The organism is Bacillus sp. FSL K6-2865, from assembly GCF_040311405.1.
In the GTDB taxonomy this organism is placed as follows: Bacteria; Bacillota; Bacilli; order Bacillales; family Bacillaceae; genus Bacillus; species Bacillus velezensis.
Map to the genome: position 1 here is coordinate 12,501 of NZ_CP152036.1, position 57,671 is coordinate 70,171.

The window sequence follows — 57,671 nt, forward strand, 5'->3', positions numbered from 1 at the left end:
GAAGCAAGACCGGAAGGACTTGTGGAGCGCTTAGAAGTGAGAATGCCGGTATGAGTAGCGAAAGAGGGGTGAGAATCCCCTCCACCGAATGCCTAAGGTTTCCTGAGGAAGGCTCGTCCGCTCAGGGTTAGTCGGGACCTAAGCCGAGGCCGAAAGGCGTAGGCGATGGATAACAGGTTGATATTCCTGTACCACCTCCTCACCATTTGAGCAATGGGGGGACGCAGGAGGATAGGGTAAGCGCGGTATTGGATATCCGCGTCCAAGCAGTTAGGCTGGGAAATAGGCAAATCCGTTTCCCGTGAAGGCTGAGCTGTGATGGCGAGCGAATTATAGTAGCGAAGTTCCTGATTCCACACTGCCAAGAAAAGCCTCTAGCGAGGTGAGAGGTGCCCGTACCGCAAACCGACACAGGTAGGCGAGGAGAGAATCCTAAGGTGATCGAGAGAACTCTCGTTAAGGAACTCGGCAAAATGACCCCGTAACTTCGGGAGAAGGGGTGCTCTGTTAGGGTGCAAGCCCGAGAGAGCCGCAGTGAATAGGCCCAGGCGACTGTTTAGCAAAAACACAGGTCTCTGCGAAGCCGTAAGGCGAAGTATAGGGGCTGACGCCTGCCCGGTGCTGGAAGGTTAAGAGGAGCGCTTAGCGTAAGCGAAGGTGCGAATTGAAGCCCCAGTAAACGGCGGCCGTAACTATAACGGTCCTAAGGTAGCGAAATTCCTTGTCGGGTAAGTTCCGACCCGCACGAAAGGCGCAACGATCTGGGCACTGTCTCAACGAGAGACTCGGTGAAATTATAGTACCTGTGAAGATGCAGGTTACCCGCGACAGGACGGAAAGACCCCGTGGAGCTTTACTGCAGCCTGATATTGAATGTTGGTACAGCTTGTACAGGATAGGTAGGAGCCTTGGAAACCGGAGCGCCAGCTTCGGTGGAGGCATCGGTGGGATACTACCCTGGCTGTATTGACCTTCTAACCCGCCGCCCTTATCGGGCGGGGAGACAGTGTCAGGTGGGCAGTTTGACTGGGGCGGTCGCCTCCTAAAAGGTAACGGAGGCGCCCAAAGGTTCCCTCAGAATGGTTGGAAATCATTCGCAGAGTGTAAAGGCACAAGGGAGCTTGACTGCGAGACCTACAAGTCGAGCAGGGACGAAAGTCGGGCTTAGTGATCCGGTGGTTCCGCATGGAAGGGCCATCGCTCAACGGATAAAAGCTACCCCGGGGATAACAGGCTTATCTCCCCCAAGAGTCCACATCGACGGGGAGGTTTGGCACCTCGATGTCGGCTCATCGCATCCTGGGGCTGTAGTCGGTCCCAAGGGTTGGGCTGTTCGCCCATTAAAGCGGTACGCGAGCTGGGTTCAGAACGTCGTGAGACAGTTCGGTCCCTATCCGTCGCGGGCGCAGGAAATTTGAGAGGAGCTGTCCTTAGTACGAGAGGACCGGGATGGACGCACCGCTGGTGTACCAGTTGTTCTGCCAAGGGCATCGCTGGGTAGCTATGTGCGGACGGGATAAGTGCTGAAAGCATCTAAGCATGAAGCCCCCCTCAAGATGAGATTTCCCATTCCGCAAGGAAGTAAGATCCCTGAAAGATGATCAGGTTGATAGGTCTGAGGTGGAAGTGTGGCGACACATGGAGCTGACAGATACTAATCGATCGAGGACTTAACCAATTTGAATGTATGCTTACTGTTATCTAGTTTTGAGAGAACACTCTCAATGGTTTGGTGGCGATAGCGAAGAGGTCACACCCGTTCCCATGCCGAACACGGAAGTTAAGCTCTTCAGCGCCGATGGTAGTCGGGGGTTTCCCCCTGTGAGAGTAGGACGCCGCCAAGCTATATTATGGTAAAGGCAGCTCATCATGAGCTGCCTTTTTTGTTTATAAGTATTGCTTCAGGAAATTAGAAACGTAATACGGAAATTTGCGTTCCGTGACATCTAAGAACCGGCGGATCATCACATAATCATCACTGACATGCTGTGTCAGCAGTTCATACCACCACTCCGTTTCATATCTCGCAATCATCCCGATATTGTAGAGGACCAAATAATGAATAATCATTTCCGGAAGATGCAGGAAGTGATCACGCTGAGAGGGAATGTAATATTGATTTTTCTCCAAGTGAAACAATAAATTTGGCGAAGACCAAGATTCTCTGTCTATCGGGTCAGCCTCAAAAACCAAGTGGTTATGGTCTTTCCTCAGAAAAGACCACTTTAAATGATGGCTGATATATTCAGCAAATCGGGAATCAGACATATTGTAATGAATCACCGCATGCTCAGGCACTGAAATAAGGTCATCTTTGAGCTCTACTCGGGTCAGCCAATTCTTTTTCTCTTGGAAGTAAAAGACAGTATGCAATTCAGGTATGGCTGTCAGCAATTTCTTCATTGTGTACCGTTCTTCCTCAAGACCAGCTATCCCGAATAAGTGCTTCATTACATGAATACATAAGCCATTGCGCTGCACCTTCACTTCATCTACCCTAAAGGAGTAATTTTGCTTTTTGCGTTTCCGGGCAGTCACGCCATGCGCGAGTACTGAGGCGTGGCTTGGATAGCTTGGATCTGTGGTCAGAAGGCAGGCTTTCAGCAATTGTGACATCCCGTAAAACAACAGAATAGGCTTAATTTCTAAAGGGGAAAAAGATGCCTGCTTGTAGAAGGACTCGGCGTGTTTGATAAAGAATATGAAGCGCTCACTGTTCTTAAACGCATATCGTTTTGGTTCTTCCATGCCGCTTTCTGTATAGACTTTGTTTAGAAATTTCTGGGAAGATTCTACGGAATAAAATAATGATAACTCTTTCCACTCATGATCTCTCATATGTATTTTTAAACCCTTTCCTTTATCTAAATATTTCAACTCTTTTTCGCTTCCTTGACATGCTGTTTTCTAGTTGATAATCTACATATAATATTTTGCCGAAAAGAGGGGGATTTACTAATGTGGGAAAGTAAATTTTCAAAAGAAGGCTTAACGTTCGATGATGTACTGCTCGTACCGGCTCAATCAGACGTACTTCCGCGTGATGTGGATTTATCTGTTGAACTGACAAAGACGTTAAAGCTTAACATTCCTGTCATCAGTGCGGGAATGGATACAGTAACAGAATCAGCTATGGCGATTGCGATGGCCAGACAGGGCGGCTTGGGTATTATTCATAAAAACATGTCCATCGAGCAGCAGGCTGAACATGTTGACAAAGTCAAACGTTCTGAACGGGGCGTTATTACAAATCCCTTCTTTTTAACACCTGATCATCAAGTATTCGATGCGGAGCATTTGATGGGGAAATACAGAATTTCCGGTGTTCCGATCGTAGATAATAAAGACGATCAAAAGCTTGTCGGTATCATTACAAACCGTGACCTTCGCTTTATCTCTGATTATTCAATGAAAATCAGTGATGTCATGACAAAAGAAGAGCTGGTTACGGCTCCTGTGGGAACCACATTAGACGAAGCAGAAAAAATCTTACAGAAACATAAAATTGAAAAACTTCCGTTAGTGGATGACCAAAACAAATTAAAAGGTCTTATCACGATCAAAGATATTGAAAAGGTTATCGAATTCCCGAATTCATCTAAAGATGAACACGGACGCCTTATTGTCGGCGCTGCGGTAGGCGTGACAGGCGATACAATGACACGCGTCAGCAAGCTTGTTGAAGCGAATGTCGACGTTATCGTGGTTGATACGGCTCACGGACATTCCAGAGGCGTACTGAACACAGTCGCGAAAATCCGTGAAACATATCCTGAACTGAACATTATCGCAGGAAATGTTGCAACGGCTGAAGCGACAAAAGCTCTGATTGAAGCCGGAGCAAATATTGTCAAAGTGGGAATCGGACCTGGTTCTATCTGTACGACACGCGTCGTTGCAGGTGTAGGCGTACCGCAGATCACTGCCATTTATGATTGTGCCACTGAAGCGAGAAAACACGGCGCGACAATTATCGCAGACGGCGGTATTAAATTCTCCGGAGATATTACGAAAGCGTTGGCTTCAGGCGGACATGCCGTAATGCTCGGAAGCCTGCTTGCCGGTACTTCAGAAAGCCCGGGAGAGACTGAAATCTATCAAGGCAGAAGATTTAAAGTGTATCGCGGTATGGGTTCTGTCGCTGCCATGGAAAAAGGCAGTAAAGACCGATATTTCCAAGAAGAAAATAAGAAATTCGTCCCTGAAGGTATCGAAGGACGGACTCCGTACAAAGGTCCTGTAGAAGAAACAGTGTATCAGCTTGTCGGCGGTCTTCGTTCAGGGATGGGATATTGCGGTTCAAAAGACTTGCGCGCTTTAAGAGAAGAGGCTCAATTCATCCGTATGACAGGTGCCGGACTTCGCGAAAGTCATCCGCATGATGTCCAAATTACGAAAGAATCACCAAACTATACAATCTCATAATTGTTACAAATAAAAAACATTTGACAGGGTCGCTGACTCTGTCTATTTTTTTTATATCGAGTGTGATAAAATTTATACTGTTGTGTTTTGAATTTGAATATGTCCTTAACGGCTTAATTATAGATTTAAAATGAATGACGGAGGTCGTAAGATTGAACATCACGAAATGGAAACAGCTGTTGGTGTCATTAGTGGTACTGGCACTGGCCGCAACTTGCTTTGTTCCAATGTCTAAAGCGGAGGCAGCCGGCAATGACCCGATTGATGTCAACGCATCAGCTGCGATAATGATTGAGGCTTCATCGGGAAAAATTTTATACAGTAAAAATGCAGACAAAAGACTGCCGATTGCCAGCATGACAAAAATGATGACTGAATATCTGCTTCTGGAAGCCATTAAAGAAGGAAAAGTGAAATGGGATCAAACGTATACTCCTGATGATTATGTCTATGAAATTTCTCAAGACAACAGTTTATCAAACGTCCCCCTTCGAAAAGACGGCAAATACACGGTTAAAGAACTGTATCAGGCTATGGCGATTTACTCTGCCAACGGAGCCGCGATTGCAGTTGCCGAAATTCTTGCCGGAACTGAAACGAAATTTGTCGCTGAAATGAATGCGAAAGCCAAAGAATTAGGCATGACAAACTATGATTTTAAAAATGCCACAGGGCTTGTGAATGAAGACCTTCACGGCAAGCAGCCGCAAGGAGAAGGCGTTAAAGAAGAGAGTGAAGTTTCTGCTAAAGACATGGCGCTTCTTGCAGACCGCCTGATCACTGATTATCCGGAAGTTCTCAAAACAACAAGCATCGCTAAAACGAAATTCAGAGCCGGCACTGATGATGAAATGGACATGCCGAACTGGAACTTCATGTTAAAAGGTCTTGTTTCTGAATACCCTGGCGTTGACGGCTTAAAAACGGGTTCTACTGATTCTGCGGGATCTTGTTTTACAAGCACAGCACAGCGGAACGGAATGCGGGTCATCACCGTTGTATTAAACGCAAAAGGCAACCTGCATACCGGACGTTTTGATGAAACGAAAAAAATGCTCGATTACGCATTTAACGGCAATTTCTCAATGAAAGATCTTTACCCTGAAGGCTCTCAAGTAAAAGGGCACAAAACGATTGACGTTGAAAAAGGGAAAGACAAGCAAGTCGATATTGTTACTGACAAGGCGCTTTCTATTCCTGTGAAAAGCGGGGATGAAAAGAACTATAAAGCCGAAGTGACTTTAGATAAAAAAGAAATCACGGCTCCTGTGAAAAAGGGAACGAAAGTCGGAACGCTGACAGTTACATACAAAGGCAGTGACAAAGACTATGGCTTCCTCAAATCCAAAGAGTTCAGCGTGAATCTTGTTACGAAAAATGATGTAGATAAAGCAAACTGGTTTGTTCAGATGATGCGCGGCATCGGCGGATTCTTCTCCGGTATCTGGAACAGCGCCGTTGACACGGTAACAGGCTGGTTTTAAGAAATAAGAAAGAGCTCTGATGAAAGTTAGGGCTCTTTTGCTTAATATACTGAAAACCAAATTATTAGTAAAAAAATGATATCTATCTTATTCATCTCGCTGTAAAATAAGAATACCCATATGAAATATTGTATTTCTGGGATACAATAAGAGATAGAAATTATCTAACTATACATTGACTAGGGGGACCAAATAATGGCTCAAACAGGTACTGATCGTGTAAAACGCGGCATGGCGGAAATGCAAAAAGGCGGCGTCATCATGGACGTTGTAAATGCTGAACAAGCGAAGATTGCGGAAGAGGCGGGAGCTGTTGCCGTAATGGCGTTAGAACGCGTTCCGGCTGATATTCGCGCTGCCGGCGGTGTTGCCCGCATGGCTGATCCGACAATCGTTGAAGAAGTAATGAATGCTGTATCCATTCCCGTAATGGCAAAAGCGCGTATCGGACATATCGTTGAAGCGCGTGTCCTTGAAGCAATGGGAGTAGATTACATCGATGAAAGTGAAGTTCTGACTCCGGCTGACGAAGAATTTCATTTAAATAAAAACGAATATACAGTCCCGTTCGTATGCGGCTGCCGTGATCTCGGCGAAGCAACGCGCCGTATCGCCGAAGGAGCTTCCATGCTTCGTACAAAAGGCGAACCGGGAACAGGAAACATTGTGGAAGCTGTCCGCCATATGAGAAAAGTAAACGCGCAAGTGCGCAAAGTTGTTGCGATGAGCGATGATGAGCTGATGACTGAAGCTAAAAACCTCGGCGCTCCTTATGAACTGCTTCTTCAAATCAAGCGTGACGGCAAACTGCCTGTAGTGAACTTTGCTGCCGGCGGAGTAGCGACGCCTGCTGACGCGGCATTGATGATGCAGCTTGGCGCTGACGGCGTATTTGTCGGTTCAGGTATTTTCAAATCAGACAACCCTGCTAAATTCGCCAAAGCAATTGTTGAAGCAACGACTCATTACACAGACTACAAACTGATCGCTGAGCTTTCTAAAGAATTAGGCACAGCGATGAAAGGAATCGAAATCTCAAATCTATTGCCGGAACAGCGTATGCAAGAACGCGGCTGGTAAAACCATAGGAGAGCTGGAAGCATGTTAACAATTGGTGTACTTGGACTTCAAGGAGCAGTAAGAGAACATATTCGTTCAATTGAAGCATGTGGTTCAAAAGGTGTCGTCATTAAGCGTCCTGAACAGCTGAATGACATCGACGGCTTAATCCTGCCGGGCGGGGAAAGCACGACGATGCGGCGTTTAATGGATACGTATCATTTTATGGAGCCGCTTCGCGAGTTTGCCGCCCAAGGCAAGCCGATGTTCGGCACATGCGCCGGTCTGATCATTTTAGCCAAAGAGATAGCGGGAACGGATAACGCTCATTTAGGGCTGTTGAACGTTGTCGTCGAGCGTAATTCCTTTGGCCGTCAGGTTGACAGCTTTGAAGCTGATCTGACGATTAAAGGCCTTGATGAGCCGTTTACGGGTGTATTTATTCGCGCGCCGCATATTTTAGAAGCCGGAGAAGATGTTGAAGTGCTTTGTGAGCATAACGGACGCATCGTGGCTGCAAAGCAGGGGAATTTCCTCGGCTGCTCGTTCCATCCTGAACTGACGGATGATCACCGGGTGACAGAGCTGTTTGTGAAGATGGCGGAAAAGCATAAGCAGGAAACAGCTGTATAAAACAGTTGAAAACCGCTGATACTTATAGTACATTATAAACACAAATAAAGATCGAAAAGCGTTGACAGGAAGCAGTAGGAAGCCTCTCTTTCAAAGAGAGCCGATGGGTGGTGCGAATCGGTGAAAGATGCTGTCCGAATCCGTCCTTGAGCGAAATGCTGAAAACAAGTAGGCATTTACGGGAAAACCGTTATGTGTTAAAGCGGGAAGCAAGTGTGAGCTTGTTTTCAATCAGGGTGGCAACGCGAGAGCTCTCGTCCCTTTTAGGGGATGAGGGCTCTTTTTTATTTTCGATAAAAACAGATAGGAGTTGTTAGGCATGATTGATACGAAGGTGCTGAGAGCCAATTTTCAAGAGGTAAAAGCGAAGCTCATTCCAAAAGGCGAAGACTTATCTGACTTTGACAAGTTTGAAGAGCTGGACGAAAAGAGAAGAGAGCTTATCGGTAAAGTAGAAGAACTGAAGGGAAAACGCAATGAAGTATCTCAGCAGGTCGCCGTTTTGAAACGGGAGAAAAAAGACGCTGATCATATTATTAAAGAGATGCGCGAAGTGGGCGAAGAAATTAAGAAGCTTGATGAAGAGCTTCGTACGGTCGAAACGACGCTCGAAACCATCCTTCTGTCTATTCCGAACATCCCGCACGATTCAGTGCCCGTCGGGGAAACGGAAGATGATAACATTGAAATCCGCAAGTGGGGAGAGGCGCCGGCGTTTTCATATGAGCCGAAACCGCATTGGGATATCGCAGACCATTTAAACATTCTTGATTTCGAACGCGCTTCAAAAGTAACAGGCAGCCGGTTTGTGTTTTATAAAGGATTAGGCGCCCGCCTCGAACGCGCGCTCTACAACTTTATGCTGGATCTTCACGTTGATGAATATGATTACACGGAAGTCATTCCTCCTTATATGGTAAACCGTACGAGCATGACAGGCACGGGACAGCTTCCTAAATTTGAAGAGGATGCTTTTAAAATCAGAGAAGAGGATTATTTCTTAATTCCGACGGCGGAAGTGCCGATTACAAATATGCACCGCGATGAAATCTTATCCGGTGAGAACCTGCCGATCAATTATGCCGCATTCAGCGCTTGCTTCCGTTCAGAAGCGGGATCTGCCGGCCGTGATACACGCGGTTTGATCCGCCAGCATCAGTTCAACAAGGTTGAGCTTGTGAAATTCGTGAAGCCGGAAGATTCTTATGAGGAGCTTGAAAAACTGACGAATCAAGCTGAGCGGGTGCTTCAGCTGCTTGAACTGCCGTATCGTGTCATGAGCATGTGTACCGGTGATCTCGGCTTTACAGCCGCGAAAAAGTACGATATTGAGGTATGGATTCCAAGCCAAGACACATACCGTGAAATTTCTTCTTGCAGTAACTTTGAGGCCTTCCAGGCGAGACGCGCAAACATTCGATTCAGACGCGAAGCGAAAGGCAAGCCGGAGCATGTGCATACATTAAACGGTTCAGGTCTTGCAGTCGGCAGAACAGTAGCTGCCATCTTAGAAAACTATCAGCAGGAAGACGGAAGTGTCATCATTCCGAAAGTGCTTCGTCCTTATATGGGAAATAAAGAAGTCATCAAACCGTAAAAGGTGCGCCCTAGAGGCGCGCCTTTTTTGCTGCCCGGTATAGAGCGGCGGCATTCCGGGCTGTGCTTTCAAGGTTAAAACGGCCGGATGCTAAGGCGTCTTCAAGACTTACAGCGCCGGGCACGATAGAAAATACAGCTGTTATTCCTGCGCTGTAAACATGCTCGAAATTTTTGCCTAAGGAGCCCGCCAATGCGATAACGGGAATTTCTTGAGCGGCTGCGCGTGCGGCGATCCCGGCGGGGGTTTTGCCGAATATCGTTTGTCCGTCTATCTGCCCCTCTCCGGTAATGACAAGGTCAGCGCCCCTTATCTGATCTGAGAAGGACAGTGTATCTAATACAACGTCAATCCCGCTTTGAAGTTCTGCCTGTAAGAAAGCGATCAGTCCGGCGCCGAGTCCCCCTGCGGCGCCCGCGCCTATTACGGTATCCGCTTCGATATCGTGCTGACGTCTCAATACGTCAGCGAAATGGCGTAAGTTGCGATCCAATACAACTTTAGTCTTCTCGGATGCCCCTTTTTGCGTGCCGAAGACATATGAAGCGCCGTTTTCACCAGTCAGGGGATTTTCGACATCACATGCGGCACGGATACGAATATGTTTCAGATCAGGGGAGAGGCCGCTTATATCAATAGAAGCCAGGGTGTGCAGCGAGCCTCCGCCGTCAGGTATCTCCTGACCTTCCTCATTTAAGAAACGCACACCGAGCGCGCTCGCCATTCCGGTCCCGCCGTCATTGGTTGCGCTCCCGCCAAGCCCGATGATGATCTCACCCGCCCCGCGGGAAGCTGCATCTGCTATCAGTTCACCAGTTCCTCTTGTTGTTGTGTTCAACGGATCTCTGAGATGGCGGGGAACGAGATGGAGTCCCGATGCTTCCGCCATTTCAATGACTGCCGTGCGTCCGTCTCCCAGAAGTCCATATGCGGCGTTTACCGGCGTTCCCAGCGGACCGGTCACAGTTTTTTTGATGATGCTTCCGCCAGTGGCATCCGTCAAAGCCTGAACGGTTCCTTCTCCGCCGTCGGCCGCAGGTATCTTGAAATATTCCGCGTCAGGGAAGACCGCTTTGAATCCTTTTTCTATGCTGTCAGCGGCTTCTTTTGATGTCATGCTTTCTTTGAAAGAATCCGGTGCAATGATGATTTTCATTATGTTCTCCACCTTTATGAGCAGGTATCTGTTTGAATCTATTCTTGATTTTTCTGTGTGTTCCTGCCCGTATGGCATACTGAGGTTGAATTGGACGCAAGACTTTTGTATGATAGTAAAGCTGACGGACAAGCCGTTTAAGAAATGAAATAAAAAAAATGAAAAAGCGCTTGACTGAAATTTAGGTCATGTGGTATATTATTAAATGTCGATACGGAGGAATACCCAAGTCTGGCTGAAGGGATCGGTCTTGAAAACCGACAGGGGTGTCAAAGCCCGCGGGGGTTCGAATCCCTCTTCCTCCGCCATATTGATTTTAAACCTAATGAAACTCGAGCATATATTGGAGATTGTTTTGTCCGCTGCATGTGATGCAGCGGATTTTTTATATGCAAAAAAAGCGATTTTCTCTGTTCGGGGAAAATCGCTTTGTTATTTTTATTTATTTCTGTTTTCGTTGATCACGTGACTGATTTTTTCGATCAAAGGTTCCAGTGACTGTTCATCAGCTTCAAGGTCATAATCTTCAATGCGTACTTTCAGCACAGGGCAGGCGTTAAAACCGCTGATCCAGTCTTCGTACCGTGTATACATCTCTTCCCAATAGGATCGGTTTGTCTGCAGCTCCATCTCGCGGCCCCGCTTTTCAATCCGGTTTATAATGTTTTCAAGGTCGCCTTCTAAATAGATCAAAACATCAGGATGCGGGAAGTACGGCGTCATGACCATCGCCTCAAATAGACTTGTGTATGTTGTGTAATCTGTCAGCGACATGGTTCCTTTATCGGCATGCATTTTTGCGAATATGCCTGTATCTTCATAAATCGAACGGTCCTGCACGAATCCGCCGCCTGATTCAAACATGTTTTTCTGCTCTTTGAACCGCTCAGCCAGAAAATAAATTTGCAAATGGAAGCTCCAGCGTTCAAAATCGTGATAAAACTTCTCTAAATAAGGGTTTTCATCCACTTCCTCGAGTGAGGTATGAAACCCGAGCCGTTTTGCTAAAGCTTTGGTCAAAGTCGATTTTCCGACTCCTACCGTTCCAGCTACTGTGATAATGGCGTTGTTTGGAATATGAATGTCTTTCATTTAATAAGCTCCTTTACCTGACGGGCAATTCTTTCATAGTCTGTCTTATTCAAAACAAAGTCTTCGGTATCACCGTCAATGGTCAGTACAGATAGATCCGGATCTTCTTCCTGAAGCTGTCTGAAGGCTGTGTCATAATCTGCAATGAGACGTTCCAGATATTGATGCTCGATATTTTTCTCAAACGGGCGCCCGCGTTTTTCAATGCGTTGAAGCAATGTCGGCAGGCTTGCCTTTATGTATACAATGATATTCGGTTTCGGCAGGTCGTGAGTGAGCAGATGATAAATCTGCTTATACTTCTCAAGCTTTTGGCCGTGCAATGTACGCTCTGCGAAAATAACATTTTTATAAATATGATAATCGGACAAAACGGGCTGTCCTTGTTTTAAATAATCTCGATCGGTGTCTTCAAGCTGTTTATACCTGTGACATAGAAAAAACATTTCAAGCTGGAAACTCCACTCCTCGATATTGTCATAAAACTTATCGAGATAAGGGTTGTCTTCCACAATCTCATTAATCATAGGAAAACCGAGCTCTTCAGAAAGCATCGTAGCGAGTGTCGTTTTTCCTGCCCCGATAGGACCTTCTACCGCGATAAAAGGGGCTCTGTTCATTGAAAATCCTCCTTAATTCTGTAAACATCCGTCAGCTGCCGGCCTTTATATTGTATCACACTCTCAGAAAAGCCCATGAAAAAAGACGCTTCCAATTAACGAAACGTCTCTTTCACAATATGAAATTGATCGCCGAGCAAAAGCCAGTTTTGCGGGAAGGAGAGGCCGAGTTTCCAATAGCTGATTCCTCTTAAATGAAGTTCTTTAATTAAATTGAATTTCGCTTGAATGGATCGTGCGTCTTCAAACCATACTTCATGCCGTCTCTGATTTTCATCCGTGTAACGAAAGAATGGAGCCTGGGCGGTTTCGTCATATTGAATGTCGACTTTATGGCGTGCTGCCAGAGCGATTGCCTGCTGAGGACTGACGGCTTTGGCTGTCGTTCCCTGTTTAAAAGGCAGTGTCCAATCATAGCCGTACATATTCTGGCCCATGACGATTTTTGAAGAAGGCATTTCCGTCAGCGCGTACTCAATGACATTTCTTACAGGGCCGATAGGTGATACGGCCTGAGCCGGGCCTCCGCTGTACCCCCACTCATATGTCATAATTACGACAAAATCGACGATTTCTCCATGTGCCCTATAGTCATGTGCTTCGTACCATTTGCCGGCCTGGGTCGCGCTCGTTTTCGGAGCAAGCGCCGTTGAAATTTTCCAGCCTTCCCGATGAAAAATCGTCCTCGCTTCACGTAAAAAACGATTGTAGGCTTCTCTGTCCTGTGGACGTAAATATTCGAAATCAAAGTGAATATCGCGAAAGCCGTACTTTTTAGCCGTGGAGACGATTTCCTGAAAGAGTTTTGTTTTCACTGCATTGTCATTCAAGATGAGCCGCCCGAGTTCATCGCTGAATGCGTCATTTTCAAGGTTGGTGATGATCATCATCAGGGTGGTGTTGTGCCTGTCACTGATGCTTTTTAAATTGGTCAGAGGCGGTTCCTTTAAAGTCCCGTTCCGCTGCACTTGAAAACTGAATGCGCCAAGGTATGTTAAATAAGGAGAGGCCTCCCTTGCCGCCTGCTGCAGATTAGCGCTTACGCTCGTTCCCCGCGGTTCTATATATGCGTTTGATTCGATATCGGGCTTATTCGCCTGCTGCGGAATGTAAAGGCGGGTTCCGGCTCTCAATGTGGTGCCAGGCTGAATTCCGTTAACCCTCGCAAGCTCCGCGGCCGATATATGGAAACGGCCGGCGATTGCCGCAAGAGTATCACCTTGTTTCACTTCGTAATATTGACCCTCAATCGGGATGACAAGGGTTTGTCCGACAACCAATGTATTTGGATTAGGCAGTTTATTTGCTTCCGCAATGACATTTGCGGCAGTCCGGTAGCGCGCCGCAATAGCGGAAAGCGTGTCGCCCCGTTTCACTATATAGATCTGAATGAAAAACGCCTCCTTTCATATCCGCTATCAAATATATGAAAAAAGGAGGCTGATCATGTTTATTTTTCGGCGGTAATTTGTTTTTCCGTGGTTATTTCTGCGAAGAGAACATTCTCCATCATGGTCAAAGCGAAATCATTGTCTTCGTCGTTATTGGAAGCGGTGCAGTCTTTCGGAATGGCAATGCTGTATTCTCTCATATAGGCGTCGTTGGCCGTGAACAGCACACAAATGTTCCCGGCAATCCCCGTGATGACTAATCGGTTCACTTGTAATTCGGTCAGAAGGGTGTGAAGCGCAGTTTCGTAAAAAGCGGAATGCTTCGGTTTAATGAGAAAATAATCATCCGGCTGAGGCGAAATATCTTTTATAATGGGGGCGCTTCTGTCGTTGCTGCATTCCTCCCTGATGGCATCAATATCAGCCTTCCAGAGCCCGTAATGATCATTAATATAAATAATCGGCCAGTTGCTTTGTTTTGCATGCTTCTTTAATGATAAAATACGGGGGACAATTTGTTTGGTTTTTTCAGCAAGACGTTCGCCCATATCAAATTGAAAATTGTTAATCATATCGACAATCAGGAGGGCTGTGTTGTTAGGTTCAGACAATACCGGCAACTCCTTTCTGCTGGGGTATTCCTATTTTAACCTTTATGAGACATGAAAAAACTTAAGAAGAGAGCTCGAACCTATGAATGATGAATATTATATGAGAGAAGCCATAAAAGAAGCGAAGAAAGCCGAAGCGAAAGGTGAAGTGCCGATCGGAGCAGTTCTTGTTCTGCACGATGAGATCGTGGCGCGGGCGCATAATCTGCGGGAGACTGAACAGAGGTCGCTTGCCCACGCCGAAATGCTGGCGATAGACGAAGCGTGCCGTAAGCTGGGGACATGGAGACTTGAGGATGCCGTTCTTTATGTCACTTTGGAGCCGTGTCCGATGTGCGCTGGGGCTGTTGTGCTTTCGAGAGTCGATAAGGTCGTATTCGGCGCATTTGATCCCAAGGGGGGCTGTACAGGAACGCTGATGAACCTCTTGCAGGAAGAGCGGTTCAACCACCAAGCGGAAGTGGTGAGCGGCGTGCTCGGAGAAGAGTGCGGAGAAATGCTCAGCGCTTTTTTCAGAAAGCTGCGCCGGAAAAAGAAAGACATGAGGAAAAAGTTGTCTGAGTAGTACGGTTGCATTTTCTGCCTGAAGCAGATATACTTATGTGTGCATCATGAATGGTGCGCATATAAAAATTTGATATTTATTTTGCCGTGCTAAGCGGGGAGGTAGCGGTGCCCTGTACCCGCAATCCGCTCTAGCGGGGCCGAATCCCTTCTCGAGGTTCGTTTACTGTAAGGTCTGCCTTAAGTAAGTGGCGTTGACGTCTGGGTCCTGCGCAATGGGAATTCATGAACCATGTCAGGTCCGGAAGGAAGCAGCATTAAGTGAAACCTCTCATGTGCCGCAGGGTTGCCTGGGCTGAGCTAACTGCTTAAGTAACGCTTAGGGTAGCGAATCGACAGAAGGTGCACGGTAAATCAATCATCAAATTTCAGACTCACCTGTTTATGGCAGGTGAGTTTTTTCGTATATGAAAAACGGGTTTTGGCGTTAAAAGCACGTTCATGTATAATAAACATGATGAATAACAGAGGAGGGCGCATCCTGTGGGTTACCAAGCTTTATATCGAGTATTTAGGCCTCAGCAGTTTGAAGATGTGGTCGGACAGGAACACATTACGAAAACGCTGCAAAATGCCCTTTTGCAAAAGAAATTTTCTCATGCATATCTGTTTTCTGGACCTCGGGGAACGGGAAAAACCAGTGCAGCTAAAATATTTGCGAAAGCAGTCAACTGTGAGCACGCCCCCGTAGAAGAACCGTGCAATGAATGTGCGGCGTGCAAGGGGATCACAAACGGCTCTATATCAGATGTGATTGAAATAGATGCGGCGTCGAATAACGGCGTAGACGAAATCCGCGACATCCGTGACAAAGTAAAATTCGCCCCGTCGGCCGTCACCTACAAAGTATATATTATAGATGAGGTGCATATGCTCTCTATCGGCGCATTTAATGCGCTTCTGAAAACGCTGGAAGAACCGCCGGCACATTGCATTTTCATATTAGCTACGACTGAGCCTCATAAGATTCCTTTAACCATTATCTCCAGATGTCAGCGTTTTGACTTCAAACGGATTACATCCAAAGCAATTGTCGGACGAATGAAGACAATCGTCGATGCAGAGCAGCTGAAGGTGGAAGAAGGAGCCCTTGATATCATAGCGAGTGCTGCGGACGGAGGAATGAGGGACGCGCTGAGCCTGCTCGATCAAGCCGTATCATTCAGCGGCGAGGAGCTGTCGGTGGATGACGCATTGCTCATTACCGGAGCCGTTTCTCAGCACTATATTGGAAAACTGGCATCTGCTCTTCACCGCAAACAGGTTTCCGAGGCATTGGAAACACTGAATGAATTGCTCCAGCAGGGGAAAGATGCGGCCAAACTGATTGAAGATATGATTTTCTATTTCAGGGATATGCTCTTGTACCAGGCCGCTCCCGGTTTAGAAGGAGTCCTGGAAAAGGTGAAGGTCGATGAAACGTTTCGGAATCTGAGCGGTGAAATACCGGCCCCCGCTTTATATGAGATGATTGATATCCTGAATAAAAGCCATCAGGAAATGAAGTGGACGAACCACCCAAGAATCTTTTTTGAAGTGGCTGTCGTGAAAATATGCCAGACGGCACAGCAATCCGCCGGAGACATCCCTGAGGTCGGCATGCTGATGAATAAGATCCAGCAGCTTGAGCAGGAAGTAGAAAGGCTGAAAACCTCCGGTGTGAAGGTTCAGATGGAAAGCGCTCCGAAAGAAGCTCCGCGTCCTCAAAAAGGCGGAAAAAGCCATTACAAAGCTCCGGTCGGAAGAATTCATGAGATATTGAAGGAAGCCACAAGACCTGAACTTGAACAGCTTAAAAGCAGCTGGGGCAAGCTGCTGGCACACCTGAAACAGCAGAATAAGGTGTCTCATGCGGCTCTGTTGAATGACAGTGAACCGGTGGCTGCTGCTCAAAAGGCATTTGTACTTAAATTTAAATACGAAATCCATTGTAAAATGGTTGCAGAAGACAATAACGGAGTCCGTACGAATCTTGAACAGATTCTCGAATCAATGCTCGGGAAAAGAATGGATTTGATTGGCGTTCCGGAAGCACAATGGGGTAAAATAAGAGAAGAATTTTTAAATGATCACCAGCAGGAAAGTGAAGGATCAAACGAACCGGCTGAAGAAGATCCGCTGATTGCAGAGGCGAAAAAACTTGTCGGAGCGGATTTAATCGAAATAAAAGACTAATAAGATGAAAGAGAGTGATTGAATATGCGTGGCGGAATGGGAAACATGCAAAAAATGATGAAACAAATGCAAAAAATGCAAAAGGATATGGCGAAGGCTCAGGAGGAGCTTGCTGAAAAAGTGCTTGAAGGCACAGCAGGCGGCGGTATGGTGACTGTAAAAGTCAACGGCCAAAAAGAAGTTGTAGACATTGCCATTAAAGAAGAAGTCGTTGATCCGGAAGATATCGAAATGCTTCAGGACCTGGTTCTTGCTGCGACAAACGACGCCCTCAAAAAAGTGGATGACATGACGAATGAAACAATGGGACAATTTACAAAAGGAATGAACATACCGGGTTTGTTCTAGGGGGATAAATAAACATGCAGTATCCTGAACCAATATCAAAGCTGATTGACAGCTTTATGAAATTGCCAGGGATCGGACCGAAAACAGCGGTTCGTCTGGCTTTTTTTGTTCTAGGTATGAAAGAAGACACAGTATTGGATTTTGCTAAGGCGCTTGTCAATGCGAAGCGGAATCTGACATATTGCTCGATTTGCGGACATATAACAGATCAGGACCCTTGTTATATATGTGAGGACACAAGAAGGGATAAGTCTGTTATTTGTGTCGTGCAGGACCCTAAGGATGTGATCGCAATGGAGAAAATGAAGGAATATAACGGCCAGTATCATGTTCTTCACGGCGCGATTTCACCAATGGACGGCATCGGCCCGGAGGATATTAAGATTCCGGAGCTGCTGAAACGTCTTCAGGATGATCAAGTGACAGAAGTTATTCTCGCAACCAACCCTAATATTGAAGGGGAAGCAACAGCGATGTATATATCAAGGCTGTTAAAGCCCTCAGGCATCAAGCTCTCCCGTATTGCCCACGGTCTGCCCGTCGGCGGTGATTTGGAATATGCTGATGAGGTCACTCTTTCAAAAGCTCTTGAAGGAAGACGTGAATTGTAAGGGAGGAAAAGGCAAGGCATGGGTTTTCTTCGCAGAAATACATTAAGAAAAGAGTTTGATGAGAAGCTGATAGAACAGCTCTTTAAACAAAAAGAAGAATGGAACAGACAGAAGAGTCTGGTCGAGAAAAGTCTCGAGCCCTCCGCTGAGGTGTTGTTTGAGCTGAAAGTCGCTGAATCTAAATACTTTTTCTATTTGAAAGAAGCGAAGCAGCGGAATTTGAAAATGAGCAGATGGAAGTAAGAGGTCTATTCTCCGGGATCTTCTCATAAGCTTGTACTAAACAAGCGAGGGGGAAGATTCATGGAGCCTTTTTTCATTATCGGTTTGATTGTCGGTCTGGTTGCTTTGCTTTTTTTATGGGGAGTATCTTCAAAACCGCTAAGATGGATTGGTGTGACCGCCATTAAATTTATTGCCGGCGCGATTCTGCTGGTGGGTGTGAACCTGTTCGGGGGCAGTCTCGGTATTCATATCCCTGTTAACCTGATTACAACGGGCATCAGCGGGATTCTGGGGATTCCCGGCATCGCGGCTTTGATAGTCATTAAACGCTTCATCATTTAATTTGTCGATTATTGTTGACATGTTGGATCAACGGTGGTATTCTAATATACGTCGCTGATGACGAAACGAATTCTTAAAAAAGAAATTTTAAAAAGTTATTGACGACGTGGAAGTTGATATGTTACAATAATTAAGTCGCTTCAAGAGCGATGGACAAAGTTCTTTGAAAACTAAACAAGACAAAACGTACCTGTTAATTCAAAGTTTTAAATAAATCGCACAGCGATGTGCGTAGTCAGTCAAACTACTTTATCGGAGAGTTTGATCCTGGCTCAGGACGAACGCTGGCGGCGTGCCTAATACATGCAAGTCGAGCGGACAGATGGGAGCTTGCTCCCTGATGTTAGCGGCGGACGGGTGAGTAACACGTGGGTAACCTGCCTGTAAGACTGGGATAACTCCGGGAAACCGGGGCTAATACCGGATGGTTGTTTGAACCGCATGGTTCAGACATAAAAGGTGGCTTCGGCTACCACTTACAGATGGACCCGCGGCGCATTAGCTAGTTGGTGAGGTAACGGCTCACCAAGGCGACGATGCGTAGCCGACCTGAGAGGGTGATCGGCCACACTGGGACTGAGACACGGCCCAGACTCCTACGGGAGGCAGCAGTAGGGAATCTTCCGCAATGGACGAAAGTCTGACGGAGCAACGCCGCGTGAGTGATGAAGGTTTTCGGATCGTAAAGCTCTGTTGTTAGGGAAGAACAAGTGCCGTTCAAATAGGGCGGCACCTTGACGGTACCTAACCAGAAAGCCACGGCTAACTACGTGCCAGCAGCCGCGGTAATACGTAGGTGGCAAGCGTTGTCCGGAATTATTGGGCGTAAAGGGCTCGCAGGCGGTTTCTTAAGTCTGATGTGAAAGCCCCCGGCTCAACCGGGGAGGGTCATTGGAAACTGGGGAACTTGAGTGCAGAAGAGGAGAGTGGAATTCCACGTGTAGCGGTGAAATGCGTAGAGATGTGGAGGAACACCAGTGGCGAAGGCGACTCTCTGGTCTGTAACTGACGCTGAGGAGCGAAAGCGTGGGGAGCGAACAGGATTAGATACCCTGGTAGTCCACGCCGTAAACGATGAGTGCTAAGTGTTAGGGGGTTTCCGCCCCTTAGTGCTGCAGCTAACGCATTAAGCACTCCGCCTGGGGAGTACGGTCGCAAGACTGAAACTCAAAGGAATTGACGGGGGCCCGCACAAGCGGTGGAGCATGTGGTTTAATTCGAAGCAACGCGAAGAACCTTACCAGGTCTTGACATCCTCTGACAATCCTAGAGATAGGACGTCCCCTTCGGGGGCAGAGTGACAGGTGGTGCATGGTTGTCGTCAGCTCGTGTCGTGAGATGTTGGGTTAAGTCCCGCAACGAGCGCAACCCTTGATCTTAGTTGCCAGCATTCAGTTGGGCACTCTAAGGTGACTGCCGGTGACAAACCGGAGGAAGGTGGGGATGACGTCAAATCATCATGCCCCTTATGACCTGGGCTACACACGTGCTACAATGGGCAGAACAAAGGGCAGCGAAACCGCGAGGTTAAGCCAATCCCACAAATCTGTTCTCAGTTCGGATCGCAGTCTGCAACTCGACTGCGTGAAGCTGGAATCGCTAGTAATCGCGGATCAGCATGCCGCGGTGAATACGTTCCCGGGCCTTGTACACACCGCCCGTCACACCACGAGAGTTTGTAACACCCGAAGTCGGTGAGGTAACCTTTATGGAGCCAGCCGCCGAAGGTGGGACAGATGATTGGGGTGAAGTCGTAACAAGGTAGCCGTATCGGAAGGTGCGGCTGGATCACCTCCTTTCTAAGGATTTTAACGGAATATAAGACCTTGGGTCTTATAAACAGAACGTTCCCTGTCTTGTTTAGTTTTGAAGGAACTTTGATTCTTTCATATGGTAGATGGGCCTGTAGCTCAGCTGGTTAGAGCGCACGCCTGATAAGCGTGAGGTCGGTGGTTCGAGTCCACTCAGGCCCACCATCTTTACCCAATAAGGGGCCTTAGCTCAGCTGGGAGAGCGCCTGCTTTGCACGCAGGAGGTCAGCGGTTCGATCCCGCTAGGCTCCACCAACGTGTTCTTTGAAAACTAGATAACAGAAGTAATTCACATTCAATTAGTAATGCAAGATATCACGTAGTGATTCTTTTTAACGGTTAAGTTAGAAAGGGCGCACGGTGGATGCCTTGGCACTAGGAGCCGATGAAGGACGGGACGAACACCGATATGCTTCGGGGAGCTGTAAGCAAGCTTTGATCCGGAGATTTCCGAATGGGGAAACCCACCACTCGTAATGGAGTGGTATCCATATCTGAATACATAGGATATGAGAAGGCAGACCCGGGGAACTGAAACATCTAAGTACCCGGAGGAAGAGAAAGCAAATGCGATTCCCTGAGTAGCGGCGAGCGAAACGGGACCAGCCCAAACCAAGAGGCTTGCCTCTTGGGGTTGTAGGACACTCTGTACGGAGTTACAAAGGAACGAGGTAGATGAAGAGGTCTGGAAAGGCCCGCCATAGGAGGTAACAGCCCTGTAGTCAAAACTTCGTTCTCTCCTGAGTGGATCCTGAGTACGGCGGAACACGTGAAATTCCGTCGGAATCCGGGAGGACCATCTCCCAAGGCTAAATACTCCCTAGTGACCGATAGTGAACCAGTACCGTGAGGGAAAGGTGAAAAGCACCCCGGAAGGGGAGTGAAAGAGATCCTGAAACCGTGTGCCTACAAGTAGTCAGAGCCCGTTAACGGGTGATGGCGTGCCTTTTGTAGAATGAACCGGCGAGTTACGATCCCGTGCAAGGTTAAGCAGAAGATGCGGAGCCGCAGCGAAAGCGAGTCTGAATAGGGCGAATTGAGTACGTGGTCGTAGACCCGAAACCAGGTGATCTACCCATGTCCAGGGTGAAGTTCAGGTAACACTGAATGGAGGCCCGAACCCACGCACGTTGAAAAGTGCGGGGATGAGGTGTGGGTAGGGGTGAAATGCCAATCGAACCTGGAGATAGCTGGTTCTCTCCGAAATAGCTTTAGGGCTAGCCTCAAGGTAAGAGTCTCGGAGGTAGAGCACTGATTGGACTAGGGGCCCCTACCGGGTTACCGAATTCAGTCAAACTCCGAATGCCGATGACTTATCCTTGGGAGTCAGACTGCGAGTGATAAGATCCGTAGTCGAAAGGGAAACAGCCCAGACCGCCAGCTAAGGTCCCAAAGTATACGTTAAGTGGAAAAGGATGTGGAGTTGCTTAGACAACCAGGATGTTGGCTTAGAAGCAGCCACCATTTAAAGAGTGCGTAATAGCTCACTGGTCGAGTGACTCTGCGCCGAAAATGTACCGGGGCTAAACGTATCACCGAAGCTGCGGACTGTTCTTCGAACAGTGGTAGGAGAGCGTTCTAAGGGCTGTGAAGCAAGACCGGAAGGACTTGTGGAGCGCTTAGAAGTGAGAATGCCGGTATGAGTAGCGAAAGAGGGGTGAGAATCCCCTCCACCGAATGCCTAAGGTTTCCTGAGGAAGGCTCGTCCGCTCAGGGTTAGTCGGGACCTAAGCCGAGGCCGAAAGGCGTAGGCGATGGATAACAGGTTGATATTCCTGTACCACCTCCTCACCATTTGAGCAATGGGGGGACGCAGGAGGATAGGGTAAGCGCGGTATTGGATATCCGCGTCCAAGCAGTTAGGCTGGGAAATAGGCAAATCCGTTTCCCGTGAAGGCTGAGCTGTGATGGCGAGCGAATTATAGTAGCGAAGTTCCTGATTCCACACTGCCAAGAAAAGCCTCTAGCGAGGTGAGAGGTGCCCGTACCGCAAACCGACACAGGTAGGCGAGGAGAGAATCCTAAGGTGATCGAGAGAACTCTCGTTAAGGAACTCGGCAAAATGACCCCGTAACTTCGGGAGAAGGGGTGCTCTGTTAGGGTGCAAGCCCGAGAGAGCCGCAGTGAATAGGCCCAGGCGACTGTTTAGCAAAAACACAGGTCTCTGCGAAGCCGTAAGGCGAAGTATAGGGGCTGACGCCTGCCCGGTGCTGGAAGGTTAAGAGGAGCGCTTAGCGTAAGCGAAGGTGCGAATTGAAGCCCCAGTAAACGGCGGCCGTAACTATAACGGTCCTAAGGTAGCGAAATTCCTTGTCGGGTAAGTTCCGACCCGCACGAAAGGCGCAACGATCTGGGCACTGTCTCAACGAGAGACTCGGTGAAATTATAGTACCTGTGAAGATGCAGGTTACCCGCGACAGGACGGAAAGACCCCGTGGAGCTTTACTGCAGCCTGATATTGAATGTTGGTACAGCTTGTACAGGATAGGTAGGAGCCTTGGAAACCGGAGCGCCAGCTTCGGTGGAGGCATCGGTGGGATACTACCCTGGCTGTATTGACCTTCTAACCCGCCGCCCTTATCGGGCGGGGAGACAGTGTCAGGTGGGCAGTTTGACTGGGGCGGTCGCCTCCTAAAAGGTAACGGAGGCGCCCAAAGGTTCCCTCAGAATGGTTGGAAATCATTCGCAGAGTGTAAAGGCACAAGGGAGCTTGACTGCGAGACCTACAAGTCGAGCAGGGACGAAAGTCGGGCTTAGTGATCCGGTGGTTCCGCATGGAAGGGCCATCGCTCAACGGATAAAAGCTACCCCGGGGATAACAGGCTTATCTCCCCCAAGAGTCCACATCGACGGGGAGGTTTGGCACCTCGATGTCGGCTCATCGCATCCTGGGGCTGTAGTCGGTCCCAAGGGTTGGGCTGTTCGCCCATTAAAGCGGTACGCGAGCTGGGTTCAGAACGTCGTGAGACAGTTCGGTCCCTATCCGTCGCGGGCGCAGGAAATTTGAGAGGAGCTGTCCTTAGTACGAGAGGACCGGGATGGACGCACCGCTGGTGTACCAGTTGTTCTGCCAAGGGCATCGCTGGGTAGCTATGTGCGGACGGGATAAGTGCTGAAAGCATCTAAGCATGAAGCCCCCCTCAAGATGAGATTTCCCATTCCGCAAGGAAGTAAGATCCCTGAAAGATGATCAGGTTGATAGGTCTGAGGTGGAAGTGTGGCGACACATGGAGCTGACAGATACTAATCGATCGAGGACTTAACCAATTTGAATGTATGCTTACTGTTATCTAGTTTTGAGAGAACACTCTCAATGGTTTGGTGGCGATAGCGAAGAGGTCACACCCGTTCCCATGCCGAACACGGAAGTTAAGCTCTTCAGCGCCGATGGTAGTCGGGGGTTTCCCCCTGTGAGAGTAGGACGCCGCCAAGCTATTATTACGGTAAAGGCAGCTCATCATGAGTTGCCTTTTTTGTTTTAGAATAAAAACAAAACAAACACCGAAATACGGGAACGCCCATATACTAATTGCAAACTTCAAAAAGGTTCAAATTGTGTATACAATCAACAGCTTAAGGGAAGGCTATTCATACGGAGGTGGGCAAAATGAATGAAACGTCCAGCCATGAAGAAACATGTATTGTTTGTGAAACCAAAAAAAGCAGGGGAATCCATATTTATACGAAATTTATATGTTTAGAGTGTGAGAAGAAAGTAGTTTCCACTCCGACCTCTGATCCGAATTATGAATTTTTCGTTCGTAAACTGAAAAGCCTTCATACACCGACGTTATATTCTTAACCCTGAAAAGGGTCTTTTTTTTGCCTTGATTCAGAGGAGTTTTTACACTTTTTATAAAAGAACTGATACGATAAGAAGAGGAACTTGTTTAGACATGGAATGTAATAGATAATACTGATAAAAGTGAATAAATAGGAGTCGATCAAGTATGAAACCGTTTATTCAATATATGAAATGGACGTTTTGCGGCAGCACAGTTTTTGTATTAGCGGGGATAACCTTCTTTACGATAGGGCATCAGCCTTTTCTGTATTCGCTTTTATACGGGGCAGCCGGCGGAGCCGCAGTCAGTGCGGCCGGCTTGTGGAATGCGAAGCGTCTCTTTTTAAAAAAACACCGGCTGACAAGAAAAGAATATGCTTATATTAAGGAAAATCTTGAGGAAGCAAAGGGTAAAATCATCCGATTACGCAGGGCGCTTTTTCGCTCTAAAAGTATACAAATGCTGAAGCAGAATGCAGAGATACTGCGGATAACCCGGCGAATATATCTGCTCACAAAGCAAGAGCCGAAGCGTTTTTATCAGGCAGAGCGTTTCTATTATCAAACGCTTGATTCTGTTGTAGAACTGACGGAAAAGTATGCTCTGCTCTCATCACAGCCGCGAAAAAATAAAGATTTATCAATGTCTTTGAGTGAGACGAGGATGACTCTGGCAGGGCTTTCCAGAAGGCTGGAAGAGGATCTTCATGAACTGATGAAGGAGGACATCGACGACCTGCACTTTGAATTAGATATGGCAAAGCATTCACTGAGAAAATAAGAAAGGAAGAAGGAAATGGCCAAAGACCGTTCCGACGACAGCATGGGCGCCCAAAATGACCAGACTCCTCTAAAGCTTGCAGATACGCTGCCGGAAGAAAAAAGAGAAGCGGCACTTCGGCTCGCTGAAAAACTGGACCCTGAGAACATGCAAAGCATTGTACTGTTTGGTTCACAGGCGCAGGCGAATCTTCTGGAATTTTCCCACACGATGATAGAGCACGTTCAAAGAAAAGATGCAGGAGAGATGGGACAGATACTGGCTGATTTGATGCTGAAGCTTGACCAGGTCAACCCTGATGATCTGCAGATGAAGAACAAAGGGTTTTTCGCCAGGCTGTTTAAAAGGGTGTCCGGTTCTGTACAGGAAGTGCTTTCGAAATATCAAAAGACAAGTGTGCAGATTGACCGTATCAGCAGAAGGCTGGAACATTCTAAAAATGTGCTGTTGAGTGACAATAAATTGTTAGATCAGCTGTACGCCCAAAATAAACAGTACTTTACTGATTTAACTATGTATATAGCAGCGGGGGAATTAAAATTAGATGAGCTGAAAACAAAGCTGATACCCGAAGCGGCAAGAAAAGCCGAATTACAAGAACCCAATCAAATGGCCGCGCAGGAAGTGAATGATCTTCGCCAGTTTGCCGACCGTCTGGATAAGAGGGTGCATGATCTGCTGCTGAGCAGGCAGATTACGCTTCAGAGTGCGCCGCAAATCCGCCTGATTCAAAACACAAATCAGGCACTGGCAGAGAAAATTCAGTCCTCCATTGTTACGGCTATTCCTTTATGGAAGAATCAAGTCGCCATCGCGCTGACGCTTATGAGGCAGCGGAGTGCGGCAGATGTGCAGCAGAAGGCGGCGGATACGACAAATCAATTGCTGCTGAAAAACGCTGAACTTCTGAAAACAAGTACAGTCGAGACCGCGAAAGCCAATGAGCGCGGACTTGTTGAGGCAGAAACCCTCAAAAAAGTGCAGGAAAGCTTAGTCAGCACACTTGAAGAAATCATGTCTATTCAAGAAGAAGGCAGGATGAAACGCAGGCGTGCCGAGGAGGAGCTTGTTATCATGGAAGGCGATTTAAAAAAGAAGCTGCTTGATATGAGATCCGGCCGGGATAACGGCTAGATGCCAAAAAGTCTTAGCTTTAAGTTGGCTCGCAGGCACGATATAATAAGAAAGACAGGCAAAGGATTTGTTTAAAAATGGACACACCTTTATATACAGCGCTGATGAAGCATGCGCACCGAAATACGTATTCTTTTCATGTTCCGGGACATCACAATGGAGATGTCTTTTTTGATGAAGCCAAATCTGTATATCAATCTCTTTTATCTATTGATATGACTGAGATCACGGGTCTTGATGACTTGCATCACCCGACGGGGGTCATTAAGGAAGCGCAGGATTTGGTGAGCAGATTTTACGGCTCTCAGGAAAGTTTCTTTCTCGTCAATGGAACGACCGCCGGCAATCTGGCGATGATTTTAGCTGTGTGTGAACCGGGTGAACCCATTCTGATCCAGCGTAATTGTCACAAGTCTGTTTTCCATGCGGCGGCATTGGCCGGAGCCAAGCCGGTTTATTTGGCGCCGGAAATCGATGAAAACATGCATGTGCCGGCACATGTATCCCTTTCAGTCATCGAAAAAGCGCTGGCGTCATATCCGAACGCGAAAGGACTTGTTCTGACCAATCCGACTTACTACGGGCATGCTGCCGATTTGACTGCGGCAGTTAACAAAGCCCATTCATACGGCGTTCCTGTACTGGTGGATGAGGCACATGGGGCTCACTTTGTGTTAGGCCGGCCTTTCCCGCCTTCATCATTGGCTATGGGGGCAGACGCCGTTGTTCAATCGGCTCACAAAACGCTTCCGGCTATGACGATGGGGTCTTACTTTCATTTGAACAGCACCAGAATTGACAGAGATCGATTAACTTATTATGTAAGCAGTTTGCAAAGCAGCAGCCCGTCATACCCGATTATGGCATCTTTAGATACGGCGCGCGCTTATGTGCAGGATATTGCTGAAAAAGGGACACTTCCCGTTCATATGGAGCGCATTGAGAAAATCAAACGAAGGTTCGCATCAATTTCTTCTATTGAAATAATCGAGCCTTCCGGATATGGGCTGCGGGCGGACCCGTTAAAATTAATTCTTCGGTCAAAGCTCGGACATTCCGGCTATTCATTACAACGGATTTTGGAGAGTGAAGGCATTGTTGCCGAGCTGGCTGACGAGTACCAAGTATTGCTCGTACTGCCGATAGGCGGCCGGCGGATGATAGAACAGGCAACCGTAAGAAACATACAGCAGAAACTGGAGAATACACCGCCCGATAAATTGCCGGATGCCGTGAATTGGACATTTCCGTCCATTTCGACACTTGAATACCCGCAAAATGAGATGCGGAAGTTTACAAAAGAGCCTGCAGATATAAATAAGGCGGCCGGGCGCTTGCATGCGGGCAACATTATTCCTTATCCGCCGGGAATTCCGCTGATCATGGACGGAGAACGGATAACAGAAGAGATCGTACAAAAGCTTTCCCGTTTAATCGGCATGGACGCGCATATTCAAGGCTTGTTAAACGGGGAACAATTACTTGTCTATATAGAAGAGGAGAAATCATGAGCGGTTTATTTATAACATTTGAAGGTCCTGAAGGTGCAGGGAAAACGACTGTGCTTCAGGAAATGAAAGAGATTTTGTCGGCAGAGGGGCTCCCGGTGACAGCGACAAGAGAACCGGGGGGCATCGACATTGCGGAACAAATCAGAGAAGTGATCTTAAATAAAAACAATACACTGATGGATGCAAAAACGGAGGCGCTGCTTTACGCTGCGGCGAGAAGACAGCATTTAGTCGAAAAGGTGCAGCCTGCATTGAAAGAAGGCCGCATTGTGCTGTGCGATCGTTTCATCGACAGCTCGCTGGCTTATCAAGGCTATGCGAGAGGGCTCGGCATTGATGAAGTTCTTTCTATCAACCAGTTTGCAATCGGCGATACGATGCCTGATGTCACCATCTATTTTTCTATTGAGCCGGAAGAAGGGTTGAAACGGATTACGTCGAATGATTCAAGAGAGAAGAATCGTCTCGATCTTGAGGCCCTGCACTTTCATACGAAAGTACGGGAAGGATACCAAAAGGTAATGCAGCGTTTTCCGGAAAGATTCCATACAATCGACGCATCGAAAAAGAAGGAACTCGTCATTCAGGACGCACTTCAAGTGATAAATGAAGCATTGAAAAAAATTCAGTTGTGACCTGTTTCTCATAAGTTGCTATAATGAATGTAACGATAATGTTCTTTCCAACCTAAAGGGGGCCTAGAGAATGAAACTAATAGTGGCAGTGGTGCAGGATCAGGACAGCAACAGGCTTTTGAAAGTATTAACCGACCACAACTTCAGGGTGACGAAGCTTGCGACAACAGGCGGATTCCTTAAATCAGGCAATACGACGTTTATGATCGGGGTGGAAGATATCCGTGTTGATAAAGCGCTCAGCCTCATTAAAGAGAATGGCTGTAAACGTGATCAGATGATTGCCCCGGTATCCCCGATGGGCGGGAATGCGGATTCCTACGTTCCATATCCCGTCGAAGTGGAAGTCGGCGGAGCGACGGTCTTTGTCCTCCCGGTCGATGAATTTCATCAATTTTAAGGATTTGACGACGTGAAAATAAATTCTGACTTACGTACATTTATTGAGAAAAAGCAGCAGCCTGCTTATAAAGCGGCAGAGCTTTCCGGAACATTTAAAAGTTCAATGGACAGCCAAAGCAGCAAGCTGAAATTTGATCAGCTGAGCAGGTTCTTAACGGATATAGAAACGTTCGGGAAAAGGCTGACGAAGTCGAGAAACTTCAAAGACTTAGCGAAATTCAAAGGATTGGTAAAACGTTTTGTAAAAGAGGCCGTAGACAGCGGATTATCGCATGAGACGGAGAAAAGCTTTGACCTGTACGGAAGCAGCCGGACTCTGGGGCTTGTGAAAGAAATAGATGAAAAACTGCTTCAGCTGACAGAAGAAATGTTAGATCAGGAAAAACCGGCAATTGATTTGCTGGATCGAATCGGAGAAATAAAAGGTTTATTGATTAACCTTTACACATAGAGAGTGATACAATGGCAATATCATGGAAGGAAATGACCGGGCAGCAGCCCAGAGTGATGCGGCTTTTGCATAACAGCATTGAAAAGAAAAGGCTTTCTCACGCATATCTGTTTGAAGGCAAAAAAGGAACGGGCAAATTGGATGCCGCACTGCTTCTCGCAAAAAGCTTTTTTTGCCTTGAAGGCGGGACTGAGCCTTGCGGGGAGTGCCGGAACTGTAAGCGTATTGAATCCGGAAACCATCCCGACCTCCATGTGGTTCAGCCCGACGGATTATCCATTAAAAAGGCTCAGATCCAATCTCTTCAGGAAGAGTTTTCTAAAACAGGACTGGAATCGCATAAAAAGCTGTACATTATATCCCATGCGGATCAAATGACGACAAATGCGGCAAACAGTCTGCTGAAATTTTTAGAGGAGCCGAGTCAAGATACCATCGCAATTCTTATTACTGAGCAGCTTCACCGAATACTGGATACCATCGTTTCGAGATGTCAGGTTCTTCCGTTCCAGCCGCTTCAGCCGAAAGCCATAGAGGAAAGACTGATTGAACAGGAAGTGAGCCTTCACATGGCCCGGCTCTTAGCAAATATGACAAATAATATTGCGGAAGCAGTCGAATTAAGTCGAAATGATGAGTTTGCAGAGTCCAGAGCGAAAGTGATAAAATTGTATGAAGTCTTACATCAGCGGAAAGGACATGCCTTTTTCTTCATTCAGGATCAGTGGGTGCCCTTTTTCAAAGAAAAAACCCATCAAGAAATGGGTCTTGATATGCTCTTATTGATATACCGTGATGTATTATCCATCCAAATTGGAAATGAAGATAAACTGATTTATCAAGACTTATTCCAATCAATAAAACAGCATGCGCTGCAATTTACACAACAAAGCGTTACGAACCAAATTCTCGCTGTTTTAGAAGCAAAAAAACGGCTTCATTCCAATGTGAATGTGCAGGGATTAATGGAGCACTTGGTGTTAACGTTGCAGGAGGGATAAGCTTGTACAACGTAATAGGCGTCCGCTTTAAAAAAGCGGGGAAAATTTATTATTTTGATCCGAACGGATTTGATATAGAACAAGACAGCTGCGTCATTGTTGAAACCGTAAGAGGTGTCGAATACGGGCAGGTTGTCATCGCAAATAAACAAGTGGACGAGCATGATGTTGTGCTTCCGCTTCGAAAGGTCATACGCGTTGCTGATGAACGCGATCTTCTCATTGTAGAAGAAAACAAACAGGAGGCCCTGTCCGCTTTTGAAGTGTGTCAGAAAAAAGTGGCTGACCACGGCTTAGATATGAAGCTGGTTGATGTTGAGTTTACATTTGACCGCAATAAAGTCATTTTTTACTTTACAGCAGACGGACGGGTTGATTTCAGGGAATTGGTCAAAGACTTGGCTTCTATCTTTAAAACGAGAATCGAATTGCGCCAAATCGGGGTGAGGGACGAGGCGAAAATGCTCGGCGGTATCGGACCATGCGGGAGAATGCTTTGCTGCTCCACGTTCCTCGGTGATTTTGAACCGGTGTCCATCAAAATGGCGAAGGATCAAAATTTATCGTTGAACCCAACGAAGATTTCCGGTCTGTGCGGCCGTTTGATGTGCTGTTTGAAGTACGAAAATGATGAGTATGAGACGGCAAAAGAACAGCTGCCGGATTTAGGCGAAATGATTACGACGGCAAACGGCCCCGCAAAGGTTGTCGGTCTTAATATTCTGGAACGGGTGCTTCAGGTGGAACTGAAGAATCGTGAAAAAGTGATAGAATATACTTGGGAAGAGCTCTTGGAAGAGGGCGTCGTATCCGCACAAACCACAGATTAACGAGGTGTGGAACCTTGGATAAAAAAGAGTTATTTGATACTGTCATAAACCTGGAGGAACAAATCGGTTCGCTGTACCGTCAGCTGGGTGACTTAAAGCAGCATATCGGCGAAATGATTGAAGAGAATCACCATCTTCAGCTTGAAAATAAGCATTTGCGTAAGCGGCTTGATGATACGACAGAGCAAATTGAGAAATTCAAAGCCGATCAGAAAGAAACAAAAACACAGAAGGCAGAGCAGAGTGATATAGGAGAAGGGTACGACAATCTGGCCCGGCTGTATCAAGAAGGCTTTCATATTTGCAACGTCCATTATGGGAGCGTCCGCAAGGGAGATTGCCTTTTTTGTCTGTCCTTCTTAAATAAAAAATAAGGAAAAGGCTTCCGCTGATGTCGGAAGCCTTTTTCAAAGAGTGCCGAAAGGAATAAGATTATGGTTTCATTACGTGATGATGAAAGATTGGATTACTTATTAGCAGAGGATATGAAAATAGTACAGAGTCCGACGGTTTTCGCTTTTTCATTAGATGCCGTGCTGCTGTCTAAGTTTGCATACGTTCCGATTCAAAAGGGGAACATCGTTGATTTATGCACGGGGAACGGCATTGTGCCGCTTTTGCTCAGCACAAGGTCAAAAGCTGATATCACCGGGGTTGAAATTCAGGAACGCTTGTATGATATGGCGCTCCGAAGCGTGGAATACAACGGGCTGGGCGGTCAGATCAGTCTCATTCATGATGATCTGAAAAATATGCCGGAAAGACTCGGACATAATAAATATGATATTGTCACCTGCAATCCGCCTTATTTTAAAACACCGAAAGAGGCGGAGCAGAACCTGAACGAGCATCTCAGAATCGCAAGGCACGAAATTCTTTGCACGCTTGAAGATGTGATTTCCGTCAGCAGCAAACTGCTGAAGCAAGGCGGAAAAGCGGCTCTCGTTCATCGGCCGGGGAGGCTTTTGGAAATCTTTGAATTAATGAAAGCGTACCGAATAGAACCGAAACGGGTTCAGTTTATTTATCCGAAACAAGGTAAAGAAGCGAATACCATTTTGGTTGAAGGAATTAAAGGCGGCCGCCCTGATCTCAAAATTCTTCCCCCGCTGTTCGTATACAATGAACAAAATGAATATACGAAAGAGATCCGCACGATTTTATATGGAGACAAATAGTCATTTCTTTTATGTGCTGCTGTGCAATGACAACAGTCTGTATGCCGGTTATACAAATGATCTGCAAAAACGGCTGAAAACCCACAATGAGGGAAAGGGCGCGAAGTACACAAGGGCGCGTAGGCCGGTTTCGTTATGCCATGCGGAATCATTTGAAACAAAACGGGAAGCGATGCAGGCGGAATACCGTTTTAAGCAGCTGACCCGAAAGAAAAAAGAGCAATATATAGAAGAAAAACGACGCAGCAAGGAGGCTGTATATGTTAAGACGCCAGATGAGTTTTAACGGAAAATCTGAAATGGGAACTCTGTACCTTGTTCCTACACCGATCGGCAATTTGGAGGACATGACCTTTCGTGCAGTAGAGACGCTGAAATCGGCCGATGTCATAGCTGCCGAAGATACGAGACAGACGAAAAAGCTGTGCCATGTTTATGACATAGAAACATCTCTCATCAGCTATCATGAACATAATAAAGAAAGCAGCGGCCATAAAATCATTGAATGGCTGAAAAGCGGAAAGAATGTGGCATTGGTCAGTGATGCCGGCATGCCGACAATTTCCGACCCGGGGGCTGAGATTGTGAGAGATTTCACCCAAATCGGCGGATATGTCGTTCCGCTCCCGGGTGCTAATGCGGCATTAACCGCGCTGACCGCATCAGGCATCACCCCGCAGCCGTTTTTCTTCTACGGATTTTTAAACAGACAGAAAAAAGAAAAGAAGAAAGAACTCGAAATCCTGAAAAAACGGCAGGAAACGATGATATTTTACGAAGCGCCGCACAGATTAAAAGAAACATTAATAGCAATGCATGACGTTTTGGGTAATCGAACCATCGCCGTCACGAGAGAATTAACGAAAAAGTACGAGGAATTCATCAGAGGAACCATCGCCGAGGTGATGGAATGGGCAAATGAAGATCAAATCCGCGGTGAGTTCTGTCTCGTTGTCGAAGGAAATCAAACCGCTGAACCGGATGAAGAGGAAAAGCCTTGGTGGACGGAGCTTTCTGAGAAAGAGCATGTGGAGCATTACATAAACGAAGGAGCATCTTCCAAACAGGCCATAAAACAAACAGCGGTAGATCGGGGCGTACCGAAACGAGAGATTTATGACGCTTATCACATTCAATCATAAAAAAAACCGTTCTTGTATCGTAACAAGAACGGTTTTTGTATGAAATAGCTTATTTTTGGTTTTGAAGCTGGTTTTGAATTTCAGAGATGATTTGCTCAGCGCCTTCTTTGCTGAGTACCAATTTGCCGCCGGCAAGTTTAAGGTTATCATCAGAAACTTCACCAGTTACTTGGCAAGTCATGTTTGGTTTATATTTTTTAAGGATGATTTTTTCATCATCAACATAAATTTCAAGAGCGTCTTTTTCTGCGATGCCCAGTGTACGGCGAAGTTCGATAGGGATAACGACGCGTCCAAGTTCATCAACTTTACGTACGATACCAGTAGATTTCATTAACAGTCTCCTCCCGAGAGATAATTATTTTGTAGTTTATATTTTTCTTCGTCATTATTCGACAAAATTCCTTACATTCCTAGCATAACAAGGTTTCCAATAATCGTCAATCTTTTTGTTTACTATTGATTGTAAGAATTAGTTCTTATAGTAAGTAAAGCCTTGGAAATCCTGAAATAACAGGCTTTTTGACTGCTTTTTCGAACCTATTATCCTACTGAAAATCCTTTTAAATCAAGACTTTCGAACCAAGATGTTTTATATTAGTAGATTATAAACGACAAAATTCGACATGTTAAGACTTTTTTTAATTTCAATAAAAATTTTTAATTTTATTTACTCTTTTACGCGCAGTACGTATATATCCTTGATCTTAAAGGCTAAGATGGTATCATAGATAGAGGACAAATATCAATATTGTATATCAAATAAAACCGCTCTCGTCCTTTGGGCGTGAGCTTTTCGACATTCTGAATGGGAGGTTGCAACATGCCGCAAGACAATAATACTTTTTATATTACAACCCCGATATATTATCCGAGCGGAAAATTACATATCGGCCATGCTTATACTACCGTGGCCGGCGATGCGATGGCGCGTTACAAAAGATTAAAAGGATTTGACGTACGCTACTTAACCGGAACGGATGAGCACGGACAGAAAATCCAGCAGAAAGCGGAGGAAGAGAATATCACGCCTCAAGCTTATGTGGATCGTGCAGTTGCTGAAATCCAAAAACTATGGAAGCAGCTCGACATTTCTCACGATGATTTCATCCGGACGACGGAAAGCCGGCACAAAGAAATTATCGAGAAAGTGTTTCAAAAACTTCTTGATAATGGTGACATTTACCTGGATGAGTATGAGGGCTGGTACAGCATCCCTGATGAAACATTCTATACGGAAACACAGCTGGTGGATGTGGAAAGAAATGAGAAGGGTGAGGTTGTCGGCGGAAAAAGCCCGGACAGCGGCCATCCGGTCGAATTAATCAAAGAGGAGTCATACTTCTTCCGCATGAGCAAATACGCAGACCGCCTGCTGAAGTTTTATGAGGAAAATCCTTCTTTCATCCAGCCTGAATCACGCAAAAATGAAATGATTAACAACTTCATTAAACCGGGGCTTGAAGACTTGGCCGTTTCCAGAACGACGTTCGACTGGGGCGTAAAAGTGCCGGGAAATCCGAAGCATGTCGTGTATGTATGGATTGACGCACTGTTCAACTATATTACAGCGCTCGGTTATGATACGGAAAATGATGAGCTTTACAAAAAGTACTGGCCGGCTGACGTCCACCTTGTCGGTAAAGAAATTGTCCGTTTTCATACCATTTACTGGCCGATTATGCTGATGGCGCTTGATCTCCCGCTGCCTAAGCAAGTATTCGCGCATGGCTGGTTATTGATGAAAGACGGAAAAATGTCGAAATCAAAAGGAAATGTCGTTGATCCGGTAACGTTAATTGAACGCTACGGATTGGATGAACTTCGCTATTACCTGCTTCGCGAAGTACCGTTCGGTTCAGACGGTGTCTTTACGCCGGAAGGTTTCGTAGAACGGATTAATTATGACTTGGCGAACGACTTAGGAAACCTTCTGAATCGTACAGTTGCAATGATCCAAAAATATTTTGACGGTGAGATTGGTTCATATGAAGGAAATGTGACCGATTTTGATTCAGAGCTTTCTTCTGTAGCCGGTGAAACGGTTAAAGCTTATGAAAAGGCAATGGAAAACATGGAGTTTTCAGTCGCTTTATCAACGCTATGGCAATTAATCAGCCGTACGAACAAATATATTGATGAAACTGCTCCGTGGGTGCTTGCTAAAGATCAGGAAAAAGAAAAAGAATTACGTTCCGTCATGTATCATTTAGCTGAATCTTTACGTATCTCAGCCGTATTGCTCCAGCCTTTCTTGACACAAACGCCTGAAAAAATGTTTGCCCAGCTAGGAGTTGAGGATCAGTCCCTTAAAGCATGGGACAGCATTCAGACATTCGGTCAATTGAAGAACGCGAAAGTGAAAAAAGGGGAACCGCTTTTCCCTCGTCTTGAAGCTGAAGAGGAAGTAGCTTACATCAAGCAAAAAATGCAAGGAACTGCTCCTGCTAAAGAAGAAAAGGCGGAAGAGCCGCAAGAAGCAGAGCGTCTTCCTGAAATTACGTTTGATCAATTTATGGATACAGAACTTCGCGTCGCAGAAGTCTTGTCCGCAGAGCCGGTGAAAAAAGCAGATCGGCTGCTGAAATTGCAAATTGATCTGGGCTTTGAACAGCGCCAAGTTGTATCAGGTATCGCGAAGCATTACACACCTGATCAGCTTGTGGGAATGAAGATCATTTGTGTAACGAATTTAAAACCGGTAAAACTGAGAGGCGAGCTTTCTCAAGGAATGATACTGGCAGGAGAATCAGACGGCGTTCTCAAAGTTGTAGCTGTCGACCAGTCATTACCGAAAGGCACTCGAATTAAATAAATAGATGCAAAAGGTGTTTCACGTGTAACATTCCGTCGAACACCTTTTGTTTTTCAACAAGAAAGGAGTTTTTATGATGCTTTTTGATACACATGCGCACTTAAATGCCGAGCAATTTGACACAGACTTAGAGGAAGTCATTGCGCGTGCAAAGGCTGAAGAAGTTGAACGAATCGTCGTTGTCGGCTTCGACAAACCCACTATCACGCGTGCGATGGAGCTGATTGAGGAATATGACTTTATATACGCTGCGATCGGCTGGCATCCGGTAGACGCAATTGACATGACAGAGGAAGATTTATCATGGATTAAGGAACTGTCCTCTCACGAAAAAGTCGTGGCAATCGGAGAGATGGGCCTTGATTATCACTGGGATAAATCCCCAAAAGACGTTCAGAAAGAAGTATTCCGGAAACAAATCGCTCTCGCCAAAGAAGTGAACCTTCCAATTATCATTCATAATCGTGATGCAACGGAAGATGTTGTCACGATTTTGAAAGAAGAGGGGGCGGAAGAAGTCGGCGGTATTATGCACTGCTTTACGGGGAGCGCGGAGGTTGCGCGGCAGTGTATGGATATGAATTTTTATATTTCATTCGGCGGACCGGTTACCTTCAAAAATGCAAAGAAACCAAAAGAAGTAGCAAAGGAAATTCCGAATGACCGTTTGCTGATTGAAACGGACTGTCCTTTCCTGACACCGCATCCTTTCCGCGGTAAACGAAATGAGCCAAGCTACGTAAAATATGTTGCTGAACAGCTCGCTGAATTAAAAGGGCTGACATATGAAGAAATTGCCTCAATTACAACCGAAAACGCAAAAAGACTTTTCCGCATGAACTGACAGAATGCGCTGTCGTAACGTGTAAAGGCTTGTCCGATTCAGTGGATATGTAAAACGGTTCTACAAGCTTCCTTCTCCTCATAAGATAGGTTGTCGATATGTCTCTCTTCCTTTTTTTGCTTTGTTTTTGCATAATGAGGGATACGCTGAAGGTTTTTCATCTTCGAGATGGGAGGGTTGACAGCATTTTAGATACTCTATATAATCTCTCCGAGGAGAAGGAGGCGTTTTTCATCACACAAAAAATGAAAAAACTGTTTTCCGTAAAGCTTGGTAAAAGCAAGGTTATTCTTATTGCAGCTATTATTCTGCTGGGCGGAACCGGGACTGCATACGGGGCACATGAGCTCTCAAAACAATCAGTTTCTGTTTCCATCAACGGCAAGAAAAAGCAAATACGCACTCATGCAAAAACGGTTGGGGAACTTCTGGAAGATTTACATATAGAGACGAGAAATGAAGACCGGATTACCCCGTCTAAGCAGACAGCATTGGCAGACAACATGAATGTCGTGTATGAAGCTGCAAAGCAGATCCGTGTGACAAGAGGCGGAGAAGAAAAGACTTTATGGTCAACGGCAAAAACAGTCGGCGCATTTCTGAATGAACAGCATACACCTGTGAATCAGCACGATAAAATAGATCCAGCAGCAGATACGAAAGTGACAAACGGCATGAAAGTCACGGTCGACCCGGCTTTTCGGGTCACTGTAAATGATGCGGGAAAGAAAAAGAAAATATGGACGACTTCGACTACGGTCGCTGACTTTTTAACGCAGCATAAGATGGACATGAAAGACGAAGATAAAGTAAAACCGGCATTACACGAAAAGCTCACAAAAAATCAGGCCGGCATACAAATCACTCGTATCGAAAAAGTCACCGATGTAGTTGAGGAAAAAATAGCGTATCAAGTGAAAGAAAAAGAAGATGCGTCTCTCGACAGCGGGAAAGAAAAGATCGTTCAAAAAGGAAAAGAAGGCAAACTTAAAAAGCATTTTCATGTTGTCAAAGAAAATGGAAAAGAAGTTTCAAGAAAGCTTGTTAAAGAAGAAACATCTGAAAAAAGCAAAGATCAAATCATTGCGGTCGGCACAAAGCGGCACAGTCCCAAGATTGAGCAGCTCAGTGCACCTGTGAAGGCATCTTCTGGCGAAACCGGATCTTCCGGTAAAGTGATTACCGTGTCTTCCACGGCTTATACCGCAAGCTGCAGCGGCTGTTCCGGCCATACGGCTACAGGCGTTAACCTGACAAGCAATCCGAATGCTAAAGTCATTGCGGTAGACCCAAGCGTCATTCCGCTCGGCACAAGAGTCCACGTAGACGGATACGGGGATGCCGTGGCCGCTGATACAGGCTCAGCCATTAAAGGAAGACGGATTGATGTCTTTTTCCCTGAAAAATCTTCAGCTTACCGCTGGGGAAAGAAACAGGTCAAAATAAAAATCTTAAATTAATTCCGATTCACTCAGAGGGTTTTGCGCCCTCTGTTTTTTTCGTTATAATAGGTAAAGTGTATTTTCAGTATATTAGACGTGACATGTAAGCAAAGGTTTCGTTTTGGATATAAAAAGTTTTTTTGGAGGAAGTAATGAAAATTAAAGAAATTATTGTAGTCGAGGGACGCGATGACACTGCGCGCATAAAACTTGCCGTTGATGCGGATACGATCGAGACAAACGGTTCCGCAATCGGAGACGAAGTCATCAGACAGATTCGGCTGGCGCAGGAAACGAGAGGGGTCATCGTACTGACGGACCCGGATTTTCCGGGGGAAAAGATCCGGAAAACCATTTCTGAAGCAGTACCCGGCTGTAAACACGCATTTCTGCCCAAACATCTTGCCAAACCGAAAAACAAGCGCGGCATTGGCGTTGAGCACGCATCCATTGAAAGCATCAGAGCATGTCTGGAAAATGTGCATGAAGAGATGGAGGCAAAGCCGAGTGAGATTTCAGCTGAAGATGTCATACAGGCCGGTCTGATCGGCGGACCGGCTGCCAAAAGACGCCGCGAACGATTGGGCGACCTGCTGAAGATCGGCTATACAAACGGCAAGCAGCTTCAAAAACGGCTGCAAATGTTTCAAATCAAAAGAAGTGATTTTATTGATGCGCTCGATGCTATGAGGCAGGAGGAACAGGATGAACAATAAAGATATCGCGACACCTATCAGAACGAAGGAAATTCTGACAAAGTACGGTTTCTCTTTTAAAAAGAGTCTGGGGCAGAATTTCTTAATTGATACAAATATATTGGACAGAATTGTGGACCATGCGGAAATTACGGATCGGACCGGAGTCATTGAAATCGGGCCCGGAATCGGCGCGCTGACAGAGCAGCTTGCCAAACGGGCAAAAAAGGTCGTCGCGTTTGAAATTGATCAGCGCCTGCTGCCCATTCTCAATGATACGCTGTCTCCGTATGACAATGTAACGATCATTCATCAAGATGTGCTGAAAGCAGACGTCAAATCTGTCATTGAAGAGCAGTTTCAGGATTGTGATGAAATTATGGTGACGGCGAATCTCCCATATTATGTGACGACGCCGATCATCATGAAGCTTTTGGAAGAACATCTTCCGTTAAAAGGAATTGTCGTGATGCTGCAAAAAGAGGTCGCTGAGCGGATGGCCGCTGATCCTTCCTCTAAGGAGTACGGATCGCTTTCCATTGCGGTTCAGTTCTATACGGAGGCCAAAACCGTCATGACCGTCCCGAAAACGGTGTTTGTGCCTCAGCCTAATGTCGATTCTGCCGTCATCCGTCTCTTGCTTCGTGACGGCCCGGCGGTTGACGTCGATAATGAACCGTTTTTCTTCCAGCTGATTAAAGCAAGCTTCGCACAGCGCCGGAAAACCTTGCTTAACAACCTTGTGAACAATCTTCCGGGCGGAAAAGAGAAAAAAGCTCAAATTGAAGAAGTTCTTCAAGAAACGAATATTGACGGAAAGCGGCGCGGTGAATCCCTGTCCATAGAAGAATTCGCGCTCCTGTCCAACGGATTGCATAAAGCCCTTTTCTAAGAGGGCTTTTTGTTTTGCGTCACCACTTGGACTGCCGCTACATAGGCTAGAGGAGAACCTTATTCATTCAACTGCAAGAAAAGCTTGAAACATCAAGCGCCGCAGCGGAAAGAGGTGTATTTGCCAAGACTTCTTTCATGATGAGGCTTAGTCTATTTGTGGAGTGGGTAACGTGCAATTTCAAATAGGAGATATGGTAGCCAGGAAATCCTATCAAATGGATGTTTTATTTCGCATTATCGGTATAGAACAAACAAACAACGGAAATTCAATTGCCATCCTGCATGGTGACGAAGTCAGATTGATTGCGGATGCTGATTTTTCTGATTTGGAGCCTGTCAGAAAAGACGAACAGGCCATGAGAAAGAAAAGAGATGAAAGCAGGATGAATGAATCTCTCGAGCTGCTCCGCCAGGATTATAAGCTGCTTCGGGAAAAACAGGAATATTATGCGACAAATCAATATCAGCATCAGGAGCACTACTTTCATATGCCCGGAAAGGTATTGCATCTGGACGGCGATGAGGCCTATTTGAAAAAGTGCCTGAACTTTTATGAAAAAATCGGTGTGCCGGTATACGGAATTCATTGCCATGAGAAAAAAATGCCGGCATCAATTGACGAGCTGCTTGATAAATACAGGCCGGATATTTTAGTCATCACCGGCCATGATGCATATTCCAAGCATAAGGGAGGCGTGAACGATTTAAGCGCCTACAGGCATTCCAAACACTTTGTCGAAACCGTTCAAAGAGCGAGGCGTAAAGTCCCTCATTTGGATCAGCTGGTCATATTCGCGGGGGCGTGCCAATCTCATTTCGAGTCTTTAATCAGAGCGGGCGCGAATTTCGCAAGTTCTCCGTCACGCGTCAATATCCACGCGCTTGACCCGGTATATATTGTCGCGAAAATCAGCTTCACTCCGTTTATGGAGCGGATCAATGTATGGGATGTACTGAGAAATACGCTGACGAGAGAGAAAGGGCTGGGAGGAATTGAAACGAAGGGTGTGCTGCGTGTCGGTATGCCGTATAAATCAAATGGATGAGTGATAAAACCCGCATATATTTCGCTATGCGGGTTAATTATTTTACATATTGATACATAAATTTCCGGAACTTGTGAAAAATAACGCAGAAATCAATAGAATTTTGTCAAAATAATTTTGTTGACAATGACTTATTAACGTTGATATAATTTAAATTTTATTTGACAAAATTGGGCTCTTGTTGTACAATAAATGTAGTGAGGTGGATGCAATGGCGAAGACGTTGTCCGATATAAAAAGATCGCTTGATGGGAATTTAGGTAAACGGCTTACGTTAAAAGCAAACGGCGGCCGCCGAAAAACGATTGAGCGTTCGGGCATTTTAGCTGAGACGTACCCTTCTGTTTTTGTGATACAACTAGATCAAGACGAGAATTCGTTTGAAAGAGTTTCATACAGTTATGCTGATATTCTGACTGAGACTGTTGAATTGACATTCAATGACGATGCGGCAAGCTCAGTAGCATTTTAATGGGCAGTGAACCTTTTGTTTACTGCTTTTTGTTTTGCCTTCTAAAGCTCTTCTAATTATTCCCTCGAAAGTTTCAGCCGATTAAACGGAAGCTATAAGTGTCACATGTTTTATCGTGGCGTGCACGAATGGTGATCAATTCTATAAAAGGGGTTGTTTCGTTTGGGCAGACGTCGTGGAGTTATGTCAGATGAGTTCAAATATGAGCTGGCGAAGGACCTTGGTTTTTACGATACGGTGAAAAACGAGGGCTGGGGAGGCATTCGGGCGCGTGACGCCGGGAATATGGTAAAACGCGCGATTGAGATTGCCGAACAGCAGATGGCGGCTCAGAACCAAAATAACCGATAATGCAGTGGCCCGGGGGACAATCCGTTCCCCGGTTTTTTCTATCGGCGGTCAAAACCGGCTTCAATTTCGGATAAGTACCTCCGGGTCTCCAAATGTGATACAATGTTCATACTTATGTTTAGATGGAGAAGTAGGTGAAAGCTATGCGTATTTTAGAAAAAGCGCCGGCCAAAATCAATCTGTCCCTCGATGTGACGAGTAAACGCCCGGATGGTTATCACGAAGTGGAGATGATCATGACGACAATTGATTTGGCAGATCGGATTGAACTGACAGAACAACCCGAAAACGTTATCAGAGTGGCGTCGCATAATCGCTTTGTTCCGGATGATCAAAGGAATCTGGCTTATCAGGCAGCCAAACTGCTTAAAGAACGGTTTCAAGTCAAAAAAGGCGTTTCCATTATGATTACAAAAGTGATTCCTGTAGCGGCAGGGCTTGCCGGCGGAAGCAGCGATGCGGCAGCCACGCTCAGAGGGCTGAACAGGCTTTGGGATTTAAAGCTTTCTGTCGAAGAGCTCGCGGAGCTTGGAGCTGAAATCGGTTCAGACGTGTCCTTCTGTGTATACGGGGGCACTGCTCTGGCAACCGGACGCGGTGAGAAGATCAGGCACATCAGTGCTCCGCCTCATTGCTGGGTCGTGCTCGCCAAACCGACGATCGGGGTATCGACTGCCGAAGTGTACCGCCGGCTGAACTTACAGCAGGTTCGGCATCCTGATGTGCAGGCGATGATTGACGCGATTGAAGAAAAAAGCTTCCAAAAGGTATGCGGACAATTAGGAAACGTATTGGAGTCGGTTACGCTCAGCCTCCATCCCGAGGTGGCGATGATTAAAAATCAAATGAAACGCTTCGGCGCTGATGCGGTGTTAATGAGCGGAAGCGGACCGACTGTATTCGGTTTGGTTCAATACGAATCGAAGGTGCAGCGGATTTATAACGGGTTAAGAGGTTTCTGTGATCAAGTGTACGCGGTGCGGATGATCGGCGAACAGAATGCTCTTGATTAAATCCGTATGTTAAGTTATATTATTTTTAAATTATTCGGATTTTGGGGGTAAGTTCATGAAGTTTCGTCGCAGCGGCAGATTGGTGGACTTAACAAATTATTTGTTAACCCATCCGCATGAATTAATACCGTTAACGTTTTTCTCAGAACGGTATCAATCAGCAAAGTCATCAATCAGTGAAGATTTAACGATTATTAAACAGACCTTTGAACAGCAAGGCATTGGGACGCTGCTTACAGTGCCGGGAGCTGCCGGAGGCGTCAAATACATTCCGAAAGTGAAACAGGCTGAAGCAGAAGCGTTTATACAGGAGCTGGGACAGTCTTTAGTAAATCCTGAGCGTATCCTTCCGGGCGGTTATGTATATTTAACGGATATCTTAGGAAAACCATCTGTCCTCTCTCATGTAGGCAGGCTTTTTGCTTCCGTTTTTGCGGAGCGGGAGATTGATGTGGTGATGACCGTTGCGACAAAAGGAATCCCTCTTGCTTACGCAGCGGCCAGTTATCTGAACGTTCCGGTTGTCATCGTGCGAAAAGACAATAAGGTGACGGAAGGCTCCACGGTGAGCATCAATTATGTATCAGGGTCGTCTAACCGCATTCAAACGATGTCGCTTGCGAAAAGAAGTTTGGCTACGGGTTCGAACGTTTTGATTATTGACGATTTTATGAAAGCCGGCGGCACCATTAACGGCATGATCAGCCTGCTTGATGAGTTTAATGCAAACGTTGCGGGAATAGGCGTCTTGGTTGAAGCCGAGGGAGTGAACGAACGGCTTGTCGATGAATACATGTCACTGCTCACGCTTTCAACCATCAATATGAAAGACAAAACGATTGAGATTCAAAACGGCAATTTTCTGCGATTTTTTAAAGAACAGCATTTAAAGAATGGGGAGACAGAAAAATGACAAAAGCAATCCATACAAAACACGCGCCGGCAGCGATCGGGCCATATTCACAGGGAATCATCGTAAACAACATGTTTTACAGCTCAGGCCAGATTCCTCTTACTGCTGAAGGAGAAATGGTAAACGGTGATATCACAGAGCAAACGCATCAGGTGTTCAGCAATTTAAAAGCTGTGCTGAAAGAAGCGGGCGCTTCTCTCGAGACGGTTGTCAAAGCAACGGTGTTTATTGCTGATATGGAGCAGTTTGCGGAAGTGAATGAAGTGTACGGACAATACTTTGATGTACATAAGCCGGCAAGGTCTTGTGTGGAAGTGGCGAGACTGCCGAAAGACGCTCTCGTGGAAATTGAAGTCATTGCGCTGGTGAAATCTTAAATCTCAGAAAAGTGGTTCCGTCTCCGGGATCACTTTTTTTATGCAGTATATGATCCCCAAATATGGTTTATCACCTAATTGTGTATGTATATCCTATATTTTCAAAAAAACTTTTTGAAACGTGCAGGAATTTAAAAAGAATCGTGGAATTGTTAGACTAATGCTTTTATATAGGGAAAAGGTGGTGAACTACTGTGGAAGTTACTGACGTAAGATTACGCCGCGTGAATACCGATGGTCGCATGAGAGCGATTGCATCCATCACGCTGGATCACGAATTTGTCGTACATGATATTCGTGTGATTGATGGAAACAATGGTCTTTTCGTTGCGATGCCGAGTAAACGCACCCCTGATGGAGAATTCCGCGATATTGCTCATCCTATTAATTCCAGCACGCGGGGCAAGATCCAGGATGCTGTTTTAAATGAGTATCATCGTTTGGGTGATTCTGAAGCATTAGAATATGAAGAAGCCGGGGCTTCTTAAACATAACAAAATGTAAGGACTGCTGATAAAGGCTGACACAAGGCCTTTTCCGGCAGTCCTTTTTTAAATCTGATTTTTCAGTAATAAAGCGATTACATAGAAAATTCTTGCACTTTTTGATGTCTTCTTGAAATCAACAGCTATTTAGGATATATTTTTCTATGGATAAAAGGGATATTGGAGGCCATTAAATGGATAAGCGGTTTGCAGTGATTTTAGCTGCCGGAAAAGGAACGAGAATGAAATCGAAGCTTTACAAGGTCCTTCATCCGGTATGCGGAAAGCCTATGGTAGAGCACGTCGCAGACGAAGCTCTGAAATTATCTTTAGCGAAGCTTGTCACCATCGTAGGACACGGCGCCGAAGATGTGAAGAAGCAGCTCGGACAGAAAAGCGATTACGCTCTCCAAGCAGAACAGCTCGGTACGGCTCATGCGGTCAAACAGGCAAAACCATTTCTTCACGGAGAAAAGGGTGTCACGATCGTTATTTGCGGCGATACACCGCTTCTGACGGCGGAGACGATGGAAGCCATGCTGAATGAACATACAGACAAAGGTGCAAAAGCCACGGTGTTAACGGCCGTTGCCGACGATCCCGCCGGATACGGAAGAATCATCCGCAGTGAAGACGGCGCCGTTCAAAAAATCGTGGAGCACAAGGATGCTTCGGAGCAAGAACGTCTTGTGAAAGAAATTAACACGGGAACGTACTGTTTTGATAACGAGGCTCTTTTTCGTGTCATCGAACAGGTTTCGAATGAAAATGCCCAAGGCGAGTATTATCTGCCGGATGTGATCGAAATCCTCAAAGACGAAGGCGAAACTGTTGCCGCTTACCAGACTGGTAACTTCCAAGAGACGCTCGGAGTGAATGATAGAGTCGCTCTTTCTCAGGCTGAAATGTATATGAAAGAGCGTATTAACAAACGGCATATGCAGAACGGAGTCACTTTAATCGATCCGATGAATACGTACATCTCACCTGACGCACGTATCGGACAAGATACAGTTATTTATCCCGGAACTGTGTTAAAGGGACAAGCTGAAATCGGCGATGAATGCGTCATCGGCCCCCACACTGAGATAGAGGACAGCTCAATCGGCAGCCGCACTGTGATTAAACAATCCGTTGTCAATCGCAGCAAAGTTGGGAATGATGTAAATATCGGTCCTTTTGCTCACATCAGACCCGATTCCGCAATCGGCAATGAAGTGAAGATCGGAAACTTTGTTGAAATCAAGAAAACACAATTCGGCGACCGAAGCAAAGCATCTCATCTAAGCTATATCGGTGATGCCGAAGTGGGCACGGATGTGAATCTGGGCTGCGGCTCCATCACGGTCAATTATGATGGGAAGAAAAAGTATTTAACCAAAATTGAAGACGGCGCCTTTATTGGCTGCAACTCCAATCTGGTCGCTCCTGTTACAGTGGGAGAAGGCGCGTACGTCGCTGCGGGTTCAACCGTAACTGAAGATGTGCCGGGCGAAGCGCTTGCCATTGCCAGAGCAAGACAAGTAAATAAAGAAGATTATGTGAAAAACATTCATAAAAAATAATCCTAAAATCGGAGGTTTACCATGTCTAACGAATACGGAGATAAGAATTTAAAGATTTTTTCTTTGAATTCAAATCCAGAACTTGCAAAAGAAATCGCGGATAATGTAGGGGTTCAATTAGGAAAGTGCTCTGTTACAAGATTCAGTGACGGAGAGGTCCAGATCAACATAGAAGAAAGTATTCGCGGCTGTGATTGCTATATCATTCAGTCTACAAGTGCGCCGGTCAACGAGCACATCATGGAATTGCTGATTATGGTTGACGCTTTAAAGCGCGCTTCCGCGAAAACAATCAACATTGTCATTCCGTACTACGGTTATGCGCGCCAGGACAGAAAAGCAAGATCACGTGAACCGATTACGGCAAAACTTTTTGCAAACCTGCTTGAAACAGCGGGTGCGACACGCGTGATCGCGCTTGATTTACACGCGCCGCAAATTCAAGGTTTCTTTGATATTCCGATTGACCACTTAATGGGTGTTCCGATTTTAGGCCATTACTTTGAAGGTAAAGACTTGAAAGATATCGTTATTGTTTCTCCTGACCACGGCGGTGTGACGCGCGCCCGCAAACTTGCGGACCGTCTGAAAGCGCCGATCGCGATTATCGACAAACGCCGTCCTAGACCGAATGAGGTAGAAGTGATGAACATCGTCGGTAACGTGGAAGGTAAAACAGCGATTCTGATCGATGATATTATTGATACGGCCGGCACAATCACACTTGCCGCTAACGCGCTGGTTGAAAACGGAGCTGCAGAAGTGTATGCATGCTGTACGCACCCTGTACTGTCAGGCCCTGCCGTTGAGCGGATCAATAACTCTAAAATCAAGGAGCTTGTCGTAACGAACAGCATTAAGCTTCCTGATGAGAAAAAAATCGAACGCTTTAAGCAGCTTTCTGTCGGACCGCTTCTGGCTGAAGCGATTATCCGCGTTCACGAGAAACAATCTGTCAGCTATTTATTCAGCTAAACCGAAACTTTAAGGTTTAAATCCCAGTTATTGTGGGTATTGTTCTAATAGGACGATAAAACGATAATTAGGATGGTGCTGAATATGGCAACTTTAAAAGCAAATGAAAGAACCGATTTTAAACGTTCGACGCTTCGGAAAATCCGTCATTCAGGACATGTTCCAGGGATTATATACGGTAAAGAAACAACGAATACGCCTGTCTCTTTAGACAGTGTCGAATTGCTTAAAACATTGCGGGACGAAGGAAAAAACACGATTATCACAATTGATGTCAACGGAAATCAGCAATCGGTTATGGTGACTGATCTTCAGACAGACCCGCTCAAAAACGAATTGACGCACGCCGATTTTCAAGTCGTGAATATGAGTGAGGAGCTGGAGGCCGAGGTGCCGATTCAGCTGACGGGAGAGGCGAAGGGAGTCAAAGACGGAGGCGTCATCCAGCAGCCGCTGCATGAGCTTTCGATTAAGGCCAGACCGAAGGACATCCCTCAGACAATCAATGTTGATATTTCAGGACTTGAGATGAATGATGTGCTGACCATCGCAGATCTGACTGCTGACGGCAATTATACATTTACAAACGATCCGGAAGAAGTCGTGGCTTCCATCCTTCCTCCTAAGCAGGAAGCATTCGAAGAAGATGCAGAACCGTCTCCTGGGGAAGAGCCCGAAGGAGAAAATCAATAAGCGCTTTAAGACGTAACCCGCCCGAGGTTACGTCTTTTGTGCTAGAATGAGAAGAATTACAGCGATGTTGAGGGAGGATTTACGATGCTTGTGATTGCCGGTCTCGGTAACCCCGGGAAAACCTACGAGAACACGAGACATAATGTCGGCTTTATGGCCATTGACGAGCTTTCTAAAGAATGGAATATTGAATTGAATAAAACGAAATTCAACGGACTTTACGGAATGGGGTTTGTTTCCGGAAAAAAAGTTCTACTTGTTAAACCGCTTACATATATGAATTTATCAGGGGAATGTTTGCGGCCGCTACTGGATTATTATGATGCCGATCATGAAGATCTGAAAGTCATATACGATGACCTTGATCTTCCGACGGGGAAAATCAGGCTCCGGACGAAGGGGAGCGCAGGCGGACATAACGGAATTAAATCGCTTATACAGCACCTCGGAACCCCTGAATTTGACCGGGTCAGAATCGGAATCGGCCGCCCCGTCAACGGAATGAAAGTCGTTGACTATGTACTGGGAGCTTTTACGAAGGAAGAAGCGCCGCATATCAATGATGCCGTCTCAAAAACCGTAAAGGCCTGCGAAGCTTCCTTAACGAAACCATTTTTAGAAGTCATGAACGAATTTAATGCAAATGTATAAGATAAATAATGGGAGACCATACTAGGGAAAAATGATTTTTTCACATCAGGAGGTCCAACGTATGGCTTTGCATTATTTTTGCCGCCACTGCGGCTTTAAGGTAGGGAGCCTGGAATATTCGACGGTGCCGACACAGTCACTTGGATTTCAGCACTTAACAAATGAGGAAAGAAACGATATGATTTCATATAAAGACAATGGAGATGTCCATGTTCTTACAATTTGTGAAGACTGCCAAGAGGCGCTGGAGCGCAATCCGCACTACCATGAACACAACACATTTATTCAATAAGAAGCTTTGGTGTAGATTCTAGACCAAAGCGTTTTTCTGTTCTTGCAGAAAATAGAGAGGAGGGCCCATATGGACAACATTCAAACCTTTATTAAAGAAAGCGATGATTTTAAATCCATTGTCAACGGTTTACATGAGGGGCTGAAGGAACAGCTGCTTGCGGGTCTGTCAGGTTCCGCGCGTTCTGTTTTTACCTCCGCCCTTGCACAGGAAACGAAAAGGCCGATTTTCTTTATCACCCATAATTTATATCAGGCCCAAAAAGTGACGGAAGATCTGACGGCGCTACTCGGGGATCAATCTGTTTTTTTATACCCCGTGAATGAATTGATTTCTTCAGAAATTGCGGTAGCGAGCCCTGAACTGCGCGCTCAGCGGCTTGATGTCATTAATAGATTAACAAACGGAGAAGCGCCGGTCGTTGTGGCGCCCGTGGCGGCAGTGAGAAGAATGCTTCCGCCGAAGGAGCTGTGGAAAAGCAGCCAGCTCGTCATTTCACTCGGAGACGAAATAGAACCGGATCAGCTGTCCGCGCGCCTTGTAGAGGTGGGGTATGAGCGTTCCGACATGGTTTCTGCACCCGGTGAATTCAGTATTCGCGGCGGAATTATCGACATTTATCCGCTGACGTCGGAGCATCCGGTGCGAATTGAACTGTTTGATACGGAGGTCGATTCCATCAGAAGCTTCAATTCTGATGACCAGAGATCAATTGAGACGCTCAAACATGTGGCGATCGGACCGGCGAAGGAATTGATCATCAGGGCGGAAGAAAAAGCCCGGGCGATGGAAAGGCTCGATAAAGGGCTTGCCGACAGTCTGAAAAAGCTGAAGCAGGACAAACAAAAGGAAATGCTTCATATCAATATCTCACATGATAAAGAACGGTTATCAACGGGACAGACTGATCAGGAACTTGTGAAGTATCTCTCGTACTTTTACGAAAAACCTGCTAGTTTGCTAGATTATACACCGGCAGACACGTTGTTACTGTTAGACGAGGTCAGCCGCATTCATGAAATGGAGGATCAGCTGCAAAAAGAAGAGGCCGAATTTACGACAAGTCTGCTCGAGGAAGGGAAAATTCTGCATGACATTCATTTATCCTTCAGCTTTCAGGAGCTTATGAGCGAAAAGCGGCGCCCGGCTATTTATTATTCATTATTTTTGCGTCATGTCCAGCATACAAGCCCTCAGAATATCGTGAATGTGACAAGCCGGCAGATGCAGAGTTTTCACGGGCAGATGAATGTGCTCGCAGGTGAAATGGAGCGCTTTAAGAAATCAAACTTCACCGTCGTCTTTTTAGGCGCAAATAAGGACAGAACCGACAGATTGGCATCCGTGCTGGCTGATTACGAAATTGAAGCCGCAAAAACGGACAGCTCCAAAGCGCTTGTGCAAGGACAGGTCTATGTCATGGAAGGCGAGCTGCAATCCGGTTTTGAACTGCCGCTGATGAAGCTGGCCGTCATTACGGAGGAAGAGCTGTTCAAAAACCGAATCAAGAAAAAGCCGAGAAAGCAGAAGCTGACAAATGCCGAACGGATCAAAAGCTATTCCGAGCTTCAGGTCGGTGACTATGTCGTCCACGTCAACCACGGGATCGGTAAGTATTTGGGGATCGAAACACTAGAAATCAAAGGCATTCATAAAGATTACCTCAACATTCATTATCAGGGCAGCGATAAGCTGTACGTCCCTGTAGAACAAATCGACCAGGTGCAGAAGTACGTCGGCTCTGAAGGAAAAGAACCGAAGCTTTATAAACTGGGCGGCAGTGAATGGAAACGGGTGAAGAAAAAAGTTGAAAACTCCGTTCAGGATATTGCCGATGATCTGATTAAGCTTTATGCGGAACGGGAAGCAAGCAAGGGCTATGCGTTCTCGCCGGATCATGAAATGCAGCGGCAGTTCGAATCTGCTTTCCCTTATCAGGAAACAGAGGACCAGCTCCGTTCCATTCAGGAGATTAAAAAGGATATGGAAAGAGAGCGCCCGATGGACCGTTTGCTTTGCGGTGATGTGGGTTACGGGAAGACGGAGGTAGCCATCCGAGCGGCCTTTAAAGCGATCGCAGACGGAAAGCAGGTCGCGCTTCTTGTGCCGACGACAATACTCGCGCAGCAGCATTATGAAACCATTATGGAGCGTTTCCAGGACTATCCGATTAACATCGGTCTTCTCAGCCGATTCAGAACGAGAAAAGAATCCAATGAAACGATTAAAGGCCTGAAAAACGGAACGGTAGACATCGTAATCGGAACCCACAGGCTCTTATCTAAAGACGTCGTCTATAAAGATCTCGGCTTGCTCATCATTGATGAAGAGCAGCGCTTTGGCGTAACGCATAAGGAAAAAATCAAACAGATCAAAGCCAATGTCGATGTGCTGACTCTTACAGCGACGCCGATACCGCGCACGCTTCATATGTCCATGCTCGGTGTGCGGGACTTATCTGTTATTGAAACGCCGCCGGAAAACCGTTTCCCTGTTCAGACATATGTCGTGGAATACAACGGCGCGCTTGTGCGGGAAGCCATCGAAAGAGAACTGGCGCGCGGAGGACAGGTATATTTCTTGTACAACCGCGTGGATGACATCGAGCGGAAGGCTGATGAAATTTCCATGCTTGTTCCCGATGCGAAAGTGGCTTATGCCCACGGAAAAATGACCGAAAATGAATTGGAAAGCGTCATGCTCAATTTTCTGGAAGGGGAATCAGACGTCCTTGTCAGCACGACCATTATTGAGACAGGCGTAGATATACCAAATGTCAATACCTTGATTGTGTTCGACGGAGACAAAATGGGGCTGTCTCAGCTGTATCAGCTGAGAGGACGGGTCGGCCGTTCCAACCGCGTCGCTTATGCGTATTTTACGTACCGCAGAGACAAAGTGCTCACTGAGGTGGCGGAAAAACGGCTGCAGGCGATTAAAGAATTTACCGAGCTGGGATCAGGCTTTAAAATCGCCATGCGTGACTTGACGATCAGGGGAGCGGGGAACCTTCTCGGCGCGCAGCAGCACGGCTTTATCGACTCAGTCGGTTTTGACCTGTACTCGCAAATGCTCAAGGAAGCGATTGAAGAGCGGAAAGGCGATATTCCGAAAAGCGAACAGTTTGAGACAGAAATCGATATCGAGCTTGACGCGTATATTCCTGAGAACTATATACAAGACGGCAAGCAAAAAATCGACATGTACAAACGGTTCAGGTCAATCGCCACAATTGAGGAGAAAAATGAGCTTCAAGATGAAATCATCGACAGGTTCGGCAGCTACCCTAAAGAGGTTGAATGGCTGTTTACGGTTGCTGAGATGAAGGTATACGGAAAATATGAACGCGTCGAACTCATCAAGCAGGATAAAGACGCGATCAGATTTACCATTTCTGAAGAGGCCAGCGCACAGATTGACGGCCAGAAATTGTTCGAACTCGGCAATAAATACGGCCGGCAGATCGGACTGGGAATGGAAGGGAAAAAGCTGAAAATCTCAGTACAGACGAAAGGCCGCAAAACGGAAGAGTGGCTGGAGACCGTGCTCGGTATGCTGAAAGGCCTTCAGGATGTGAAGAAAGAAACAATCGCGTCTTCATAAAAATTGTTACTCTCTGGTGTATATTACATTTGATGTGACGGATACTAATTTCAAGCGAGTGGCGGAAGCTACATAAAGTAAAGAGCTTTAGTACTTTCCCTTAAATATCATCACATGAAAGAGAGGCACCAGAGAGATGAAAGCTACAGGTATCGTACGTCGTATTGATGATCTAGGACGGGTCGTCATTCCTAAAGAAATTCGGAGAACACTGCGAATCAGGGAAGGAGACCCGCTTGAAATATTCGTTGACCGCGACGGAGAAGTTATATTGAAAAAATATTCTCCTATCAGTGAGCTTGGCGATTTTGCGAAGGAATATGCAGATGCTTTGTATGACAGTCTCGGCCATTCCGTCTTGATTTGCGACCGTGACGCGTATATTGCCGTTTCAGGCAGTTCGAAAAAAGAATTTCTGAACAAAGCCATCAGCGATTTGCTCGAAAAAACGATGGATCAGCGCAGCTCAGTGGTAGAAAACGACGTGAAGTCCGCGCAGCTTGTTAATGACATTGATGAAGATATGAGCTCCTATACAATAGCTCCGATCGTGGCAAATGGCGATCCTATCGGTGCCGTGGTCATCTTTTCCAAGGAACAGGCACTTGGAGAAGTAGAACATAAAGCAGTAGAAACGGCAGCCAGTTTTTTGGCGAGACAAATGGAGCAGTAGGTCTTATTACCATTATTGAAATAAGAAAACGGAGAAAGAGCAGCTCTTATACAAGTGCTGTTCTTTTTCATATTCATATGTGCTCTCTATCGGTTCGGCCGTTAGGATTGTGATATAATAAGCTCGTTTTATAGACGTAATTTTCTAGCGGCTGGAAGGAGCTTTTGGATGAACGATTCAGTTGGCGCCAAGCGGCAATCGGCATGGAAAGGTGCTTTTGTGCTCGTCGTTGCGGGTATCGTAACGAAGATATTAAGCGCCGTGTACAGGGTTCCTTTTCAGAATATTGTCGGTGACGTCGGATTTTACATTTATCAGCAGGTGTATCCGTTTTTAGGGATCGCGGTCATGCTGTCAACATCCGGTTTTCCGGTTATCATCTCAAAATTAATGAACGATTATAGCGATCAGAAACAAAAAATACTGAAAATTTCCGCCCTTTATGTCGCGGCGGCCGGACTTGTTCTGTTTGCGCTCATGTATGCCGGCGCGGCGCCGTTGGCCGGTTTTATGGGTGACGCCCGCCTTGTGATGCTGATAAGGGTCGCGGCGTTCGCTTTCATACTGTTTCCGTTTACGGCGGTTTTCCGGGGGTATTTCCAAGGCGTGCATGATATGATGCCGTCAGCCTTATCCCAGATTACGGAACAGCTTCTTCGCGTGGCGGTGCTTCTCGGTTTATCCTTCTGGCTTTTGAAAAGCGGCCGTTCATTATACGCGGCTGGTGCGGGGGCGGCCTCGGGATCAATTGCCGGAAGCTTGGCAGCCCTTTGTGTATTGGCTGTTTTCTGGTATAAGCGGGAAGAAACCAAGAAAGACGGCGGACATATCGAAACGGCCGTCATTGTAAAAAAGCTGCTGCTTTATTCAGTCACCATCTGTATCAGCAGTGTACTCATGCTTTTGATTCAGCTTGTAGACGCCTTAAACTTATATTCACTGCTTTCAGACGGGACGGAGAGCCATGCCGCGAAACAGCTGAAAGGCATATATGACCGCGGACAGCCGCTCCTTCAGCTGGGAACCGTGTTTGCCGTCAGTATCGCCGCGTCATTGGTTCCTTCAATTTCAAAAGCGGTGCATGAGAATAAGCCGTTTATCATAAAAGAGAAAGCGACATCAGCCGTCAAGCTCTGCCTTGCGGTAGGGATCGGTGCATCAGCCGGGCTTTTTTGCATTTTAGATCCGGTGAATATCATGCTTTTCCAAAACAGTGAGGGGACGCAGACCTTACAAATATTCAGCTTATCTATCTTTTTTGCCTCGATTGCGCTTACGGCAGCCGCGATTCTGCAAGGAGCGGGACATACCGTTTTCCCCGCCGTATCCGTTTTGGCGGGAGGGGCGCTGAAATGGGTGCTGAATGTTTGGCTGGTCCCCGGCTGGGGTATTACAGGAGCGGCACTGGCGACCGTCTTGGCATTTGCCGCAGTTGCGTGCCTGAATCTCCGGAGAATTTGGTCGAAGGGCTGGCTGACGAATATCGGCGGCGTGATTGCCCGTCTGTGCTGGTGCAGTCTGCTGATGGTCTTCTTTCTGCTCGTATATATGAAGCTATGGCAGTTATTTGTTCCCGTCAGCAGGGCCGGAGCTGTATGTGAGAGTCTGTCTGCGTCAGTCATCGGAGGGCTATTGTTTATTTATTGTATGATAAGAATGAAGATTTTCACGGACGAAGAGCTGAGCGGCCTTCCTTTCGGCAGTGCTTTAAGCAAATTGAAAAAGAGGAGAGAAAAACATGGCAGGTAACATTACGGTCGTCGGCCTCGGCGCCGGAGACATGGATCAGTTGACAGTGGGCGTACATAAGCTGCTGACTCAGGCGAAGCATTTATATATAAGAACGAAAGACCACCCTTTGATTCCGGAATTAGAGCAAGAGACGGAAGCGGACATTTGGTATTTTGATGATATTTATGAAAAACATGATCAGTTTGAAGCGGTCTATGAAGAGATCGCGGACATTCTGTTTGAAAAAGCGAAGCAAGAGGATGTCGTCTACGCTGTGCCCGGGCATCCGTTTGTCGCTGAGAAAACCGTTCAGCTGTTATTTGAACGCCGGGAAGAACAACAGGCAGCTGTTCATACTGCCGGAGGGCAAAGCTTTTTGGATGCCACTTTTAATGCATTGCGAATTGATCCGATTGAAGGGTTTCAATTTACGGATGCGCAAACAATGACGCCGGATGAGCTCGAACTCCGCCATCACCTGATCATTTGCCAGGTTTATGACCAAATGACGGCCTCTGAGGTCAAGCTGACGCTTATGGAGAAATTGCCTGACGACTATGAAGTGGTCATCGTCACGGCAGCCGGAAGCAAGGGAGAAAAGATGACCAAGGTGCCTTTGTTTGAGCTTGACCGCAATGTAGAAATAAATAACTTAACAAGCGTGTATGTTCCGCCGATTAAAAAAGAAGAACTCCTTTACCAGGAATTTTCTGCATTCCGAAGTATTATTCGCGAGCTTCGCGGGCCGAACGGCTGTCCGTGGGATCAAAAGCAGACACACCAGTCATTAAAGAAATATATGATTGAGGAATGCTACGAACTGCTTGAGGCCATTGACGAAGAGGACACGGGTCACATGATAGAAGAACTCGGGGACGTCATGCTTCAGGTTATGCTGCACGCCCAGATCGGAGAAGACGAGGGGTATTTCTCAATTGATGATGTCATCAGAGACATCAGTGCGAAGATGGTCAGACGGCACCCGCACGTGTTTAAGGATGTTAAGGTTCAGGATGAACATGATGTCGTCGCCAACTGGGAAGAAATCAAAAAGGCGGAAAAGCAAACAACATCCTCTTCATTGCTGGATGCCGTGCCGAAAACACTGCCTTCTCTTGCAAAAGCGGCCAAGCTTCAGAAAAAAGCCGCAAAAACCGGCTTTGACTGGGATGACGTTCAGGATATATGGGATAAAGTAAATGAAGAGCTGAAGGAATTTTCTGCAGAGGCTTCCGCCGAATCAGCAGATGAAATCAGCTTAAAAGCTGAATTCGGCGATGTTTTATTTGCATTGGTCAATATCGGCCGATACTATAAAATTGAGCCTGAGGAAGCGCTCGCCATGACAAATGACAAATTCCGCAGACGCTTTGCTTATATTGAGAAAGAAGCGGCAGCAAAGGGACTTGAATTGACCGCAATGTCACTTGAGGAAATGGACAAATTGTGGGATGAAGCAAAAGAAATGGAGAGGAGATTCTGATATGAGACTTGATAAGTTTTTAAAAGTATCCAGATTAATTAAACGCCGCACATTGGCGAAAGAGGTCGCCGATCAAGGGAGAATCACCGTTAACGGGAATCAGGCGAAAGCCAGCTCAGACGTAAAAGCCGGTGATGAACTGACGGTCCGCTTCGGCCAGAAGCTTGTCACCGTGAAGGTAAACGAATTGAAAGAAACAACGAAAAAAGAAGAAGCCGCGGGCATGTATACAATCGTCAAAGAAGAAAAACTCGGCGAATAGGCTTGTTCTAAACAAGGCTCCCGCCTCATACAATGCAGTAATAATGCTAAAAGTATCGAGGATATGGGGGCTGAATAGATGAATTCATATTATGAGCAAAAAGGTTCTTCTTCTGTTCCGGAACAGCATGATGTAACGATGAAAGGGAGAAAGCATTTAGACATTTCGGGCGTCAAGCATGTGGAAAGTTTTGACAACGAAGAGTTTTTGCTGGAAACGGTTATGGGAATGCTTTCCGTCAGAGGCGAGAACCTGCAGATGAAAAATCTTGATGTGGAAAAAGGGATTGTATCTATAAAAGGCAGGGTGTTTGACCTTGTATATTTAGACGAGCAGCAAGGGGATAAAGCTAAAGGGTTTTTTAGCAAGTTGTTTAAATGACGCTGACCACCCAATTTTATACGATGCTGGCAATGACCGGTATGGGCGCCTGGCTCGGAGCGTCGCTTGATACATACAGGCTGTTTGTCAGCCGCGCCAAAACGGCCAGATGGCTGTTATTCATTCATGACATTCTCTTTTGGATTGTACAAGGTCTGCTGTTTTTCTATGTGCTGCTCAACGTGAATGAAGGAGAACTCAGGGTATACATTTTCTTGGCTGTCTTACTGGGGATTGCGACGTACCAAAGCCTGTTTAAACGAATGTATATAAAAATACTGAAATTTGCCATTCATCTTGCGGTGTCTCTTTACCAATTCGCAAAAAAGCTCATTCAACACGTGCTGTTCCGTCCGGTGCTTCTGCTCTTTAAGCTGCTCATCGGGCTGATCACGGTTGTTTCTTTATACTCCTATCAGGTGAGTGCCTTTTTTGCGAAGTGTCTTTTTAAGATCGTAACGTTTTTGCTGTATCCGCTGTTTTTCCTGTTGAAACAATTATTGAAACTTCTTCCTGAAAAGTGGCGTCTTACTTTCAAACGATATTTTCAAAAAAGTGCAGGATTTTTACAAAAGAGCAAGAAACTAATCATAACAATCAGATCGACCATGATACGTATTTTGAAAAGGTGAAAGGAGGACCGTCTGGTTTGAATCTATCTAGAGAACGTACAATAACTGAAATCCAAAACGACTATAAAGAGCAGGTTGAACGGCAATCCCAGCTTATGAAAAGAAGGCGGAAAGGGCTTTTCAGACGGTTGATCGTATTCGGCGCCCTTGTGTTGTTGACGGCTATTGTCTTAGCGGGTTCTCTGTGGTCACAGACCTCTTCCCTTAGCGCAAACGAAGAAAAGAAAGCTCAGCTGGAAAAACAAGTGAAAGAATTGAACGCGAAACAGGCTGATTTAAAAGATGAAATTTCCAAATTAAAGGATGAGGATTACGTCACAGAGCTTGCCAGAAGAGACTTGTTTATGTCAGGAAATGGTGAGATTCTCTTCAATGTAGAAAAGAAGAGCA

General features: G+C 46.2%; 56 protein-coding genes, 3 tRNA genes, 5 rRNA genes, 1 other RNA gene and 1 other annotated feature (2 of these 66 cut by a window edge). Of the genes, 58 read left to right on the forward strand and 7 right to left on the reverse strand.

Annotation, left to right across the window (positions count from 1 at the left end; genetic code table 11):
• A 23S ribosomal RNA gene (locus NYE42_RS00055) occupies positions 1 to 1,678 on the forward strand (it extends 1,252 nt beyond the left edge of the window).
• A 50-nt stretch (positions 1,679 to 1,728) separates the two neighbouring features.
• A 5S ribosomal RNA gene (rrf, locus tag NYE42_RS00060) occupies positions 1,729 to 1,844 on the forward strand.
• A gap of 43 nt (positions 1,845 to 1,887) precedes the next feature.
• Here the strand turns inward: rrf (NYE42_RS00060) and NYE42_RS00065 are convergent.
• The gene (locus NYE42_RS00065; protein WP_352426999.1) at positions 1,888 to 2,838 is read right to left on the reverse strand and encodes a YaaC family protein; all 951 of its coding nucleotides are present in this window, start codon (positions 2,836 to 2,838) and stop codon (positions 1,888 to 1,890) included.
• 120 nt (positions 2,839 to 2,958) lie between these two features.
• Here NYE42_RS00065 and guaB point away from each other — a divergent pair, with 120 nt between their 5' ends.
• The 5 genes from guaB to serS all read left to right on the forward strand — a co-directional run bounded on the left by guaB (position 2,959) and on the right by serS (position 9,198).
• Positions 2,959 to 4,425: an IMP dehydrogenase gene (gene guaB, locus NYE42_RS00070; RefSeq protein WP_003150717.1), complete on the forward strand. Its 1,467-nt coding sequence runs from the start codon at positions 2,959 to 2,961 to the stop codon at positions 4,423 to 4,425.
• 152 nt (positions 4,426 to 4,577) lie between these two features.
• A complete protein-coding gene (dacA, locus tag NYE42_RS00075) occupies positions 4,578 to 5,909 on the forward strand; it encodes a D-alanyl-D-alanine carboxypeptidase (protein WP_039253075.1) in 1,332 nt (443 codons plus the stop codon).
• A 195-nt stretch (positions 5,910 to 6,104) separates the two neighbouring features.
• Positions 6,105 to 6,989 carry a pyridoxal 5'-phosphate synthase lyase subunit PdxS gene (gene pdxS / locus NYE42_RS00080; protein ID WP_003150714.1) on the forward strand — a complete coding sequence of 295 codons (885 nt, stop codon included), beginning with the start codon at positions 6,105 to 6,107 and terminating at the stop codon, positions 6,987 to 6,989.
• 21 nt (positions 6,990 to 7,010) lie between these two features.
• Positions 7,011 to 7,601 (forward strand): pyridoxal 5'-phosphate synthase glutaminase subunit PdxT, encoded by a 591-nt coding sequence (pdxT, locus tag NYE42_RS00085; RefSeq protein ID WP_007615126.1) that lies wholly within the window; start codon positions 7,011 to 7,013, stop codon positions 7,599 to 7,601.
• Between the two features lie 52 nt (positions 7,602 to 7,653).
• Positions 7,654 to 7,866: a binding site (T-box leader), on the forward strand.
• Between the two features lie 54 nt (positions 7,867 to 7,920).
• Positions 7,921 to 9,198 (forward strand): serine--tRNA ligase, encoded by a 1,278-nt coding sequence (gene serS / locus NYE42_RS00090; RefSeq protein WP_007408744.1) that lies wholly within the window; start codon positions 7,921 to 7,923, stop codon positions 9,196 to 9,198.
• Between the two features lie 10 nt (positions 9,199 to 9,208).
• On the opposite strand, the gene NYE42_RS00095 is transcribed toward serS, so the two are convergent.
• Complete coding sequence (locus tag NYE42_RS00095; RefSeq protein WP_352426686.1) at positions 9,209 to 10,354, reverse strand: glycerate kinase; 1,146 nt, start codon at positions 10,352 to 10,354, stop codon at positions 9,209 to 9,211.
• A 215-nt stretch (positions 10,355 to 10,569) separates the two neighbouring features.
• On the opposite strand from NYE42_RS00095, the gene NYE42_RS00100 reads away from it, so the two are divergent.
• Positions 10,570 to 10,662 (forward strand) — tRNA-Ser (locus NYE42_RS00100).
• A 130-nt stretch (positions 10,663 to 10,792) separates the two neighbouring features.
• Here NYE42_RS00100 and dck read toward each other — a convergent pair.
• The 4 genes from dck to NYE42_RS00120 form a co-directional block, all read right to left on the reverse strand.
• Positions 10,793 to 11,446, reverse strand: a complete 654-nt coding sequence (dck, locus tag NYE42_RS00105; protein WP_007615132.1) for a deoxyadenosine/deoxycytidine kinase — start codon at positions 11,444 to 11,446, stop codon at positions 10,793 to 10,795.
• A complete protein-coding gene (gene dgk / locus NYE42_RS00110; RefSeq protein WP_352426687.1) occupies positions 11,443 to 12,066 on the reverse strand; it encodes a deoxyguanosine kinase in 624 nt (207 codons plus the stop codon). The genes dck and dgk overlap by 4 nt, the downstream gene beginning before the upstream one ends.
• 95 nt (positions 12,067 to 12,161) lie before the next feature.
• Positions 12,162 to 13,445 carry a glycoside hydrolase family 18 protein gene (locus tag NYE42_RS00115; protein WP_352427000.1) on the reverse strand — a complete coding sequence of 428 codons (1,284 nt, stop codon included), beginning with the start codon at positions 13,443 to 13,445 and terminating at the stop codon, positions 12,162 to 12,164.
• 71 nt (positions 13,446 to 13,516) lie between these two features.
• Complete coding sequence (locus NYE42_RS00120) at positions 13,517 to 14,068, reverse strand: isochorismatase family cysteine hydrolase (protein WP_076982851.1); 552 nt, start codon at positions 14,066 to 14,068, stop codon at positions 13,517 to 13,519.
• 82 nt (positions 14,069 to 14,150) lie between these two features.
• Between NYE42_RS00120 and tadA the strand changes: the two genes are divergently transcribed.
• The 25 genes from tadA (at position 14,151) to rsmI (ending at position 32,993) form a co-directional block, all read left to right on the forward strand.
• Positions 14,151 to 14,633, forward strand: a complete 483-nt coding sequence (tadA, locus tag NYE42_RS00125; protein WP_064115756.1) for a tRNA adenosine(34) deaminase TadA — start codon at positions 14,151 to 14,153, stop codon at positions 14,631 to 14,633.
• An 84-nt stretch (positions 14,634 to 14,717) separates the two neighbouring features.
• An RNA gene (gene ffs, locus NYE42_RS00130) (signal recognition particle sRNA large type) lies at positions 14,718 to 14,982 on the forward strand.
• A 133-nt stretch (positions 14,983 to 15,115) separates the two neighbouring features.
• Positions 15,116 to 16,807 carry a DNA polymerase III subunit gamma/tau gene (gene dnaX / locus NYE42_RS00135; RefSeq protein WP_151295855.1) on the forward strand — a complete coding sequence of 564 codons (1,692 nt, stop codon included), beginning with the start codon at positions 15,116 to 15,118 and terminating at the stop codon, positions 16,805 to 16,807.
• Positions 16,808 to 16,831: 24 nt separating this feature from the next.
• Positions 16,832 to 17,155: a YbaB/EbfC family nucleoid-associated protein gene (locus tag NYE42_RS00140; protein WP_007408754.1), complete on the forward strand. Its 324-nt coding sequence runs from the start codon at positions 16,832 to 16,834 to the stop codon at positions 17,153 to 17,155.
• Between the two features lie 14 nt (positions 17,156 to 17,169).
• Positions 17,170 to 17,766, forward strand: a complete 597-nt coding sequence (gene recR, locus NYE42_RS00145) for a recombination protein RecR (RefSeq protein WP_003150697.1) — start codon at positions 17,170 to 17,172, stop codon at positions 17,764 to 17,766.
• Between the two features lie 18 nt (positions 17,767 to 17,784).
• On the forward strand, positions 17,785 to 18,009 hold the full coding sequence (locus tag NYE42_RS00150; RefSeq protein ID WP_007408755.1) for a YaaL family protein: 225 nt from the start codon (positions 17,785 to 17,787) through the stop codon (positions 18,007 to 18,009).
• 60 nt (positions 18,010 to 18,069) lie between these two features.
• Positions 18,070 to 18,333: a pro-sigmaK processing inhibitor BofA family protein gene (locus NYE42_RS00155; protein WP_003150686.1), complete on the forward strand. Its 264-nt coding sequence runs from the start codon at positions 18,070 to 18,072 to the stop codon at positions 18,331 to 18,333.
• A gap of 249 nt (positions 18,334 to 18,582) precedes the next feature.
• A 16S ribosomal RNA gene (locus NYE42_RS00160) occupies positions 18,583 to 20,132 on the forward strand.
• Between the two features lie 100 nt (positions 20,133 to 20,232).
• Positions 20,233 to 20,309 (forward strand) — tRNA-Ile (locus NYE42_RS00165).
• Between the two features lie 14 nt (positions 20,310 to 20,323).
• Positions 20,324 to 20,399 (forward strand) — tRNA-Ala (locus NYE42_RS00170).
• 82 nt (positions 20,400 to 20,481) lie between these two features.
• Positions 20,482 to 23,411: ribosomal RNA gene (locus NYE42_RS00175) — 23S ribosomal RNA — on the forward strand.
• 50 nt (positions 23,412 to 23,461) lie between these two features.
• Positions 23,462 to 23,577: ribosomal RNA gene (gene rrf, locus NYE42_RS00180) — 5S ribosomal RNA — on the forward strand.
• The 16S, 23S and 5S rRNA genes sit together here with 2 tRNA genes alongside, the layout of an rRNA operon.
• Positions 23,578 to 23,751: 174 nt before the next feature.
• A complete protein-coding gene (locus tag NYE42_RS00185) occupies positions 23,752 to 23,946 on the forward strand; it encodes a sigma factor G inhibitor Gin (protein ID WP_007409914.1) in 195 nt (64 codons plus the stop codon).
• A 148-nt stretch (positions 23,947 to 24,094) separates the two neighbouring features.
• Positions 24,095 to 24,709, forward strand: a complete 615-nt coding sequence (locus tag NYE42_RS00190; protein WP_352426688.1) for a 5-bromo-4-chloroindolyl phosphate hydrolysis family protein — start codon at positions 24,095 to 24,097, stop codon at positions 24,707 to 24,709.
• Positions 24,710 to 24,724: 15 nt separating this feature from the next.
• Positions 24,725 to 25,843: a toxic anion resistance protein gene (locus tag NYE42_RS00195; protein WP_352426689.1), complete on the forward strand. Its 1,119-nt coding sequence runs from the start codon at positions 24,725 to 24,727 to the stop codon at positions 25,841 to 25,843.
• Between the two features lie 77 nt (positions 25,844 to 25,920).
• Positions 25,921 to 27,354 carry an aminotransferase class I/II-fold pyridoxal phosphate-dependent enzyme gene (locus NYE42_RS00200; RefSeq protein ID WP_144665026.1) on the forward strand — a complete coding sequence of 478 codons (1,434 nt, stop codon included), beginning with the start codon at positions 25,921 to 25,923 and terminating at the stop codon, positions 27,352 to 27,354.
• Positions 27,351 to 27,989 (forward strand): dTMP kinase, encoded by a 639-nt coding sequence (gene tmk / locus NYE42_RS00205; protein WP_007409918.1) that lies wholly within the window; start codon positions 27,351 to 27,353, stop codon positions 27,987 to 27,989. Before NYE42_RS00200 ends, tmk begins: the two co-directional genes overlap by 4 nt.
• 70 nt (positions 27,990 to 28,059) lie before the next feature.
• Positions 28,060 to 28,389, forward strand: coding sequence for a cyclic di-AMP receptor DarA (darA, locus tag NYE42_RS00210; protein ID WP_004264734.1), 330 nt, complete (start codon positions 28,060 to 28,062; stop codon positions 28,387 to 28,389).
• 12 nt (positions 28,390 to 28,401) lie between these two features.
• Positions 28,402 to 28,842, forward strand: a complete 441-nt coding sequence (locus NYE42_RS00215; RefSeq protein ID WP_004264730.1) for a DUF327 family protein — start codon at positions 28,402 to 28,404, stop codon at positions 28,840 to 28,842.
• 11 nt (positions 28,843 to 28,853) lie between these two features.
• Positions 28,854 to 29,843 (forward strand): DNA polymerase III subunit delta', encoded by a 990-nt coding sequence (gene holB, locus NYE42_RS00220; protein ID WP_033575250.1) that lies wholly within the window; start codon positions 28,854 to 28,856, stop codon positions 29,841 to 29,843.
• A gap of 2 nt (positions 29,844 to 29,845) precedes the next feature.
• Positions 29,846 to 30,673: a competence/sporulation regulator complex protein RicT gene (gene ricT, locus NYE42_RS00225; RefSeq protein ID WP_004264723.1), complete on the forward strand. Its 828-nt coding sequence runs from the start codon at positions 29,846 to 29,848 to the stop codon at positions 30,671 to 30,673.
• A 14-nt stretch (positions 30,674 to 30,687) separates the two neighbouring features.
• On the forward strand, positions 30,688 to 31,047 hold the full coding sequence (gene yabA, locus NYE42_RS00230; protein WP_004264720.1) for a replication initiation-control protein YabA: 360 nt from the start codon (positions 30,688 to 30,690) through the stop codon (positions 31,045 to 31,047).
• A gap of 60 nt (positions 31,048 to 31,107) precedes the next feature.
• Complete coding sequence (locus NYE42_RS00235; RefSeq protein WP_007409920.1) at positions 31,108 to 31,851, forward strand: tRNA1(Val) (adenine(37)-N6)-methyltransferase; 744 nt, start codon at positions 31,108 to 31,110, stop codon at positions 31,849 to 31,851.
• Positions 31,838 to 32,137: a GIY-YIG nuclease family protein gene (locus tag NYE42_RS00240; protein WP_007409921.1), complete on the forward strand. Its 300-nt coding sequence runs from the start codon at positions 31,838 to 31,840 to the stop codon at positions 32,135 to 32,137. Before NYE42_RS00235 ends, NYE42_RS00240 begins: the two co-directional genes overlap by 14 nt.
• Positions 32,112 to 32,993 (forward strand): 16S rRNA (cytidine(1402)-2'-O)-methyltransferase, encoded by an 882-nt coding sequence (rsmI, locus tag NYE42_RS00245; RefSeq protein WP_020953847.1) that lies wholly within the window; start codon positions 32,112 to 32,114, stop codon positions 32,991 to 32,993. Before NYE42_RS00240 ends, rsmI begins: the two co-directional genes overlap by 26 nt.
• Before the next feature lie 49 nt (positions 32,994 to 33,042).
• On the opposite strand, the gene abrB is transcribed toward rsmI, so the two are convergent.
• On the reverse strand, positions 33,043 to 33,333 hold the full coding sequence (gene abrB, locus NYE42_RS00250) for a transition state genes transcriptional regulator AbrB (protein WP_169510469.1): 291 nt from the start codon (positions 33,331 to 33,333) through the stop codon (positions 33,043 to 33,045).
• Between the two features lie 483 nt (positions 33,334 to 33,816).
• Here abrB and metG point away from each other — a divergent pair, with 483 nt between their 5' ends.
• The 25 genes from metG to divIC form a co-directional block, all read left to right on the forward strand.
• Positions 33,817 to 35,808, forward strand: coding sequence for a methionine--tRNA ligase (gene metG / locus NYE42_RS00255; protein WP_011996169.1), 1,992 nt, complete (start codon positions 33,817 to 33,819; stop codon positions 35,806 to 35,808).
• Positions 35,809 to 35,884: 76 nt separating this feature from the next.
• Positions 35,885 to 36,652 (forward strand): TatD family hydrolase, encoded by a 768-nt coding sequence (locus NYE42_RS00260; protein WP_029326250.1) that lies wholly within the window; start codon positions 35,885 to 35,887, stop codon positions 36,650 to 36,652.
• A 134-nt stretch (positions 36,653 to 36,786) separates the two neighbouring features.
• Complete coding sequence (locus NYE42_RS00265) at positions 36,787 to 38,112, forward strand: G5 and 3D domain-containing protein (RefSeq protein WP_099686894.1); 1,326 nt, start codon at positions 36,787 to 36,789, stop codon at positions 38,110 to 38,112.
• 134 nt (positions 38,113 to 38,246) lie between these two features.
• Positions 38,247 to 38,810, forward strand: coding sequence for a ribonuclease M5 (rnmV, locus tag NYE42_RS00270; RefSeq protein WP_004264696.1), 564 nt, complete (start codon positions 38,247 to 38,249; stop codon positions 38,808 to 38,810).
• The gene (gene rsmA / locus NYE42_RS00275) at positions 38,800 to 39,681 is read left to right on the forward strand and encodes a 16S rRNA (adenine(1518)-N(6)/adenine(1519)-N(6))-dimethyltransferase RsmA (RefSeq protein WP_352426690.1); all 882 of its coding nucleotides are present in this window, start codon (positions 38,800 to 38,802) and stop codon (positions 39,679 to 39,681) included. Before rnmV ends, rsmA begins: the two co-directional genes overlap by 11 nt.
• Positions 39,682 to 39,853: 172 nt before the next feature.
• Entirely contained in the window at positions 39,854 to 40,729 is an 876-nt protein-coding gene (yabG, locus tag NYE42_RS00280) for a sporulation peptidase YabG (protein ID WP_015416657.1), read from the forward strand.
• 211 nt (positions 40,730 to 40,940) lie between these two features.
• Positions 40,941 to 41,201 (forward strand): biofilm formation stimulator Veg, encoded by a 261-nt coding sequence (gene veg / locus NYE42_RS00285; RefSeq protein WP_003218330.1) that lies wholly within the window; start codon positions 40,941 to 40,943, stop codon positions 41,199 to 41,201.
• A gap of 162 nt (positions 41,202 to 41,363) precedes the next feature.
• Entirely contained in the window at positions 41,364 to 41,552 is a 189-nt protein-coding gene (locus NYE42_RS00290; RefSeq protein ID WP_011996172.1) for a small, acid-soluble spore protein, alpha/beta type, read from the forward strand.
• A gap of 143 nt (positions 41,553 to 41,695) precedes the next feature.
• Complete coding sequence (gene ispE, locus NYE42_RS00295) at positions 41,696 to 42,565, forward strand: 4-(cytidine 5'-diphospho)-2-C-methyl-D-erythritol kinase (RefSeq protein ID WP_352427001.1); 870 nt, start codon at positions 41,696 to 41,698, stop codon at positions 42,563 to 42,565.
• Positions 42,566 to 42,620: 55 nt separating this feature from the next.
• The gene (gene purR / locus NYE42_RS00300) at positions 42,621 to 43,478 is read left to right on the forward strand and encodes a pur operon repressor (RefSeq protein ID WP_004264666.1); all 858 of its coding nucleotides are present in this window, start codon (positions 42,621 to 42,623) and stop codon (positions 43,476 to 43,478) included.
• Positions 43,475 to 43,855 (forward strand): 2-iminobutanoate/2-iminopropanoate deaminase, encoded by a 381-nt coding sequence (gene ridA, locus NYE42_RS00305; RefSeq protein ID WP_004264663.1) that lies wholly within the window; start codon positions 43,475 to 43,477, stop codon positions 43,853 to 43,855. The genes purR and ridA overlap by 4 nt, the downstream gene beginning before the upstream one ends.
• A gap of 194 nt (positions 43,856 to 44,049) precedes the next feature.
• Complete coding sequence (gene spoVG / locus NYE42_RS00310) at positions 44,050 to 44,343, forward strand: septation regulator SpoVG (RefSeq protein ID WP_004264660.1); 294 nt, start codon at positions 44,050 to 44,052, stop codon at positions 44,341 to 44,343.
• 191 nt (positions 44,344 to 44,534) lie between these two features.
• A complete protein-coding gene (gene glmU, locus NYE42_RS00315; protein ID WP_004264658.1) occupies positions 44,535 to 45,905 on the forward strand; it encodes a bifunctional UDP-N-acetylglucosamine diphosphorylase/glucosamine-1-phosphate N-acetyltransferase GlmU in 1,371 nt (456 codons plus the stop codon).
• Positions 45,906 to 45,926: 21 nt separating this feature from the next.
• Positions 45,927 to 46,880, forward strand: coding sequence for a ribose-phosphate diphosphokinase (locus tag NYE42_RS00320; protein ID WP_007409928.1), 954 nt, complete (start codon positions 45,927 to 45,929; stop codon positions 46,878 to 46,880).
• Positions 46,881 to 46,964: 84 nt separating this feature from the next.
• Positions 46,965 to 47,573: a 50S ribosomal protein L25/general stress protein Ctc gene (locus tag NYE42_RS00325; protein WP_014416724.1), complete on the forward strand. Its 609-nt coding sequence runs from the start codon at positions 46,965 to 46,967 to the stop codon at positions 47,571 to 47,573.
• Positions 47,574 to 47,657: 84 nt separating this feature from the next.
• Positions 47,658 to 48,224, forward strand: coding sequence for an aminoacyl-tRNA hydrolase (pth, locus tag NYE42_RS00330; protein WP_004264652.1), 567 nt, complete (start codon positions 47,658 to 47,660; stop codon positions 48,222 to 48,224).
• 61 nt (positions 48,225 to 48,285) lie between these two features.
• The gene (locus tag NYE42_RS00335) at positions 48,286 to 48,516 is read left to right on the forward strand and encodes an anti-sigma-F factor Fin family protein (protein ID WP_004264650.1); all 231 of its coding nucleotides are present in this window, start codon (positions 48,286 to 48,288) and stop codon (positions 48,514 to 48,516) included.
• Between the two features lie 69 nt (positions 48,517 to 48,585).
• Complete coding sequence (mfd, locus tag NYE42_RS00340; protein WP_025650339.1) at positions 48,586 to 52,119, forward strand: transcription-repair coupling factor; 3,534 nt, start codon at positions 48,586 to 48,588, stop codon at positions 52,117 to 52,119.
• Between the two features lie 136 nt (positions 52,120 to 52,255).
• A complete protein-coding gene (gene spoVT, locus NYE42_RS00345; RefSeq protein WP_004264646.1) occupies positions 52,256 to 52,792 on the forward strand; it encodes a stage V sporulation protein T in 537 nt (178 codons plus the stop codon).
• A gap of 168 nt (positions 52,793 to 52,960) precedes the next feature.
• A complete protein-coding gene (locus NYE42_RS00350; protein WP_241457835.1) occupies positions 52,961 to 54,541 on the forward strand; it encodes a polysaccharide biosynthesis protein in 1,581 nt (526 codons plus the stop codon).
• Positions 54,531 to 56,006 carry a nucleoside triphosphate pyrophosphohydrolase gene (gene mazG, locus NYE42_RS00355; RefSeq protein WP_352426691.1) on the forward strand — a complete coding sequence of 492 codons (1,476 nt, stop codon included), beginning with the start codon at positions 54,531 to 54,533 and terminating at the stop codon, positions 56,004 to 56,006. Before NYE42_RS00350 ends, mazG begins: the two co-directional genes overlap by 11 nt.
• Before the next feature lies 1 nt (position 56,007).
• Entirely contained in the window at positions 56,008 to 56,268 is a 261-nt protein-coding gene (locus tag NYE42_RS00360) for an RNA-binding S4 domain-containing protein (RefSeq protein WP_007409934.1), read from the forward strand.
• A gap of 78 nt (positions 56,269 to 56,346) precedes the next feature.
• Positions 56,347 to 56,649, forward strand: a complete 303-nt coding sequence (yabP, locus tag NYE42_RS00365; RefSeq protein WP_004264638.1) for a sporulation protein YabP — start codon at positions 56,347 to 56,349, stop codon at positions 56,647 to 56,649.
• On the forward strand, positions 56,646 to 57,281 hold the full coding sequence (gene yabQ / locus NYE42_RS00370) for a spore cortex biosynthesis protein YabQ (RefSeq protein ID WP_144665028.1): 636 nt from the start codon (positions 56,646 to 56,648) through the stop codon (positions 57,279 to 57,281). The genes yabP and yabQ overlap by 4 nt, the downstream gene beginning before the upstream one ends.
• Before the next feature lie 17 nt (positions 57,282 to 57,298).
• Positions 57,299 to 57,671, forward strand: the 5' portion of a protein-coding gene (divIC, locus tag NYE42_RS00375; protein ID WP_004264632.1) for a cell division protein DivIC. The gene runs 5 nt beyond the window's last position; only the first 373 of its 378 coding nucleotides appear in the window; it begins with the start codon at positions 57,299 to 57,301; its stop codon lies beyond the right edge, outside the window.

Coding starts and splice junctions, on each gene's coding strand:
- NYE42_RS00065 (WP_352426999.1), bottom strand. CDS start 2,838: ATGAGAGATCATGAGTGGAAAGAGTTATCATTATTTTATTCCGTAGAA.
- guaB (WP_003150717.1), top strand. CDS start 2,959: ATGTGGGAAAGTAAATTTTCAAAAGAAGGCTTAACGTTCGATGATGTA.
- pdxS (WP_003150714.1), top strand. CDS start 6,105: ATGGCTCAAACAGGTACTGATCGTGTAAAACGCGGCATGGCGGAAATG.
- pdxT (WP_007615126.1), top strand. CDS start 7,011: ATGTTAACAATTGGTGTACTTGGACTTCAAGGAGCAGTAAGAGAACAT.
- serS (WP_007408744.1), top strand. CDS start 7,921: ATGATTGATACGAAGGTGCTGAGAGCCAATTTTCAAGAGGTAAAAGCG.
- NYE42_RS00095 (WP_352426686.1), bottom strand. CDS start 10,354: ATGAAAATCATCATTGCACCGGATTCTTTCAAAGAAAGCATGACATCA.
- dck (WP_007615132.1), bottom strand. CDS start 11,446: ATGAAAGACATTCATATTCCAAACAACGCCATTATCACAGTAGCTGGA.
- dgk (WP_352426687.1), bottom strand. CDS start 12,066: ATGAACAGAGCCCCTTTTATCGCGGTAGAAGGTCCTATCGGGGCAGGA.
- tadA (WP_064115756.1), top strand. CDS start 14,151: ATGAATGATGAATATTATATGAGAGAAGCCATAAAAGAAGCGAAGAAA.
- NYE42_RS00140 (WP_007408754.1), top strand. CDS start 16,832: ATGCGTGGCGGAATGGGAAACATGCAAAAAATGATGAAACAAATGCAA.
- recR (WP_003150697.1), top strand. CDS start 17,170: ATGCAGTATCCTGAACCAATATCAAAGCTGATTGACAGCTTTATGAAA.
- NYE42_RS00150 (WP_007408755.1), top strand. CDS start 17,785: ATGGGTTTTCTTCGCAGAAATACATTAAGAAAAGAGTTTGATGAGAAG.
- NYE42_RS00155 (WP_003150686.1), top strand. CDS start 18,070: ATGGAGCCTTTTTTCATTATCGGTTTGATTGTCGGTCTGGTTGCTTTG.
- NYE42_RS00185 (WP_007409914.1), top strand. CDS start 23,752: ATGAATGAAACGTCCAGCCATGAAGAAACATGTATTGTTTGTGAAACC.
- NYE42_RS00190 (WP_352426688.1), top strand. CDS start 24,095: ATGAAACCGTTTATTCAATATATGAAATGGACGTTTTGCGGCAGCACA.
- NYE42_RS00195 (WP_352426689.1), top strand. CDS start 24,725: ATGGCCAAAGACCGTTCCGACGACAGCATGGGCGCCCAAAATGACCAG.
- NYE42_RS00200 (WP_144665026.1), top strand. CDS start 25,921: ATGGACACACCTTTATATACAGCGCTGATGAAGCATGCGCACCGAAAT.
- tmk (WP_007409918.1), top strand. CDS start 27,351: ATGAGCGGTTTATTTATAACATTTGAAGGTCCTGAAGGTGCAGGGAAA.
- darA (WP_004264734.1), top strand. CDS start 28,060: ATGAAACTAATAGTGGCAGTGGTGCAGGATCAGGACAGCAACAGGCTT.
- holB (WP_033575250.1), top strand. CDS start 28,854: ATGGCAATATCATGGAAGGAAATGACCGGGCAGCAGCCCAGAGTGATG.
- NYE42_RS00235 (WP_007409920.1), top strand. CDS start 31,108: ATGGTTTCATTACGTGATGATGAAAGATTGGATTACTTATTAGCAGAG.
- NYE42_RS00240 (WP_007409921.1), top strand. CDS start 31,838: ATGGAGACAAATAGTCATTTCTTTTATGTGCTGCTGTGCAATGACAAC.
- rsmI (WP_020953847.1), top strand. CDS start 32,112: ATGTTAAGACGCCAGATGAGTTTTAACGGAAAATCTGAAATGGGAACT.
- metG (WP_011996169.1), top strand. CDS start 33,817: ATGCCGCAAGACAATAATACTTTTTATATTACAACCCCGATATATTAT.
- NYE42_RS00260 (WP_029326250.1), top strand. CDS start 35,885: ATGCTTTTTGATACACATGCGCACTTAAATGCCGAGCAATTTGACACA.
- NYE42_RS00265 (WP_099686894.1), top strand. CDS start 36,787: ATGAGGGATACGCTGAAGGTTTTTCATCTTCGAGATGGGAGGGTTGAC.
- rnmV (WP_004264696.1), top strand. CDS start 38,247: ATGAAAATTAAAGAAATTATTGTAGTCGAGGGACGCGATGACACTGCG.
- rsmA (WP_352426690.1), top strand. CDS start 38,800: ATGAACAATAAAGATATCGCGACACCTATCAGAACGAAGGAAATTCTG.
- veg (WP_003218330.1), top strand. CDS start 40,941: ATGGCGAAGACGTTGTCCGATATAAAAAGATCGCTTGATGGGAATTTA.
- ispE (WP_352427001.1), top strand. CDS start 41,696: ATGCGTATTTTAGAAAAAGCGCCGGCCAAAATCAATCTGTCCCTCGAT.
- purR (WP_004264666.1), top strand. CDS start 42,621: ATGAAGTTTCGTCGCAGCGGCAGATTGGTGGACTTAACAAATTATTTG.
- ridA (WP_004264663.1), top strand. CDS start 43,475: ATGACAAAAGCAATCCATACAAAACACGCGCCGGCAGCGATCGGGCCA.
- glmU (WP_004264658.1), top strand. CDS start 44,535: ATGGATAAGCGGTTTGCAGTGATTTTAGCTGCCGGAAAAGGAACGAGA.
- NYE42_RS00320 (WP_007409928.1), top strand. CDS start 45,927: ATGTCTAACGAATACGGAGATAAGAATTTAAAGATTTTTTCTTTGAAT.
- NYE42_RS00325 (WP_014416724.1), top strand. CDS start 46,965: ATGGCAACTTTAAAAGCAAATGAAAGAACCGATTTTAAACGTTCGACG.
- pth (WP_004264652.1), top strand. CDS start 47,658: ATGCTTGTGATTGCCGGTCTCGGTAACCCCGGGAAAACCTACGAGAAC.
- NYE42_RS00335 (WP_004264650.1), top strand. CDS start 48,286: ATGGCTTTGCATTATTTTTGCCGCCACTGCGGCTTTAAGGTAGGGAGC.
- mfd (WP_025650339.1), top strand. CDS start 48,586: ATGGACAACATTCAAACCTTTATTAAAGAAAGCGATGATTTTAAATCC.
- spoVT (WP_004264646.1), top strand. CDS start 52,256: ATGAAAGCTACAGGTATCGTACGTCGTATTGATGATCTAGGACGGGTC.
- NYE42_RS00350 (WP_241457835.1), top strand. CDS start 52,961: ATGAACGATTCAGTTGGCGCCAAGCGGCAATCGGCATGGAAAGGTGCT.
- mazG (WP_352426691.1), top strand. CDS start 54,531: ATGGCAGGTAACATTACGGTCGTCGGCCTCGGCGCCGGAGACATGGAT.
- NYE42_RS00360 (WP_007409934.1), top strand. CDS start 56,008: ATGAGACTTGATAAGTTTTTAAAAGTATCCAGATTAATTAAACGCCGC.
- yabP (WP_004264638.1), top strand. CDS start 56,347: ATGAATTCATATTATGAGCAAAAAGGTTCTTCTTCTGTTCCGGAACAG.
- yabQ (WP_144665028.1), top strand. CDS start 56,646: ATGACGCTGACCACCCAATTTTATACGATGCTGGCAATGACCGGTATG.